Source organism: Azospirillum sp. UENF 111221 (genome assembly GCF_058780625.1).
Genome location: NZ_JBSNCH010000003.1, coordinates 348,201 through 405,871 on the forward strand (window position 1 = coordinate 348,201; position 57,671 = coordinate 405,871).

Consider the following 57,671-nt stretch of genomic DNA (forward strand, 5'->3'; position numbering starts at 1 on the left):
CAGCGTGCCGCAGGTGGTGGAGATGCAGTCGGAGGGCGGGGCGGCCGGGGCGGTCCATGGCGCCCTGCAGGCGGGATCGCTGGCGACGACCTTCACCGCGTCGCAGGGCCTGTTGCTGATGATCCCCAACATGTACAAGATCGCCGGAGAGCTGACGCCCTTCTGCATGCATGTGGCGGCGCGCACGCTGGCGACCCATGCGTTGTCGATCTTCGGCGACCATTCCGACGTGATGGCCTGCCGTCAGACCGGCTTCGCCATGCTGGCCTCGGCCAACGTGCAGGAGGCCCACGATCTGGCGCTCGTCGCCCATGCCGCCACCTTGCGGGCGCGGGTGCCCTTCCTGCATTTCTTCGACGGCTTCCGCACCTCGCACGAGTTCAACTGCATCGTGCCTCTCGCCGACGATGATCTGCGCGCCCTGATCGATGACGGTTGCGTCGATGCCCACCGCCGCCGCGGCCTGACGCCGGATCATCCGGTCGTGCGCGGCACGGCGCAGAATCCCGACGTGTTCTTCCAGGCGCGCGAGGCCGCCAACCCCTGGTACGACGCCTGCCCGGCCATCGTGCAGGAGATGATGGACCGGCTCGCCGCCCGCACCGGCCGGGCCTACCGCCTGTTCGACTATCACGGCCATCCGCAGGCGGAGCGGGTGGTGGTGGTCATGGGGTCTGGGGCGGAGACCTGCAACGGCACGGTGGACCGGCTGGTCGGGCAGGGGGAGCGGGTCGGCTGCCTGACCGTCCGCCTGTTCCGTCCCTTCGCCATCGCCGATTTCGTGTCCGCCCTGCCGGCGACGGTGCGGCGCATCGCCGTGCTCGACCGCACCAAGGAGCCCGGCGCCGTCGCCGATCCGCTCTATCTCGACGTGGTTGCCGCCTTGGCCGAAGCCCGCGCCGCCGACCCCGCTGCCATCGATCCGATGGTGGTTGCGGGCCGCTACGGCCTGTCGTCCAAGGAATTCACCCCCGCCATGGCGAAGGCGGTGTTCGACGAACTGGGCCGCGACCGTCCGAAGCGCCGCTTCACCGTCGGCATCACCGACGACGTCACCCACCACTCGATTCCCTGGGATCCGCGCTGGGCGGTGGAGGAGCCGGGCGTGTCCCGTGCCGTCTTCTTCGGCCTCGGCGCCGACGGCACGGTGGGCGCCAACAAGAACTCGCTCAAGATCATCCAGTCGCGCAGCGGCGGCCATGCCCAGGCCTATTTCGTCTATGACAGCCGCAAGTCCGGCTCGACCACCGTGTCGCACCTGCGCTTTTCCAAGGAGCCGATCCGCGCGCCCTACCTGATCGGGCAGGCCCAGTTCGTCGCCTGCCACCATCTGCCGCTGATGGAGCGGGTGGAGGTGGCGGAGATGGCCGCCCCCGGCGCCACCCTCCTGTTGAACGCCCCCGGCACGCCCGAGCAGGTGTGGGACGCCCTGCCGGCCGAGGTCCAGCGCCTCTGCATCGAGCGCAGGCTGTCCCTGCACGCCATCGACGCCGGCGCCGTCGCCCGCGAGGTCGGGCTCGGCCGCCGCGTCAACACCATCATGCAGACCTGCTTCTTCGCCCTCTCCAACGTCATGCCGGTCGCCGACGCCATCGCCGAGATCAAGGCGGCGATTGCCAAGACATACTCCCGCCGCGGCGAGGAGCTGGTGGCGCGCAACATCGCCGCCGTCGATCAGGCGCTGGCCCATCTGCATCCGGTCCCGGTGCCCGACCATGTCACCGCCGACCATGGCCGCCCGGCCCCGGTGCCGGAAACCGCCCCCGACTTCGTCAAGCGGGTCACCGGCATGATGATCGCCGGCCATGGCGACCGGCTGCCGGTGTCCGCCTTCCCGGTCGACGGCACATGGCCGACCGGCACCTCGAAATATGAGCACCGCAACATCGCGGCGGAGGCGCCGGGCTGGAACGCCGATCTCTGCATCGAGTGCAACAAGTGCGTGCTGGTCTGCCCGCATGCCGCCATCCGTGCCACGGTGGTGCCGGAGTCGGCACTGGCCGGTGCCCCGGACTGCTTCGAGACCATCCCCTACAAGGGCCGCGAGTTCCCCGGCGGGCGCTACCGCCTGCAAGCCTCGCCGGCCGACTGCACCGGCTGCACGCTGTGCGTCGCCGCCTGCCCGGTGGAAGACAAGAGCGGCTCCGGCCGCAAGGCGCTGGAGATGCGCCCCATCCAGGCGCTGGCCGGCCAGCAGGAAGCCTTCGAGTTCTTCCGCGGCCTGCCCGCCATCCCGCGCGAGTCGGTGCCGGTCACCGTCAAGCACAGCCAACTGCTGGAACCGCTGTTCGAGTTCTCCGGCGCCTGCGCCGGCTGCGGCGAGACCCCATACATCAAGATGCTGACCCAGCTGTTCGGCGACCGCATGGTGATGGCGAACGCCACCGGCTGCTCGTCGATCTATGGCGGCAACCTGCCGACCACGCCCTACACCACCGACGCCAGCGGCCACGGCCCGGCCTGGGCCAACTCGCTGTTCGAGGACAATGCGGAGTTCGAACTCGGCCTGCGCGTCGCCATCGACGGCATGGCCGAACAGGCGCGCGACGCGCTGGCGCTGCTGTCCGCTCAACTGGAGCCCGGTCTTGTCACCGAACTGCTGGAGGCCGGCCAGACCGACGCCGCTGGCATCGCCGCCCAGCGCGCCCATGTCGTCACGCTGAGGACGCAGCTCGCACCGCTGAAGGACCCGCTGGCCCGTCGGCTTGAGCAGCTGGCCGACTATCTGGTCCGCAAATGCGTGTGGATCGTCGGCGGCGACGGCTGGGCCTACGACATCGGCTATGGCGGGCTCGACCATGCGCTGGCCTCGGGCCGCGACATCAACATCCTGGTGATGGACACGGAGGTCTATTCCAACACCGGCGGCCAGCAGTCCAAGGCGACGCCCATCGGCGCCTCGGCCAAGTTCGCCACCGCCGGCCGGTCGGCGGCCAAGAAGGATCTGGGGCTGATGGCGATGGCCTACGACCATGTCTATGTCGCCCGCACCGCCTTCGGTGCCCGCGACAGCCACACGCTGAACGCCCTGACGGAGGCCGAGGCCTATCGCGGCCCGTCGCTGGTGCTGGCCTACAGCCACTGCGTCGCCCACGGCTTCGAGCTGTCGCACGGGCTGGAGCATCAGAAGCTGGCGGTGGACAGCGGCCACTGGTCGCTCTACCGCCGCGACCCGCAGCGGCTGGCCGAGGGCAAGACTGCCCTGCAACTGGACAGCGGCGCCCCATCGGCTGGCCTCGCCGCCTTCATGGCCGGCGAATCCCGCTTCAGCGCGGTGGAGCGGGCCAACCCGGAGCGCTTCCACGCCCTGCTGGACGAAGCCGAGGCGGAGATCCGCCGCAAGCGCCACCTGTTCGAGCATATGGCGGGGTTCAAGGAGTGATACCCCGCCCCCTTGCGCCAGTTTCTCCGCTTGCTTGAAGGGGGCGCTTCCAGTTGAACCGTGGACGGCCATGACGGTGGATCCGGAATGGCCGCGCGCGGTCAGAATGCCGGTTCACCTGTCCGGTCCGCCGCAGGACCGCTCTGCCGCCATCCGTCGGCAGCCTTTCCTTTGTTCCTGTCCACCGGTCCGCAGAGGCACCGAAGCCGAGCACGGGAACCTGCCACGCCATAGCCAGAATCCGGGCGATTTCCCGCAGTAACAATTGCCTGCCTGTGGTAACTGTCATTGCGAACATCGCATGGAGATTAAGATACATGACGGATAGGAAAACCCATATCCGCAATCGACCACTTTCCGTTTTCAGGGAATTTCTGGAGAGCGAAACCGCTGGTGGCTTGCTCCTGATGGGAGCCGCCGCTGCTGCTCTTGTTGTCGCGAATTCTCCGTTGTCCACCGTTTATTTCCAGGCGCTTCATTCCTATGTGCTTGGATTGAGCATCGGGCATTGGATCAATGACGGTCTGATGGCGGTCTTCTTCCTGCTCGTGGGCCTGGAGATCAAACGCGAGATGCTGGATGGCCAGCTCTCCACATGGTCGCGCCGCATCCTGCCCGGCCTGGCGGCGGCGGGCGGCATGCTGTTTCCCGCTCTCATCTATGTGGCATTCAACCGCGGCAATCCGGAAACCATGAGCGGCTGGGCCATTCCCACCGCGACGGACATTGCCTTCGCCTTGGGAGTGTTGTCCCTGCTGGGGCCCCGCGTTCCGACATCGCTGAAGATTTTCCTGACGGCTCTCGCCATCATCGACGACCTCGGCGCCGTCGTCATCATCGCGCTGTTCTACACGGCGGAGCTGTCGCTGACGGCGCTCGGCATCGCAGCGGCCATTCTGGCCGTGCTTGTTCTCCTGAACCGGGCCGGAGTCGAAAAGCTTTGGCCCTACCTGATCCTCGGTGCCGGGCTATGGGGGGCCGTGCTGGCCTCCGGCATCCACGCGACGCTGGCCGGTGTCGCCCTGGCGCTGACCATCCCGCTGCGCCCGGCCCCGGGCCGGCCGGATGACATGCACTCGCCGCTTCACCGGCTGGAGCACGGCATCCATGGCTGGGTTGCGTTCTTCATCGTGCCGCTCTTCGGTTTCGCCAACGCCGGCGTGTCCTTTGCCGGCATGGAGGCCTCGATCCTGACCGAGCCTCTGCCGTTGGGCATCGCCCTCGGCCTGTTCCTGGGCAAGATGGTCGGTGTGTTCGGTACCGCTTGGATCACCGTGAGACTGGGCTTTGCCGACATGCCGGCGGATGCCTCGACCGTCCAGCTCTTCGGCGTGGCTCTGCTGTGCGGCATTGGCTTCACCATGAGCCTGTTCATCGGCGCGCTTGCCTTTCCGACCTCGCCGGAGCTTGGGGATGCGGTCAAGGTCGGCGTATTCGCCGGCTCGCTCCTCTCGGCGACGGCCGGAGCCGTTCTGCTGCGCTTCGCTCACCGGGAAATCCGGCCGATGACGGGGGCCGCCTGATCCACCATGCCGTCCGCCCCTCCATCGCATGAGGTGGAGGGGCCCCGCTCCGCCCTGGAGTGTGATCGGTGGTCGCACCATGCCGTCGCCTCGGGCCTGCTGTGGCAGCCTGCCGCCGCCCCGATGACGTTCATGGCGCCGTTTGCGCGGAGCCGACCCATCCTCCGCCGGGCCGTTTCTTATCGTGAGGTGTTTGCAACCCCGGACATAGACGGCCTTGTCACGGGAGCGCCAATGAACGACAGGATTCGTCATTACTGGGAGATCGTTCGTACAAGCCTCTGGCTGGTGCCGGTCCTGATGGGGTGCGCCGGGTTCGGACTGGCCGTCCTCCTGTTGTCCTGGGGGCGGGGCATCATCAGCAATGCCGGCGAATATTGGCTGATCTATGCCGGAGACATTGATAGCGCCCGTCAATTGCTGTCCGCGCTGCTGTCCGGCATGATCACGATGACCTCTCTGGTGGTCTCGATCACCATGGTCGTGCTGACGCTGGCGGCCGGCCAGATCGGTCCGCGTTTGATCCGCACCTTCATTCAGGATCGTACGACGCAGGGCGTGCTTGGCCTCTTCCTTGCGGACATCGTTTACCTGCTGGTGGTGTTCCGTACCATGGACGGGGAGCGGATCGACAGCGTCCCGCATTTGGCGGTGAGCGTGGGGACCGGTCTCACCACCCTTTGCCTGTTCGTGCTCCTCTATTACGTCCACAGTCTTGCCCGGTCGATCATCTACGACAACGTGGTGCAGAACGTGGCGTCGGAACTGTGCAGGATGGTGGATGCCCTGCTTCCCGAAAAGGCCGAACCGCCGATCCCAGCCGAAAGCCCCGGAACGGATTTCACGTGGCTCGCCCTGCATCAGGACGGCTATATCCAAACGCTCGATGCGGAGGCGCTTGTTACCGCGGCCCGACGGGCGGATGCCGTCGTTCGGATAGAGGTCCGACCCGGACATTTCATGATCGGCGGTGGCGAGCATATCGCCGTCTATCCGCCGGAAGCCTGCACGGACGACTTTTGCCGGGCCATCCGCTCCGCCTTCATCGTCGGGCCGGAGCGCACACCCACCCAGGATGTGGAGTTCGGCATTCGTCAGTTGGTGGAGATCGCGACCCGGGCCTTGTTTCCGGGCATCAACGACGTGTTTACCGCTCTTGCTGTGATCGACAACCTGTCCGCCGCGCTCGCGCATATCTTCGGCCGCGGGCTCGAACCATCGGTGTTGCGCGACGGTGACGGAGTGGTCCGTGTCATCAGGAACATTCCGGACTATGACAGCTTCGTCGGCGCCGCTTTCGATCAGATCCGGCAGGGAGGCAGCGGCAGTCCGGCGATCTTGATCCGGCTGGCGGAGGCGCTCGGAGAGCTTGCGGCACGGGTTCATGCGGAGGAGATGCGGGGCCCGCTGCTTGAGCAGCTCGACTCCGTGCTGGCGACGGGTGAGCAGACAATCTCCATCGATCGGGACCTTAGGATTCTAAAAGAGCGCTGCCGACAGGCCCGCGACCGTCTTTCGTGCTGACTATGAAGCCGTACCCGCTCATCGAACGGTAGAGGCTCGGGCACTTCCTTGCGCGGAAACCTGTCTGGACCCAGGGAAGGCTGAAGCGGGAACGGTGAAGCGCAGCATGAGGGGCGCGGTGTAAATGCCGCACCCTTTTCCCCTTGCTCCGCCCATTAATATATTAGTATATTGAACTCATCGCCCGTGCTTGCCCTCCTGGCGCCGGGCCCGGATTTTCAGCTCCCCTCAAGGATGCCCAGTCATGCGTTTCCTGACCCGTGACCAGCTTGCCGGCGGCGCGTTCGACGTCGCCCACACCGACGGCGCCCCAACCCTGCCCGTGACCATTCTCCAGGTGGGGGACGGCAATTTCCTGCGCGGCTTCGTCGATTGGATGGTCGATGTCGCCAACGGGCAGGGACTGACCAAGGCCGGCGTCGCCATCGCCCAGCCGCTGGACCAGGGCATCGCACCGCTGCTGAAGGCGCAGGACAACCTCTACACCGTCCTGCTGCGCGGCATCGAGAACGGGCAGGAGGTCGAATCCCGCCGCGTCGTCTCCTGCGTGTCGGAAGCGCTGAACCCCTATGCAGACTGGGCACGGATGGTCGAGCTGGCCGTGTCGCCGGCGCTGCGCTTCTTCGTCTCCAACACCACCGAGGCCGGCATCGCCGACCGTGAGGAAGCCTATGCGCCCGGCACCTGCCCGGACAGCTTCCCGGCCAAGGTCGCGGCCCTGCTGCATGCCCGCTACACGGCGCTGGGCGGCAGCGCCGACAGCGGTCTGGTCTTCCTGCCCTGCGAGCTGATCGAAGCCAACGGCACCAACCTGAAGCGCATCGTCCTCGCCCACGCCAAGCGCTGGGGCCTGGAGGCCGGCTTCGCCGACTGGATCGAGACGCACAACCACTTCCTGAACACGCTGGTCGACCGCATCGTCCCCGGCTACCCAAAGGACGAGGCCGCGGCGCTCAGCGCCAAGTGGGGCTATGAGGACAAGCTGGCCGTCGCCGCCGAGCCCTTCCATGTCTGGGTGATCGAGGGGCCGGCCCATCTGGCGGACGAGCTGCCGCTGCACAAGGCCGGCCTGAACGTGGTGTGGACTGACGATCTCCAGCCCTACCGCACCCGCAAGGTCCGCATCCTGAACGGCGCCCACACCGCCAGTGCGCTGGCCGCCTATTGCGCCGGGCTCGACACCGTCAAGTCGATGATGGACGACCCGACCGTCTCGGCCTACCTGAACACAGTGATGTTCGAGGAGATCGTCCCCTACGTGCCCTTGCCGGAGGCCGAGCGCCAGGATTACGCCCGCACCATCATGGAGCGCTTCGGCAATCCCTATATCCGGCACGAGCTGATCTCGATCACGCTGAACTCGGTGTCGAAGTGGCAGGTGCGCGTCCTGCCCAGCCTGAAGGACGCGGTGGCCCGCAACGGCTCGGCTCCGGCCGGCCTGTCCTTCTCGCTGGCGGCGCTGTTGCGCTTCTACCGCGGCGAGCTGTCCGGCGGCGCCTATGCCGGCACGCGCGAGGCCGGGTCCTACCCGATCAGCGACAATGCCGAGGTGATCGCCGCCATGAGCGCCGCCTGGGCGGCCAACGGCAGCGATCCGAAGGCGCTGGTTGCCGCCGTCCTGTCCGACGTCCGCCTGTGGAAGGAGGATCTGACCGCCGTCCCCGGCCTCGCCGCGCGGGTGGCCGACAGCCTCGCCGCCATCGAGGCGAAGGGCATGAAGGCCGCCATGGCCGATCTGGTCGCCGGCTGATCCGGCAGCTTTATTGTGGGAAAGCGGGGCGCGTCCATCGGGGCGCGCCCCGAAGGCATGACATCGATGACACCCCTTCTCAGCCGGCGTATCGCCGAACTGGAGCTTGACGCGGCCGTGCTGCGCCATCGCCTGTTGCATATCCCGCTCGCACTGCAAGAGGATTGCGGTCTGTGGGCAAGCCATAGGATCATCGGGCGTGAGGCGTTGAGCCTGTTCCGGGCGGTGCGCCAGGAGACGCGTGACAGCGGGGAGGATTGCGATCCGGCGCTCGGCCGGATCGAGGCCGCCTATCAGCTCGTTCACGACGCGATCCTGGCGCTGTCCGAACTGGCTCTTGCCGACCCGCCGACGCGGCACTGAAACGCCGCACTCCGATGCGTGAGGAAGACCGACGATGCAGACGACCGAAACCAGGAAGCGGACACGCCGCGGCACCCAGCGGGTGACGATGACCGACGTGGCCACCGCCGCCGATGTGTCGGCCAGCACCGTCTCGCTCTATCTCCGCCGGCCGGAGGCGGTGTCCCGCCATCTCGCCGAACGCATCGCGCGGGTGATCGACGAGATGGGCTATGTGCCCAATCTGGTCGCCGGCAGCCTCGCCGCCGCGCGCAGCCGCACCGTCGGCGTCATCCTGCCGTCCATCCTGAATTCCTTCTTCGCCGAGACCTACAACACGCTCCAGGGCATGTTCCAGGCGGCGCATTACCAGACCCTGCTCGGCGTCAGCGAGTTCAGCCCGGAGGAGGAGGAAAGCCTGATCCGCGCCTTCCTCGCCTGGTCGCCGGCGGCGATGGTGGTGACCGGCTTCCATCACACCGAACGGACGCGCGCCATGCTGGCCTCCTGCGGCGTGCCGGTGGTGGAGATGTGGGACATGCCCGGCCACCCCGGCGAGGCGGTCAACATCAGCGTCGGCTTCTCGCATTTCGAGGTCGGCCGCATGCAGACCAGCCACCTCTACGACCAGGGCAGCCGCAAGGTCGCCTACATCGGCGCCGCCGCCCACCAGGATCTGCGCGTCCGCAGCCGCACCGACGGCTACGAGGCCGAGGTGATGCGCCGCGGCCTGCACGATCCCATCGACTTCACCGTTCCCGACGCCGCGACGACGGAGGTCGGGCGCTGGCTGATCGACGAGATCCTGACCCGCCATTCCGACATCGACGGCGTCGTCTGCTCCAACGACGCGCTGGCTCTGGGCGTGCTGTTCGAGGTCACCCGCCGCGACCTGAAGGTGCCGGACGATCTGGCGGTGGTGGGATTCGGCGACCTTCCCTTCAGCAGTTCCTGCCCGCCGCCGCTGACCACCGTCCGCCCGCCCCAGCGTGAGATCGGCCGCCTCAGCGCCACGCAGATCCTGGCGGCGCTCGACGGTGTCCGCGTCACGCCGAAGCACCACAATCTCGACTGCGAACTGGTGGTCCGCGGCAGCACCCGGCCGGTGGTGGATGGGCCGGCAGCGAAGCGCTGACGTCCGCGCCTTGCCGTTTCCCGATTGCGAGTCATACCCTCGATTCCAGCTATGGCTTTCGGCGTAATCCCGCCGAGCCGCTCACTGGACGGGGGCAGGGTGCATGCGGACGCAAGGACGGGACGATACCGGCGGCTTTTCCGGCCGCACCGGGCGGTTGCGCCGGCTGATGCCGGGACTGGTGCTGCTGTTGGCCCTGGCGATCCCATTCTCCGAAGCGGCAGCCGCCAAGCCCGACCGGTTACAACGGCTGCTCGACCGTTTCCTGGCCGACGAGGAGTTGGACGGCGGCATCCTGCTGGTGTCGGGGCCGGACGGGCGGCGGCTGGTGGTGTCCGGCATCGCCGACCGCAAGGGCGGACGGCCGGTGACGGAAGACACCCGCTTCTACGTCGCCTCCGTCGGCAAAATGGCGACCGCCGCCGCCGTGCTGCAACAGGTGGAGGAGGGGCTGCTCTCGCTCGACCAGCCGGTGCGGGAACTGGCTTCCGACCTGCCGCTCGACAGGATCGCCAACGCCAACCGGGCGCGTCTGGTCCATCTGCTCGACCACAGCTCGGGCATTCCCGATTACATCACCGACGCCTATAAGGCGGATGAGGCGGCCAGGCCGGAACGGCTGCCGCGCGACGGCACCCTGCTCGCCTATGCGGCGGGGGAGAAGGCGACCGGTCCGGTCGGCGGGCATTACGAATACTCCAACAGCAACTATGTCCTGCTCGGCCACATCGCGTCGCGGCGCGACGGCGTTCCCTTCGCGCAGGTTCTGCGGACCCGCGTGCTGGAGCGGGCCGGAATGGCCTCGACCAGCGTCGGGGCCGATCCGCGTGACCGCAGCCTCGCCCATGGCTACACCGAGGAGGGCGACGTCAGCCGGCGGTCCTGGGCGGCGACCACCGGCGACGGGCCGCTGGTCACCACCGCCGGCGATCTGGAACGCTTCGTCTTCGCCCTGTTCCGCGACAACCGGCTGCTGGGGGCGGCGACCGTCCGCCGCATGCTGACCCCGTCGGAGAATGAGGACGGGCAGGGGCTGGGGGTGGCGCTGTGGAAGGACAGCTGGGGACGCGGCGCCGGCCATGACGGGCGCTATGACGGGTTCGAGGCCGATGTCCGCTATTACCCCGACCGCCGCACCGCGCTGATCTTCCTGACGAACGGCAACCAGCAGAGCGACGATGCCCTGCTGGATGCGGTGGCCGAGGAGGTGTTCGGCCCCTGAGCCGGCTGCGGTTGACGATTATTATTATCAATAGGATAGTAAATGTAGAAAAACACAACTTATTAAGCAGGGTGGACAGGCCCATGGCGCTCGGACTGCATGCTTCCCGTCGCAATTTTCTCGTCGGAGCCGGCCGGTTCGCCGGTGCCGCCGCCGCGGTCCGGCTCATGCCGGGTTCCGCTTTCGCTGCGGAGGCGGGCGCGGCCTATTGCCCGCCGCCGTCCGCTTGGTCAGATCTGGCGAAGGGGGTGAAGGGCGGGGTGCTGCGGCCGGAGGATCCGTTCTTCGCCGATATCTGCCGGCCCAACAACCTGCGCTATGGCGCCACCCTGCCGGCCGGCATCGCCCGCTGCTCGCGGCCGGAGGATGTCCAGGCCTGCATCGCCTGGGTGAAGCAGCAGGCCATGCCCTTCGCCGTGCGGTCAGGAGGCCACAATTACGCCGGCTTCTCCACCACGCCCGGCCTGCTGATCGACATGACGCTGATGGCCGGGGCGGAGCCGGTGAAGGGCTCCGACGGGCTGGTCAGGGTGCTGGGCGGCACGCTGAATTCCTACGTCTACAAGCAGATGGAGCGGCTGGGCCGCACCATCACCCATGGGCGCTGCGATTCGGTCGGTGCGGCCGGCTTCCTGCTCGGCGGCGGCATCGGCTTCAACATGCGCAAGTTCGGCATGGCGTCCGATCTGCTGCGGGGAACGGAGCTGGTCAAGGCCGACGGCAGCCATGTGAATGCCAATGCGGATAGCGAATCCGCCCTCTACTGGGCCTGCCGCGGCGGTGCCGGCGGGAATTTCGGCATCAACACCTCCTTCACCCTGGAAACCCGCCCGGCGGAGCCGGTGACGGTGTTCAATCTGGTCTGGACCAACAAGGATCTGCCGAAAATCCTGAAGCTCCTGCTGACCGAACTGGCGGCGGCGCCCGACGAGTTCGGCAGCAAGATCAACGTCACCATCCCGAGCTGGCAGGAGCGCTGCGCCAACGTGCCGCTGAAGCTGTCGATCCTCGGCCAGCTGCACAAATCCAAGACGACGCTGAAGGAAATCTTCAAATCCACCTGGGAGTCGATCGACTGGAGCCAGTCCAAGCTTGAGGAGAATGTGCCCTACTGGACGGGGCAGGATTTCCTGACCGAGACGACCTTCCCCTATTATTACCAGGAAAAATCCAGCTACATGAAGGCGGCGGACATCGGCGACGAGGCCATCGCCGCAATGTTCGACTGGGCGGCCAGGATGCCCGCCACCTCGATGCCGGTCGCCTTCAAGTTCTTCCAGGTCGGCGGCGCCATCAACCGCGTCGGCCCGACGGAGACCGCCTATGTCCACCGCGGCTATGACTGGCTGTTCTCGGTCGAGGCCAACTGGTGGCGGCCGACGGATTCGGTGCTGCTTGTCGAGCAGGCGCTGGAGTGGCAGCAGCGCTTTTATGACGACGTGAACCGCCGGACCAGAGCGCAAGGGGCGTTCCAGAACTTCCCCGATCCGTCGCTGGCCGACTGGCAGCGGGCCTATTACGGCGAGAATCTCGCCAAGCTGGCCGAGGTGAAGAAGGCGGTCGACCCGACCATGCTGTTCACCTTCGCCCAGGCGATCCGCCCGGCGTAACGTTCCAGGCCAGGGTTGCGGGTCAGTCGGCCCGCAGCCCCTGCGCCTGGAACTGTTTGCGCACCCGTTCCACCAGTTCGCGCGACGGCGGTTCGGTGTCGGTCAGCATGTATTTGCGCCCCAACGCCTTCCATTTGTGTTCGCCCATCTTGTGGAAGGGCAGCACATCGACCCGGTCGACCACGCCCAGCCCGGCGACGAACTCAGCCAGCCCGTCGATCTCGGCCGCGTCGTCGGTCAGGTTGGGAACCAGCACGTAGCGCAGCCAGATGCGCTTGTTCAGCCCGGCCAGCCGTTCGGCGAATTCCAGCGTCGGGCGCAACGGAACGCCGGTCAGATGGCGGTAGGTCTTCTCCGAAAAGGCCTTGATGTCGAGCAGGACGAGGTCGACGTCCTCCAGCAGATGGTCGTCGGCATGGTTGCCGAGGAAGCCGGAGGTGTCGAGGGCGGTGTGCAGCCCCAGCGCCTTCGCCCCGCGCAGGATGGCGGCGGTGAATTCCGGCTGCACCAGCGGCTCGCCGCCGCTCAGCGTCAATCCGCCATGGGCGCGCTGCAGGAAGGTGGCGTAGAGCGCGATGTCGTCGAGCACCTCCGCGGAGGTCGTCCGCGTCCCGTCATGCATGTGCTGGGTGTCGGGGTTGTGGCAGTAGAGGCAGCGCAGCGGGCACCCCGACATGAACAGCACATAGCGGATCCCCGGCCCGTCCACCGTGCCGCCGGTCTCGACCGAATGGATCCAGCCGGAAACGGAGCCGGGGCGGGTTTGGGGGAGGGGGGATGTCATAACCGATCCAATTTTAAAACTCTGTGCCCGGATATCCCCCTCTCCCCAGGGGGAGAGGGGATTTTACCGGGATGAGTGGAACAGCCCTCAATGCTTGTCGTGGAACGTCCGGCTGATGACGTCGAGCTGCTGCTCGCGCGTCAGCTTGATGAAGTTCACGGCATAGCCGGACACCCGGATGGTCAGCTGCGGATACAGCTCCGGATGATCCATGGCGTGCAGCAGCGTCTCGCGGTCGAAGACGTTGACGTTGATGTGGTGGCCGCCCTGGGCGGCATAGCCGTCCAGCATGCCGACCAGATTGCTCACCCGCTCGTCTTCGGTCCGGCCGAGGGCGCCGGGGACGATGGTGAAGGTGTAGCTGATGCCGTCCTGCGCATGGGCGTAGGGCAGCTTCGCCACGCTGGCCATCGAGGCGATGGCGCCCTTCTTGTCCCGCCCATGCATCGGGTTGGCGCCCGGCGCGAAGGGCTGGCCGGCCTTGCGGCCGTCCGGCGTGTTGCCGGTCTTCTTGCCGTAGACCACGTTGGAGGTGATCGTCAGCACCGACTGGGTCGGCATGGCGTTGCGGTAGGGCTTCTGCTTGCGCAGCGCCGTCATGAAGCGCTCGACCGCCCACACCGCGATGTCGTCGACCCGGGCGTCGTTGTTGCCGAAGGCCGGATAGTCGCCGTCGATCTCGAAATCGGTGGCGAGGCCGTTGGCGTCGCGGATCACCTTCACCTTGGCGTGCTTGATCGCCGACAGGCTGTCGGCCACCACGCTGAGGCCGGCGATGCCGCAGGCCATGGTGCGCAGGATGTCGCGGTCGTGGAATGCCATCTCCATCCGCTCGTACATGTACTTGTCGTGCATGTAGTGGATGGCGTTCAGCGCGTTCATGTAGACCTTGGCCAGCCACTCCATCATCGGCTCGAAGCGGGCCATGACCTCGTCATAGTCCAGCACGTCGCCGGTGATGGGCGCGTAGGCCGGGGCGATCTGCTCGCCCGAAACCTCGTCCTTGCCGCCGTTGATGGCGTACATCAGCGTCTTGGCCAGATTGGCGCGGGCGCCGAAGAACTGCATCTGCTTGCCGATGCGCATGGCCGACACGCAGCAGGCGATGCCGTAATCGTCGCCCCAATAGCCGCGCATCAAATCGTCGCTCTCGTACTGGACCGAGCAGGTCTTGATCGAGGTGTCGGCGCAGAAGCGCTTGAAGCCATCCGGCAGCTTCTCCGACCACAGCACCGTCAGGTTCGGTTCCGGCGCCGGGCCCAGGTTGTGCAGGGTCTGCAGCATGCGGAAGTTGGTCTTGCTGACCAGCGTCCGGCCGTCCAGCCCCATGCCGCCCAGGCATTCCGTCACCCAGGTCGGGTCGCCCGAGAACAGCTGGTCGTATTCCGGCGTGCGCAGGAAGCGGACCAGACGCAGCTTCATGACGAAATGGTCGATCATCTCCTGGGCTTCCGCCTCGGTGATGACGCCGTCCTTGAGGTCGCGCTCGACGTAGATGTCGAGGAAGCTGGACACCCGGCCCAGCGACATGGCGGCACCGTTGGCTTCCTTGACCGCCGCCAGATAGGCCAGATAGGTCCACTGCACGGCTTCCCGCGCGGAGGCGGCCGGGCGCTTGACGTCGAAGCCGTAGGAGGCGGCCATCTCGACCAGCTCCTTCAGCGCGCGGATCTGCTCGGAGATCTCCTCGCGCAGGCGCAGCACGTCCTCGTCGATCCGGCTGACTTCCAGCGAGGCCAGCTGGGCCTTCTTGTCCTTGATCAGGAAATCGGCGCCGTACAGCGCCAGCCGGCGATAGTCGCCGATGATGCGGCCACGGCCATAGGCGTCGGGCAGGCCGGTGATGACGCCGGACTTGCGGCAGCGCAGCATCTCGGGCGTGTAGACATCGAACACGCCGTCATTGTGCGTCTTGCGCAGGACCGGGAACACCTCCTCCAGCTTCGGCGACGGGGTGTAGCCATAGGCCTCCAGCCCGGTCTTGACCATGCGCCAGCCGCCGAACGGCATGATGGCGCGCTTCAGCGGCTTGTCGGTCTGCAGGCCGACGATCACTTCCAGCTCGCGGTCGATATAGCCGGCGGCGTGCGAGGTGATCGAGGCGAAGACTTCGGTGTCGGCGTCCAGAACGCCGCCCTTGGCGGCGCGTTCCTGCTTCAGCAGGTCGGTGACCTTGGCGAACAGCGCGGTGGTGCGGGCGGTGGGACCGGCGACGAAGCCCGCGTCCCCTTCATAGGGGGTCAGGTTGCGCTGGATGAAATCGCGGACGTCGACCGAGCGGCGCCAGACGCCCGGGGCGAAGCCGCGCCAGGGGTCGGCGGCGGACTGCTGCTCCGTGGCCTGGGCAAGTCCGTCCATCAGCAGGGTGTCCATGATGACTCCTCAGAGATATAGCCGTCGGCGCGGGTCAATGGCCGTGTCGGCGGTCTCGTGGTGCCCGCGAACCGCGCGGGACGATTGGAAGCATAGGCGCAATCGGCGCCGGATTCGTTGATACACGTCATATTTTCAGACCGGGCGCGGGGCGGTCGATGCGATGACCGATGCCGTGCGTTGCGCCCGCTCTGTAGTTTTACTACATACTCCCGGACGGGCTTCCGGACAAGGCGGACAGGCCCGGCATTTTGTCGCAGGGCAGGGCTGGAGCGGTTGGAAACGCTCGGAAAGGAGAGGCCGCACCCGCGACGGAATCGGTCGTTCGCAGCGCTGTATATGTAGCTTTGCTACATGTGCTAGGCTGACCCGAAATCAGAAGGGAGCGTCCCCCACATGCTGGCGAGAATCGCCGCCGTCCGCGACCAGATCCGGCCTTCGGAACGCAAGCTGGCCGACTATGCGATGGCCCATCCGGGCGACGTCATCAACCTGTCCATGGCCGAACTGGCCGACCGGGTCGGGGTGAGCGAGCCGACGGTGGCGCGCTTCTGCGCGGCGCTGGGCTGCCGCGGCTTCCGGGAATTCAAGATCAAGCTGGCGCAGGACATCGCCGGCGGCATGCCGTTCCTGCATCAGGACCTGTCGGTGGGCGGGGAGCTCGATGCGGATGGGGGCGTGCCGGGGGCGGTGCTGGCCGGCAAGCTGTTCGACCGCACCATCGCCACGCTGATGCAGGTGCGCAACAACCTGCCGGCCGACGCGGTGGACCGCGCCGCCGACGTGCTGGCCTCGGCCCGGCGGATCGAGTTCTACGGCTCCGGCAACTCCGGCACGGTGGCGGAGGACATCCAGCGCAAGTTCTTCCGGCTGGGCATGCCGACCGTCGCCTACACCGACTCCCACGTCTATTTCGCCTCGGCCCTGACCCTGGCGAAGGGCGATGCCGTGGTTGCGGTGTCCAGCACCGGCCGCACCCGCGACATCCTCGATGCCGTGCAGAACGCCCGCAAGGCCGGGGCCGACGTGGTGGCCCTGACCCGCTCCGGGTCGCCGCTCGCCGACATGGCGACGGTCAGCCTCGTCGCCGACGTGGCCGACGATTTCGACATCCACTCGCCGATGACCGTGCGCATCGCCCATCTGGTGCTGGGCGACATCCTGTCCATCGCCGTCGCCCTGCGCATGGGCGACACGCTTCAGGAGCGGTTGAAGCGCCACGACCGTGCCGTGGATGCCCATGTGTCGGAGCGTTAGGCGGCAACGCAGTCCAAGCGGCAGGGGGATAGTTAAGACAGGTCAGAGGTTTTTGCGGACCGGAGCCGCAAGCCGGGCAATTCGACAAAAACCCCGAAAAAGGATGGAAGTCCTATAAGCTGTGGCAGGTCGAACCCATTCACGGAGGCCCGCCATGCCGCTCGACAGTCAGACCGCCGCCGATTGGGCCGGTTCGCCCGAGCGGATGGAACGACAGCCGGGGAACTGTCTCACGCCGTTCCACCGTCCCGGCGAGGCCCTGTCGCAACCAGGGGCAGGGCCCGATAGGACGCGGTGCGACATGGAACGACAGGCGGGGTCCTGTTCCACGCTGTTCCACCGTTCCGGCTGAAGTCTGTCCCGGGCGGGCAACGGCCCGGGTATGGAACGGACGCCGGAAACCTGTTTCACGCCGTTCCATCCCCAGGCCTGGACGGCCATCGCATCACCTGCCCGGCAGCTTCGCCCCTTCGCGGGCATAGACCTGGATCGGCCGGCAATCCTCGTCGAGCGTCACCACCAGCGAGCCCGGCTGGTCCTTCAGATACACCCAGGCATCCCAGCGGACGATCTTGTCGCGGTATTCGTCGCGATAGATGCCGTAATTCACGCCGCGGACGTTGCTCGCGGGCAGGCCAATGCCGGTCAGCACCGCGGCGGTCTGCGGGTTGCAGTCGTTGGTCACGTTGCTGTTGATGACCGAAAGCAGCGCCGGATCGGGCTGCGCCACCGGCGGCGGCGAGAGGGTGGAGGCGCAGGCGGAGACCAGCATCGTCAGCGCACCGGCTGCGGCGAAAGCCACGAAGTTCGGCGTTTTCATCGGGAAGGCACCATCCGTTTTCTTCGTCTTATCGGAAATATGGGTGCGGTTGCGCCGGCGTCGATTGCACGTTCGGCAAGTCTCCTGCGTCACGTTCGCCGACCTGCCGCCATCGCGGCGCGCGGCCCTTGCCTCCCGCCTACCTTTGGCGCAAGAGGGGGGCGAGAAAGTCCCCGTACCGTTCACGCTGTGGAGTGCGAAGCCCCATGACGATTGACCAGAGCGCCGCCATCCAGACCGCCGCCCCATTCACCCCCACCTGCGACCTGTTCGACCGCTTCAAGGACGACGCCCGCTATGTCCTGCCGGGCTTCCGCGACTTCGGCGCCGTCACCTGCTTCACCGGTGCGGTCGTCACCGTGAAGTGCCTGGAGGACAATTCCCGCGTCAAGGAGCTGCTGGCAACCCCCGGTGCCGGCCGCGTTCTGGTGGTGGACGGCGCCGGCAGCCTGCGCTGCGCCCTGATGGGCGACATGATCGCCGCGTCGGCGGTGAAGAACGGCTGGGCCGGCGTGGTGATCTGGGGCTGCGTCCGCGACGTGGCCGAACTGGCGGCCCTGCCGCTCGGCATCAAGGCGCTGGCGTCGATCCCGCGGGCCTCCACCCGCAGCGACCAGGGGCTGGTCGACGTGGCCGTAGACCTGCCGGGCGCCGCCGTCCGGCCGGGCGACATCCTGTTTGCCGACGAGGACGGCATCGTGCTGCTGACGCCGGAGCAGGCGGCCGCGCTGAAGTAAAGCGGGGAAGACGAAGTGGTCATACCAAGCGCCGGTAATACCAGTGCAAAAAGAATGGCAGCTTCGTCCTGTCCGCTTCACGTAAGCGGGGCGCCCCCTTGCACTTTCATTTAAGCAGGCATATAAACCCGACCTGAGTTCAAGCGGGCCGTCTCACGGTTCCCATCCAAGGGCCGGCCTTTCATTTATGAGGAACCCTGCCGTGCTCGAAGCCTACCGCCAGCACGCGGCCGAACGCGCCGCCCTCGGAATCCCGGCCCTGCCCCTGACCGCGAAGCAGACGTCGGAGCTGATCGACCTGCTGAAGGCCCCGCCGGCTGGTGAGGAGGCCTTCCTTCTCGACCTCATCACCCACCGCGTTCCGGCCGGCGTCGACGATGCCGCCCGCGTCAAGGCCGGCTTCCTGGCCGCCGTCGCCAAGGGCGCCGACAGCTCGCCGCTGATCTCCAAGGTCAAGGCCACCGAACTGCTGGGCACCATGCTCGGCGGCTTCAACGTCCAGCCGATGATCGACCTGCTGTCGGACGCCGAGTGCGGCAGCGCCGCGGCGGAAGGCCTGAAGAAGACCCTGCTGGTCTTCGACTTCTTCCACGACGTCAAGGAACTGGCCGACAAGGGCAACGCCAACGCCAAGTCGGTGCTGCAGTCCTGGGCCGATGCCGAGTGGTTCACCTCGCGTCCGGAAGTCCCGGCGTCGATGACGCTGACCGTCTTCAAGGTGTCGGGCGAGACCAACACCGACGACCTGTCGCCGGCCCCCGACGCCTGGAGCCGCCCGGACATCCCGCTGCACGCGCTCGCCATGCTGAAGAACCCGCGTCCGGGCATCGAAGCCGACGAGGCGGGCCAGCGCGGTCCGACCAAGCAGCTGGCCGAGCTGCAGAAGAAGGGCAACCTGATCGCCTATGTCGGCGACGTGGTCGGCACCGGCTCCTCGCGCAAGTCCGCCACCAACTCGGTGCTGTGGTTCACCGGCGAGGACATCCCGTTTGTCCCGAACAAGCGGTTCGGCGGCGTCTGCCTCGGCACCAAGATCGCCCCGATCTTCTTCAACACCATGGAAGACGCCGGCGCCCTGCCCATCGAACTCGACGTCAACAAGATGGAGATGGGCGACGTCATCGAGCTGCGCCCCTATGAGGGCAAGGCGCTGAAGAACGGCGAGGTCATCGCCGAGTTCACCGTGCGCTCCGAGGTGATCTTCGACGAGGTGCGTGCCGGCGGCCGCATTCCGCTGATCATCGGCCGCGGCCTGACCGCGCGGGCCCGCGAGGCGCTCGGCCTTCCGGCGTCGGAGCTGTTCCGCCAGCCGGCCTCCCCGGCCGACACCGGCAAGGGCTATACCCTGGCCCAGAAGATGGTCGGCCGCGCCTGCGGTCTGCCGGAAGGCAAGGGCGTCCGTCCGGGCACCTATTGCGAGCCGAAGATGACGACGGTCGGGTCGCAGGACACCACCGGCCCGATGACCCGCGACGAGCTGAAGGACCTGGCCTGCCTGGGTTTCTCGGCCGATCTGGTCATGCAGTCCTTCTGCCACACCGCCGCCTATCCGAAGCTGGTGGACGTCAAGACCCACCACGAGCTGCCGGACTTCATCTCTACCCGCGGCGGTGTGGCCCTGCGTCCGGGCGACGGCGTCATCCACTCCTGGCTGAACCGCCTGCTGTTGCCGGACACCGTCGGCACCGGCGGCGACAGCCACACCCGCTTCCCGATCGGCATCAGCTTCCCGGCCGGTTCCGGTCTGGTCGCCTTCGCCGCCGCCACCGGCGTGATGCCGCTGGACATGCCGGAATCGGTGCTGGTCCGCTTCAAGGGAGAGATGCAGCCGGGCGTCACCCTGCGTGACCTCGTCAACGCCATCCCGCTCTATGCGATCAAGGCCGGCCTGCTGACGGTCGAAAAGAAGGGCAAGAAGAACATCTTCTCCGGCCGCGTGCTGGAGATCGAAGGTCTGCCGGACCTGAAGGTCGAGCAGGCGTTCGAGCTGACCGACGCCTCGGCCGAGCGTTCGGCGGCGGGCTGCACCGTGCTCCTGAACAAGGAGCCGATCATCGAGTACATGACCTCCAACATCACGCTGATGAAGTGGATGATCGCCAACGGGTACGCCGATGCGCGCACCCTGGAGCGCCGCATCAAGGCGATGGAGACGTGGATCGCCGATCCGCAACTGCTGCGTCCCGACGCCGACGCCGACTATGCGGCGGTGATCGAGATCGATCTGGCCGACATCAAGGAGCCGATCCTGGCTTGCCCGAACGATCCGGACGACGTGAAGACGCTGTCCGAGGTCGCCGGCGACAAGATCGACGAGGTGTTCATCGGCTCCTGCATGACCAACATCGGCCACTTCCGCGCCGCCGGTAAGATCCTGAACGGGAACTCGGACATCCCGACCCGCCTGTGGATCGCCCCGCCGACGAAGATGGACGCGATGATGCTGACCGAGGAGGGCTACTACGCCACCCTCGGCAAGGCCGGCGCCCGCATGGAGATGCCCGGCTGCAGCTTGTGCATGGGCAACCAGGCGCAGGTCCGCAAGGGCTCGACCGCCGTCTCGACTTCGACCCGCAACTTCCCGAACCGTCTGGGCATCGACACCCGCGTCTACCTGTCGTCGGCCGAACTGGCCGCCGTCGCGGCGCTGCTGGGCAAGATCCCGACCACCGAGGAGTATCTGGCGCAGGTCGGCGTGGTGAACAAGTCGGCTGGCGACATCTACCGCTACATGAACTTCGACCAGATCCCGGCCTTCCAGGAAGTCGCGGACAAGGTCGCCGTTCCGGCCTGATGGCCGCAAGCAGCAGTCGGTAAAGGAAACCCCCGCCGGAGCGATCCGGCGGGGGTTTTTCTTGCCGGCATTGAAGGAAGTAGAGGTTAGGGCGCGCGATAGGCGCTTCGGTCCTCTGCGCGGGCCGGCTTTTCCAGATAAATGCCCTGCCGTGGGATGGCGATGTTGTCGAACTCGTCGGCGAGGCGATGGAGGGCGGCGCACATCTCGGCTCCCTGCATCGGCTCGCCGTGTCCGGTGATGACCAGTTCGGGGTCCAAGGCCGCCAACTGGGCGACCGACTCCCGTGCCTTATCCCATTCGACGGTGAAGTACATTGGCGGGCCGTGCATCTCCGCCCGCTGCACCGCGACGGCATAGGCCGATTCCTGCCCCGTGGTGACAAAGGCGTCGCCGACGATCATCGAGCGGTCCCGCTCCCGCCAGAAGGAGACATGGCCGACGCTGTGCCCCGGCGTGTGGATCCAGCGCCAGCCCGGCATTTCCGGCACCGACCCGTCCTCAGGCAAGGCACGCAGGCGCGACCCGACATCCACCGGCTTGCGCGGGTAGAAGCGGGCCAGCGCCGCCATCGCGCCGCCGCCGACCGACGGGTCGCCGGGCGGGTAGGCGGCCCGACCGTTCAAATAGGGGTGCTCCAGCGGGTGGGCGTAGACCGGAGCGTCCCATTCCTCCGCCAGATCCTCCAAAACCCCGACATGGTCGAAGTGGCCATGGGTCAGGACGATGGCGGCGGGTCTGGCATCACGGCCGAACCGTTCCGTCGCGGCGGCGCGGATGAAGCCCTTGGTGCCCGGCAACCCCGCGTCGATCAGCACCCAGCCGCCGTCGCCGGCTCCCGGCGGTCCCCAGAACACCACATTGACGATGCCGAGCCGCCGATAGGCGAGGTCGGGTGCGATCTCGTGCGTGTGGTCGTTGCGCAGCGCGTCGAGCGCCGGATCGATTGCGCTGCTGTCCTCCGACAAGGGAATCTGCGAGGCCATGGCTGTCACTCTCCCACCTATGTCCTTGGACAACAGCAGGGGGCTGCAGTTGTCCTGTTTTCCGGCTTCACATTGCCCAATCTGGCGATGGCGGCGAACGGTCGCGGTTCTCGTCGGAGCGCTGCGAAACCCATGATCGCGCTTTCAAAATCCTGTCGTATCGGTCAGAAAAGGAAACATGCCGTGGCCGGCGGAGATGGTCCGGCACAAAATGGTCATCCTGGGAGAACCAATCATGCGTCTCACCGTCCTTTCCTTCGTCAGCGCGACGGCACTGCTGGCCGGCTTCGGCACGGCGCAGGCCGACATCGTGATCGGCCTGGGCACGGCAACGACCGGCCCGGTCGCGGCGCTGGGCGAGCAGTCGGTGTACGGAGCCAAGCAGGCGGTCGCGGACATCAACGCCAAGGGCGGCGTGCTGGGGCAGAAGCTGGTGCTGAAGGTGGGCGACGATGCCTGCGACCCGCGTCAGGCGGTGGCCGTCGCCAACCAGTTCGTGCGCGAGAAGGTGACGGCGGTGGTCGGCCATCTCTGCTCCGGCGCCAGCATCCCGGCGGCCGACGTCTACCAGGAGGAAGGCGTGGTGATGGTCACTCCGACCGCCACCAACCCGCTGCTGACCGCCAAGGGCCATCCCAACATCTTCCGCGTCTGCGGCCGCGACGACCAGCAGGGCGTGGTTGCCGGCACCTATCTGGCCCAGACCTTCAAGGGCAAGAACGTCGCGGTGCTGGACGACAAGCAGGCCTACGGCAAGGGGTTGGCCGACGTCGTGGTGGAAACGCTGGAAAAGGCCGGCGGCAAGGTGGCCTATCGCGGGTCGGTCACGGCGGGTGAAAAGGACTTCTCGGCGCTGATCACCAGCCTGAAGGACAAGAACATCGATGCCGTCTACTATGGCGGCTACCATCCGGAACTGGGCCTGATCGTCCGTCAGGCGCAGGAACAGGGGATGAAGCCGCAGTTCATCGCCGGCGACGGGCTCAACAACCAGGAATACTGGTCGATCACCGGCCCGGCCGGCGAGGGCACGCTCTACACCGACAGCGCGTCGGCGGCCAGCGATCCGAAGGCGCAGGAGCTGATCGCCTCCTTCAAGAAGGCTGGCCTGCCGGAGCCGGGCAACTTCGCCTTCTACAGCTATGCCGCGGTCCAGGTGATCGCCGAAGGGCTCCAGAAGGCCGGCAGCACGGACAGCGGGAAGCTGGCGAAGACCCTGCATTCCGGCAGCTATGACACCGTCGTCGGTTCGGTGGAGTTCGACAAGAAGGGCGACATTACCAAGCCGAACTACGTCATGTATGTCTGGAACAACGGTCAGCCCAAGATGGTGGCCCAGAAGTAACCAGGGCAGGGAGCCGGCCCGCCATCATGCGTGGGCCGGCTCTTCTATTTCCAAAATTTCCTGAGCTATCATGTATTTTGTGATGAAGTCTTCGACGGGCATCGGGCGTCCGAAGTAATAGCCCTGGAAAACCGCGCAGCCGCGATCCTCCAGAAAGTCCCGCTCGGCCGCGGTTTCCACCCCTTCCGCCACAACCTTCAGGCCAAGGCGGCTGGCAATCGACAGCATCGTTTCCACCAGAACCGCATTGTGGCTGTTGCTGTCGACATCCTGGACGAAGGAGCGGTCGATCTTGATTTCCCGCACCGGCAACTGCTTCAGGTAGGACAGCGACGAAAAGCCGGTGCCGAAATCGTCCAGCGAGAAGGAGATGCCGAGAGCGGCAAGCTCCGACATCTTGGCGACGGTGTCGGCGCAGTCGCCGACCGCGATGCCTTCGGTGATCTCCAGCATAAGGCGGCGCGGGTCGGTCCGGGTGGCGCGCAGAGCGGCGATGACGCCGGCGCAAAAATTCGGCTGACGGAACTGGCGCGGGCTGATGTTGACCGACAGGTGGCAGTCGCTGCCGGCATCGGCCAGACGGCGAAGCACATGGCAGGCCTCCATCAGGACCCAATCGCCGATCGGCAGGATCAGGCCGGACTCCTCCGCCGCCGCGATGAAGGCGCCTGGGGCGACGAAGCCGCGTTGCGGATGATGCCAGCGGATCAGCGCTTCCGCCGCCACCAGCGTGCCGTCGGCGCTGGTCTGCGGTTGCAGGAATAGGGTGAATTCCCCGGCGTCGACCGCCTTGCGCAAATCCTGGAGCAGCAGCAGGCGGGCCTGGGCCTCGATCAGCATGGCGGGGTCATAGTCTCGGATGGTGTTCCGCCCGCCATCCTTGGCGGCATACATGGCGGTGTCCGCCTGCTTCAGCAGATCCTCAACCGACTCGTCCGGGGTCTTGGGGAAGACGGTCAGGCCGATGCTGGCGAAGATGCTGTGCTCGCAGCAGTCGAGCTGGAAGGGCTGGGCCACCGCCAGCCGGAGCTTTTCCGCCACCCGCGAGGCGATGGCGGTCGTCTCCTCCAGCGTGGCGGCGAGGTCGGGCAGCAGGATGACGAACTCGTCGCCGCTCAGCCGGCAGACCAGATCGCCCTTGCGCAGGGTGGCGTTGAGCCGCGCCGCCAGTTCGCGCAGCAGCATATCGCCGACGATGTGGCCGCGGGCGTCGTTCAGCCCCTTGAAGTCGTCCAGATCGAGGAACATCAGCGCACCACAGCGTGCGCCCAGTCGGGCCGCCCGCAGATGGACGTCGAGATGCTCCATCAGCAGGCGCCGGTTCGGCAGGTTGGTCAGCGGGTCGTAGAAGGCGAGATTTTCGATCTGCCGCTCCGCCTGCTTCCGCTCGGTGACGTCCATCACCACGGTCAGATAGCCGCGGACCGCGCCGCCGCTGTCGCGCAGCACGCTGGTGACGGTGGAAATCGAGATGCGGGCGCCGCCCTTGCGCACTCCGGTCCATTCGCCGGACTCGGGCCGGCCGCTGCACCGGGTGTGGGCGACCAGCGCCGCGAAATCCGCCTTGACCGGACGGTCGAGTTCGATGGACAGCCCGTCGGCGTGGACGCGCAGTTCGTCCGGGTCATAGAGGCGCGGCAGGTCGGGGCTGCCGATCATCTCCGCCGCGGGGTAGCCGAAGATGCGCTCCGCCTCGCGGTTGAAGACACGGACGACGCCGTCCAGCGTGGTGGCGATGATGCCGCAGGCGGCGCTTTCGAGGATGCCGGTGTTCAGCGACAGGCTGTCCTTCAGCGCCTCGCGGCTGGCATAGGTCTCTGTCACATCCTGGAAGACCATGACGACGCCGTGCAGCGTGCCGTCCCGGTCGCGGATGGGCGAGGCCATGTCGGCGATGTGGCTGCGGGTTCCATCGCACGCCACCAGAACGGTGTGGTTGGCAAGGCCGACCATGTCGCCGTTCTTCAGCACCTGCTCGACCGGCACCGGCACCCGCTGCCCCGTCTCAGCATTCTCGATGTCGAACACCTCGGTCACCGGCCGGCCGGCGGCCTCGCCCAAGGTCCAGCCGGTCAGCCGCTCCGCCACCGGGTTCATCAGGCTGACGCGGCCGGCGGTGTCGGTCGCGATCAGCCCGTCGCCGATGGACAGCAGGGTGACGCGGGCCTGCTCCTTTTCCCGCCAGAGGTCGCGCTCCGACTGGTGCAGGGCGTCATAGGGGTGATGCACCGCAGTCACGAACACCGCGCGGTACAGATACCAGTAGCCGATGACCTTGTAGACGTGGCCTGCCATGTTCGCGAGATCGTAGACGCTGAGGTAAAGCGTAAAGCACAGCTCGCTGATCGCGATGGCGATGGCGGCGATCACCATGCGGTGGACGTCGAGGGTGAGCGCGGTGCGCCGGCGACGGTAGAAGATCACTGCGGTCCCGGCATAGAGAAGGACCAGCAGATATTCGGCCGCAACCTTCAGCGGCGTCAGCCCTTCCCCGTCCACATAGGTGCGCGGCAGCAGGTCGGGGTGCCACAGCACCGCCCAGAAGATCGCGGCGCACGACAGCAGCACCCCGACGACCAGCGGATAGCGCAAGGCCGCCGAGTTCCCCGCTTCAGCCGTCCAGGGAAGGACGGCCGCCATCAGCAGGGCCAGCGCCGCCATCAGCCGGGCGCCGAGCCAGAAGGCGATGGCCTTTTCCGGGCCGGCCGGCGTCACGAAGTCGGGCATGCCGGTAAAGGACAACATATGCCCGAAATCGAGCAGCGCCACGCCGAGGAAGCAGGTGGAAAGAACCAGCAGGGCCCGCGGGGTGTCATCGTTCCGGGAGTGCCAGCCAATGGCGAAGATCAGGGTGGCGACTGAGATGGCGAAGGTTTCAAAGAAGGTGTGCAGCGGCAGGTAATGGGCCAACTCCACCGACCCCGGCACACGGGCGCCCTGAAGCACGAGCAGAAAGGGAACGGAGAGGGTAACGAGCATGCCGATGGCACCGGGGGGCTTGGCACGGCCTTGCACCGTCCCCGTCTGTTTTGGGACTGTTGCGGTCATTTCGCTCCCCCCGGCCACTGGATCGATCACCCGCCCCCGCCGACCTTGTACCTCTTTTGCGTATATTAGAGCTTAACGGCATTAGGGGTCCATACGCGGACAACCCCTACCGAACCGGACGCTTGGAACACCGTGAAACAGATTTCGGGTGCTGTTCCACTGTTCAACGCATCCGGGCCGCGTGGAGATGGGCCGTGTGGAGATAGGGCGGGTGGGGATCGCGAAGAGCTTGCGGAGAACGTGCATGGCGGCTTCTCCGGAATAGGGGAGGCGTGCGCATTGTATCTCATCGGTCGGAGCGCATGTGGGCACTTACAAAAAACGGGCAGCAAGACTCTGATCTGATTGAGAAATTTCCGGACTCGGCGCCCAGGGTTTGACGCCTCAGGTCCCACGCGGCGCAATCAAGAGGGACGGCGCGTCAGGTCGATTGCCCCGCGGTGCCGCCAACCTCTATCCTCGACCGGGTCGGGCCTGTCGACCACGCTTGATAAGGAATGCCGCATGTTCATCGCGATGAACCGTTTCAAGGTCCGCCATGGGGCCGAGCAGGAATTCGAGGAGGTCTGGCTGAACCGCGAGGTGCATCTGCACAAGGTGCCGGGCTTCGTCGAATTCCACATGCTGCGCGGGCCCGACCGGGACGATCACCGACTCTACTCCTCTCACACGGTTTGGGAATCCGAAGGCGCTTTCCAAGGCTGGACGCGGTCGGAGGCGTTCCGCAACGCCCATGGCAATGCCGGCGCCCGCAAGCCGCTTTATGTCGGGCCGCCGGAATTCGAAGGGTTCGAGGTCATCCAGACCGTGCCGCGCGATCCGAACGCCTGAACGAAACAAGCCTCAATTGTCGGGAGGAAGACCCATGCTGGATTTGGTGATCGAGCAGCGCCGCAAAAGCCTTGGCGGTTTCGAGGTGGGGCGGGTTCTGCCCTTCGTCCAACGGCGGATGGTCGGCCCCTTCGTCTTCTTCGACCATATGGGGCCGGTCGATTTCCAGCCCGGCCTTCCCCGCGACGTCGATGTGCGTCCCCACCCGCACATCGGCCTGTCCACCGTGACCTACCTGTTCGAGGGCGAGATCATGCACCGCGACAGCGTGGGCTCCGAACAGCCGATCCGGCCGGGCGAGGTGAACTGGATGACCGCCGGGCGCGGCATCACCCATTCCGAACGCTTCGAGCGTGCCCGGATGGAGGGCGGGACGATGCACGGCATCCAGGCCTGGGTCGCGCTGCCCGAAGCCGATGAGGAGACCGACCCGGCCTTTGCCCATTACGGCACCGGCGACCTGCCGCTGTTCGAGGAGGGCGGCGTGCGCGGCCGGCTGGTGTCGGGCGAGGCGTTCGGCGCCAGGACTGGGGTGAAGACCCATTCGCCGCTGTTCTACATCCATTGGGATCTCGCCCCCGGCGCCCGCGTCGCCTTGCCGGAGGACGGATGGCAGCGCGCGGCCTATGTGGTGGCGGGCGCTGTGGAGGCGGAGGGGCAGCGGTTCGAGGCTGGGCGGATGATCGTCTTCGCGCCCGGCCATCCGGCGGAGCTGACCGCCGCGACGCCGGCCATTGTGATGGCGGTCGGCGGCGAGCCGCTGGGGCAGCGCTTCATCGACTGGAACTTCGTGTCCTCGTCGAAGGAGCGGATCGAGCAGGCAAAGGCGGACTGGCGGGCCGGGCGGATGAAGCTGCCGGACCTCGACAACGGCGAGTTTATCCCGCTGCCGGAGATGCCGAAGCCGCCGGCGAATCCGATGTCGTGAGGGGGAACCCAATTCTCCCTCTCCCCCCTGGGGAGAGGGGCGGGGTGAGGGGGAGGCATGGGGAGGATTCTCGGGTACGGCACGCAGTGCGCCCCCCTCACCCTAACCCTCTCCCCGGGGGGGAAGAGGGGACTAAGGGGCGGGAGAGGGCGATCTGGGGTCAGACGTGGAAGCTCTCGCCGCAGCCGCAGCGGCCCTTCTCGTTCGGATTCTTGAAGACGAAGCCGGTCTGGAACTTGTCGTCGACATAGTCCATCTCGCTGCCGATCAGGAACATGACGGCGGCGGGGTCGATCAGGATGGTGACGCCCTTGTCCTCCACCACCTCGTCGAATTTCATCTTTTCCTTGGCATACTGAACGTCGTAGCTGAGGCCGGAGCAGCCGCGCGCCTTCACGCCGATGCGCAGGCCGACCATGTCGTCGGTGGCCTTGGACATCAGCGCCTTGACGCGCTCCGCGGCGGCGTCGGTGATCGTGAGCGCCTTGGGCAGGGGGCGGGCCATGGTGACGGTCTCCTAATGCGGCTCAGAACATATCCAGTTGCAGGCGGGCTTCCTCGGACATCATGCCCTGGTGCCACGGGGGCTCCCACACCAGCTCGATCTTGACCTCGTTGACGTCCTCGACGCCCAGAACGGCCTGACGGACCTGCTCGGGCAGTTCGCCGGCCACCGGACACATGGGGCTGGTCAGCGTCATATCAATCTCGACATTGCGCTGGCCATCCATGTCCACACGGTAGATCAGCCCCAGTTCCCAGATGTCGACCGGGATTTCCGGGTCGTAGCAGGTCTTGATGGCCGCCACGACGCGATCCATGATCTCCTCCCGCGGGTCGTAGCCCTCGGGCGGCTGGGGCATCGGGGCGAAGTCCTTGGATTCCGGAGCCTCGCTTGCAGCGTCGGCCTTCAACTGCGCCTCGGCTTCGGCCGGATTGGGAGCCATCGGGCGCTGGGTCAGGGCTTCATCGGGCATGTCGATCCCCTTCCGTCAAAACTGGTCGCTGGAGGCCGAAGCCTCGCCGTGGAGTGCCGCGTTCATGGCGTGCCAGGCCAGGGTCGCGCACTTCACCCGCACCGGGAACTGGCGCACGCCGGACATCACCATCAGCTTTTCCATCGTCTCGTCGTCGACACCCTCGGGGATGTCGGGCTCGTCCTGGGTGCACAGCTCGTGGAAGGCGTGGAACAGCTTTTCCGCTTCCGCCGCCGTCTTGCCATGCACCAGCTCCGTCATCATCGAGGCGCTGGCGGTGGAAATGGCGCAGCCGCGGCCCTGGAAGGCCACGTCGTCGACCACCCCGTCCTTCAGGGTCAGATAGACCATGAAGCGGTCGCCGCACATCGGGTTCTCGCCCTTCGCCTCGCGGTTGGCGTCGTCGGGATGGCGGAAGTTGCGGGGATGCTTGCCATGGTCCAGGATCACTTCCTGATACAGCTCGCGCAGATCGTCCATCATGCTCCGAAGAACTCCTTGACCGCCTGGAGGGATTGGACGAGGGCGTCGGCTTCCTCCCGGGTGTTGTAGAGGCCGAAGGAGGCGCGGACGGTCGGTCCGACGCCGAACCGCTCGGCCAGCGGCTCGGCGCAATGGCGGCCGACGCGCACGGCGACGCCATACTGGTCGACGATGGTGCCGACGTCGTGCGGGTGCACACCCTCCAGCGCGAAGGAGACGATCGGCCCCTTGCCGGGCGCGGTGCCGACGATGCGCAGCCCGTCGATCTGCGACAGCTGCTGGGTGGCGTATTGCAGCAGGTCGTGCTCGTGCGCGGCGATGGCGTCGCGGCCGAGAGCCTCGACATAATCGATGGCGGCGCCCAGCCCGATCACCTCGGTGATCGGCGGCGTGCCGGCCTCGAAGCGCGACGGCGGCGCCTTGAAGGTGGTGCTGTCGAAGCTGACGCTCTCGATCATGTCGCCGCCGCCCTGGTAGGGCGGCATCTTCTTCAGGAGGTCGTACTTGCCGTAGAGCACGCCGAGGCCGGTCGGGCCATACAGCTTGTGCGCGGTGAAGACGTAGAAGTCGGCATCGATGTCCTGCACGTCGACCGTGCCATGCACCACCGCCTGGCTGCCGTCGAACAGGACGGGCACGCCGCGCTCATGCGCCAGCCTGGCGATGGTCTTCGCCGGGGTGACGGTGCCCAGCACGTTGGAGCAGTGGGTGATCGCCACCAGCTTCGTGCGGTCGGACAGCAGGCTGCGGTAGGCGTCCATGTCGAGGACGCCGTCCTCGTCGCAGGGCACGACCTTGATGACGATCTTCTTCTCGGCCTGGAGCAGCTGCCACGGAACGATGTTCGCGTGATGCTCCATGATCGACAGGATGACCTCGTCGCCTTCGGTCAGGAAGGTGCGGCCATAGCTGGAGGCCACGAGGTTGATCGCCTCGGTCGAGCTGCGGGTGAAGACGATGCAGCGGTCGTTCGGCGCGTTCAGGAAGCGCGCGACCTTGGTGCGCACCGCCTCGAACTGGTCGGTCGCGGTCTGCGACAGGAAATGGACGCCGCGGTGGATGTTGGAATAATCCTCCTCCAGGAAGCGGGTCATGGCCTGGATGACCTGACGCGGCTTCTGGGCGGACGCCCCGCTGTCCAGATAGACCAGCGGCTTGCCGGGCTTTCCCTTCCTGGCGTGGACGCTGCGGGCGAGGATGGGGAAATCCTCCCGCACCCGCTGCACGTCGTAGGCTTGGTTCAGGATGGCATCGGACATGGTTACTTCTGCTCCTCCAGCCAGCCGGCCACGATCCCCTGGAAGGCGTCGCGGATCGACTCTTCGGCGATTTCCCCAAGGGATTCCGACAGGAAGGCGCCGATCAGAAGGCCCTGGGCGGTGTCGCGGTCGATGCCGCGGGCGCGCAGGTAGAACAGCGCGTCGTCGTCCAGCTCACCCGCGGTGCAGCCATGGCTGCACTTCACGTCGTCGGCATGGATTTCCAGTTCCGGCTTGCTGTCGATCTCGGCCCCGTCGGACAGCAGCAGGGCGCGGTTCAACTGGTAGCCGTCGGTCTTCTGCGCGCCGGGGCAGACGGTGATCTTGCCCTGGAACACCGCACGGGCGGTGTCGTCGATGACGCCCTTGTAGACCTCGCGGCTGGTGCCGTTGGGCTGGGCGTGGACGATCAGCGTGGTGGTGTCGGCATGCTGGGTGCCGCGGACCAGATAGCCGCCGCTGACATGGGTGCGGGCGTCGGTGCCGTCGAGGCGGCTGACCACCTCGTTGCGCGACAGCTTCGCGCCCGTGGTCAGGATGAAGTTGTCGTAGCAGCCGCCGGTCGCCACCGTCGCCGCGATGTGCGACAGGTGGATGGCGCCGCCGCCGTCACGCTGCGACTTGTAATGGTGCAGGGTGGCGCCCTCGCCGACGAAGACCTCGGTGACGTGATTGGCCAGCGTGGTGCCGGTGCCGCGGCCGACATGATGTTCGACCACCACCGCCTTGGAGCCCGCTTCCGCGATCAGCAGGCTGCGCGGGTGGCAGGAGGTCGCCTGCACCTCCGACCCGACCGAGACGAAGACCAGCTCGATGGGGCGTTCGACCTGGACGCCGGCCGGCACATGCAGGACGGGACCGTCGGCGAGATAGGCGCTGTTCAGCGCCACCAGCGGACGGTCGTCCGCCGCGGCGAGACGGCCGATATGGTCGGCCAGCAGGTCGGTGTGGCTGGTCAGGGCAGCGGCGATGCTCAGCAGTTCCACGCCCGGCGGCAGGCCCTCGACCGACGACAGGTCGCCGCGGAAACGGCCGTCGACGAAGACCAGACGCGGACCGTCCTGCCCCTCGGCCCTCACGGTCGGCAGCAGGTCAATGGCCGCCGCCGCCGGGGCGGCCGGCTGGAAGCTGGTCTTGGCGAGGTCGCGCAGGTTGGTGTAGCGCCAGCTCTCGTTTTTGATCGTCGGCAGGCCGACGGCGGCGAAGCGCTCGCGGCCGACGGCGCGCAGATCGGTCAGCCAGGACAGGCCGCTGCCGGGCAGGCCGGCGCCGACCTGATCGAGCGGTGCCAGGAGGGCCGGCGCCGTCGCCGGATCGGCGCCGCGCGTCGAGTAGGTCATCGGATGGAGAGGAGAGTGGTTGGCCGTCATCACGCTGCCTCGCTCGCGCCGAAGTCGCGGTAGCCGTTCTTCTCCAACTCCAGCGCCAGTTCCTTGCCGCCCGACTTGACGATGCGGCCGGCGGCCAGCACATGGACATGATCGGGAACGATGTAGTCGAGCAGGCGCTGGTAGTGCGTGATGACCAGCATCGAGCGCTCCGGCGAGCGCAGGGCGTTGACGCCCTCGGCGACGATCTTCAGCGCGTCGATGTCGAGGCCGCTGTCGGTCTCGTCGAGGATGGCGAATTTCGGTTCCAGCACCGCCATCTGCAGCGTCTCGTTGCGCTTCTTCTCACCGCCGGAGAAGCCGACATTGACCGCGCGCTTCAGCATCTCGTCCGACATGCCGAGCGCCTTGGTCTTCTCGCGGATCAGCTTCAGGAACTGCATGGCGTCGAGTTCCTTCTCGCCGCGATGCTTGCGGATGGCGTTGATCGCGGTCTTCAGGAAGGTGGTGTTGCCGACGCCGGGGATTTCGACCGGATACTGGAAAGCCAGGAAGACGCCCTCGGCCGCCCGCTCTTCCGGCTCCATCGCCAGCAGGTCCTTGCCGTAATAGGTGACCGAGCCCTCAGTGACCTCGTAGCCGTCGCGGCCGGCCAGCACGTAGGACATGGTGCTCTTGCCGGCGCCGTTCGGCCCCATGATGGCATGGACCTCGCCCGGGCGGATGGTCAGGTCGACGCCCTTGAGGATTTCCTTGCCGTCCACGGTGGCGTGCAGGTTCTTGATTTCGATCATCGTCTTTGCCTCTTTGTCTTCTTCAGGCCGCCGGCACGCCGTCCGGTCTTCACGTTCTCTTCGGTGGGTGGGACGCGCCCTTAGCCCACGCTGCCTTCCAGGCTGATGCCCACCAGCTTCTGCGCCTCCACGGCGAATTCCATGGGGAGTTCCTTCAGGACCTCCTTGCAGAAGCCGTTGACGATCAGCGACACCGCGTCCTCTTCCGAGATGCCGCGCTGGCGGCAGTAGAACAGCTGGTCCTCGCTGATCTTGGCCGTCGTCGCCTCATGCTCGATGCGGGCGGAGCGGTTGCGGCTCTCGATGTAGGGAACCGTGTGGGCGCCGCACTGGTCGCCGATCAGCAGGCTGTCGCACTGGGTGTGGTTGCGCGCACCCTCCGCCTTCGGCAGGATCTTCACGAGGCCGCGGTAGGTCTGCTGCGCCTTGCCGGCCGAGATGCCCTTCGACACGATCGTCGAGCGGGTGTTCTTGCCGATGTGGATCATCTTGGTGCCGGTGTCGGCCTGCTGGAAGTTGTTGGTGATGGCGACCGAATAGAACTCGCCCACCGAATTGTCGCCCTGCAGGATGCAGCTCGGATACTTCCAGGTGATCGCCGAGCCGGTCTCGACCTGCGTCCAGGAGATCTTGGAGTTCTTGCCGCGGCAGGCGCCGCGCTTGGTGACGAAGTTGTAGATGCCGCCGACGCCTTCGGCATTGCCGGGGTACCAGTTCTGGACGGTCGAGTACTTGATCGTCGCGTCGTCCATCGCCACCAGCTCGACCACCGCGGCATGCAACTGGTTCTCGTCGCGCTGGGGCGCCGTGCAGCCTTCCAGATAGCTGACATAGGCGCCTTCGTCGGCGATGATCAGCGTCCGCTCGAACTGGCCGGTGTTGGCCTGGTTGATGCGGAAATATGTGGATAGCTCCATCGGGCAGCGCACGCCCTTGGGGATGTAGACGAAGCTGCCGTCGGTGAAGACCGCGCAGTTCAGCGTCGCATAGTAGTTGTCGGTGTAGGGCACCACCGAGCCGAGATACTTCTTCACCAGCTCCGGGTGCTTCTGCACCGCCTCGGAGATCGCGCAGAAGATGATGCCCATCTCCTCCAGCTTCGCCTTGAAGGTGGTGGCGACCGACACGCTGTCGAACACGGCGTCCACGGCGATGGCCGGGCTCTTGCCCTCCGACCCTTCGACGCCGGCCAGGATCTCCTGCTCACGCAGCGGGATGCCCAGCTTCTCGTAGGTCTTCAGCAGTTCGGGATCGACCTCGTCCAGCGATTTCGGCCCAGCCTTCTTCTTCGGCGCCGCATAGTAATGCGCGTCCTGATAGTCGATGGGCGGGAAGCTGACGGCGGCCCACTGCGGCTCCTCCATCGTCTGCCAGACGCGGAACGCCTTCAAGCGCCAGTCCAGCAGCCACTCCGGCTCCTCCTTCTTGGCGGAGATGAAGCGGACGATGTCCTCGTTCAGGCCCTTCGGCGCGACGTCGGCCTCGATGTCGGTCGTGAAGCCGTACTTGTACTTCTGCTCCGTGACGGCGCGGACCTGCTCGACGGTTTCCGGTTGGGCGGCCATGGCTTTGCCTCGTCCTTCTCAAGAATGCTGTTCGGTGCGCGCCGTTCAGTGCGCAGGGCGGGCCGGCTGGGCGGCTGTGGAATTCGTTGCGGCTGCGGGAGCCGGGAAGGTGATCGGGACCATCATGTCGGCCAGCGACACCTCCTCCAGCGCGTTGCGGATGGCGCGGTTCACCTTTTCCCAACCGCCGCGCATGGGGCAAAGTTGCTCCACCCCGCACTGGCTGTCGGCGCCGTCGACGCAGGCGGTCAGCGCGATGGGACCGTCGAGCGCCGTGATGATTTCCGCGATGGAGATTGCATCGGCCGGCCGGCTCAGCGCATAACCGCCGGCGGCACCGCGCTGCGAGGTGGTGAGCCCGGCCGGTGTCATCGCCTTCATCAGCTTGGCGACGGTGGGAGCGGGAACGCCGGTGCGGTCGGCAAGATGGGCGACGGTATGGACCGTGCCGACCTGGCGCGCCATCTCGCTCAGCACGACGATGGCATAGTCGGTCAGCTTGCTCAGCCGGATCATGCCCACACCCCGTTTCACCCCGGTTTCCAATACAGGACCAATTTAGTCCTGATTGCTCCGGGGGGCAAGGGGCGTTTGTCGATAAAAGTGCAGGATTTCCGCGGCTTTCGCGGGTTTGCATGGCTGATGTGCCGGCAATACCCGTCAACACCGCTTGGTTATAGCGTGGCGCTCGTCCCCAGGCTACAGCGAAGCCGCAGGTCGGGGGACGCGATGCGGCGGTTTGCCGCAGGGTGGCAAAAGACCCCCCAATGCGGAAAACCCCGCGCCGTGGGCGGCGCGGGGTCGGTCCGGGTGGCGAAGGAAGCGGGGATCAGCCCGGCTTCTTCACCTCTTCGCGGGCGGCGTTGGTGGCTTCGGTGACGACGTCACGGACGTCCTCCTTGGCCAACTCGACCACCGTATTGGCGGCCGCCTGGGCGGCGCGGGTGCCGCGGTCCAGCGCGTCCATGGCGATGGCCTTGGCCCGCTCGGTCGCCTCGTCAGCATAGTCGCCGACCCACTGCTTCTCATAGCGGGTGCCGGGCAGGGCGGCGCCGATGGCCGCACCCAGCGCCACGCCCATGGCGCCGGCGACGATGGGATGGTCCTCGACGAGGTCCCAGAAGCCGGTCGACATATCGTGCGCGCGGTGGCGCAGATGGTCGGTCGACGGTGCCATGGAGGACAGGCGCGACACGCCGCGGCTGACATAGCCCTGCGACTGGCGCTGGGTGTGGAGGTCGCCCCGGCCGGATACGTGGCCCGACACAGGGTCGTTGTCCGAACCGCCCATCATGCCGCTGACGGTCCCGGACGCGCTGTCGTAGGCGGAGCTGACCGCACCCGAGGCGCTGTCATAGGCCGAGCTGGCGGCATTGCGGACGCTCTCGCCGGCATCGCTCAGCGTTTCGCGGGCATAGTCCACGGCGTCGCCCACGCGGTGTCGGGCGTTGCGGACCGTGCTGGAGCGGGCGATGCGGCGGTCGTAGCCGGTGCTGGACAGGGCCAGCCAGCCCAGACCGATGCCGACCAGCGCCAGCGGGATCGGGTTGCTGGTGACGCTGTCCAGCACAGACCCGGAGGACTGGGACTGCCGGCGATTGTAATGGACGGTCTGGCCGCTTTCGTAACGGTCGGTCCGGTGCAGGTTGGCGCGCTGGGACGGGGTGTCCGGCGTCGACGGCGAATAGGTGTGCTTCATGGAATTCTCCATCAGGGTTTGGGGAGACCACCGCGTCAGACTGTCGCGCAGACGGGATGTCCGGTCGCGCAGCGCATCGACGGTGCCGCCGATGCGCGCGCGGCTGGCGCGGATGTCGCCCTCCAGGGCGTCGAGATCCTTCGATTGACGTTCGTCGTCCGTCATCGGCCGGCCCCTCAGCGGGCAAGCTGGGATTTCGCCCAGCGCTTGTCCTCGTCCAGCGTGTTCATGGTGCGGCGGGGGCGGAGGTTGGCGGGGCTCAGCCGGTTCTTGCCGACGTAAGCCAGGATGCCGCCCACCGCCAGAACCACCACGCCCACGATCAGCGCGGACAGCCACGGGGCCAGGACGTTGGACAGGCCGAGAACCGCGGAGGCAAGCAGGACCAGGACGCCGGCGAAGGCGACCAGTCCGCCGACGGCGATGAAGGCCACGCCACCGGCGGCCTCTGTGGCCTTGTCGGTCAGCTCGGCCTTCGCCAACGCGATCTCGGATCGGGCGAGGTTGGCGGATTCGCGGGCGAGATCGGCGAACAGGCCGGCAAGCGGCCGGTCCTGCCGCGGATCCCGCGGCTCGTCATAGCGGTTCTCGGCGGCGCTCATGGACGCTGACCCTGCGGCTTGGAGGTGGAGGAGGAGGCTCCGGCAGGGCCGCCGTGGCTGCCGCCCTGGACACCGCCGCCCTGGACGCCGCCAATGCCGGCGGTGCCGGAGTTGACGGTGCTGGCGGCGGCACCCGACACGCCGGCCGGCGTGCCGATGGTGCTGGTGCCGAGAGCGGTGTCAGCCGACGGCGCGGCGCCGTGGCCGGTGACCGAGGCCGGAGCGGTGGACAGCGGCATGCCGATGCGGCCGGCGGCCGGCTTCGGCTCACCCAGGCGCTCCGACCCGCGTTCGGAGTCCATGCGGCCGGCGAGGTGGCCGGTGTTCACGCTGGACGAGCCCGTCGTCGGGGTGTCGGCGCTGTGGGACGGGGTGCTGCGGCTGACGGGCTCGCCGATGCCGCCGGCCATGCCGCGGCTGGGCGTCGTGTCGCGGCCCGTGTCGCGGCCAGTGTCGCGATTGCGGTCGCGGCCGGTATCGCGACCGGCGTCGTAGGAGGCGCCGCGGGCGGTGCGCACGGTCTGCGACGGGTGCGCGTTGCCGCGAAGCGAGGTCGAGGCGCGGTGCATGCGGCGGTCGCTGGAGCTTTTCAGGAAGCGCGCGGCGAGGAAGCCGACGGCGAAGGCGGCGCCGATGAACACCTCGGGCTGGCGGCGGGCGAAGCCTTCGACCTCGCCGACGATGTCGTCGACCGAGGCGTCGCGCAGCATGTCGGCGACACGTTCGACGCGGCTGGCCGCCTGCTCGGCGTAATCGGCGACCACGCCGCCATTTTCCTCGTTCAGCTGCTCGGCGGCCTTGTGCAGGGCGTTGGCGACGCCACCCAGCTGATCGGCGGCGCGGCCGGTCTGCTGTTCCAGCAGCGAGCGGATGCGGCCCTGGGCGTTGCCCAGCGTCTCGCGCCCGGTGGACATCACGTCGTCGGCCGCGCGGTTGACGGTCTTCTTCATCTCATCGACGCTGCCGCCGATGTTGGAGCTGCCGGCAGCGAAATTTCCGGTCGACGAGCTTCCAGCGGTAGAACTTCCGGTGGTGGAGCCGGTCGGGGTCGGTCCGCCGGTGCCGGTCATGTCGCGGTTCGGCATCTTGTCTTTCCTCCTCGGGGATTCCGGTATTCCGTGGCTCCGCGCCTGCGGTATCGAACCGCCCGTTGCGGAAGCGGGTGTCGGGAAGTGAAACACCGCCCAAGCCTTCGGGGTTCCACGCACGCACCGCGCGAAATGGACAGTTTCTGCGATTGTGCTAAACTTTGCCGCGAACAAGTTGGTTCGGCCGGACCGGGGGGGGCGGCATGAGCGTTTTCAGCGTGGTGGCCGACGGTCAGGCCGGCCTTTTCCGCCTGCAGCAGGCCAGGAAACCCTGGGAGAAGGAACTGCAGGCCAAGGACGCCCACGGCCAGCTCGCCCAGAAGGCGGAGCGTGCGCAGGCGCTGACCCAGGCCGCGACCAAATGGCAGAGCGACCATGCCAGCGCCCAGGCGGCTCTGGAGGAGGCGAGGCGGGTCGGCGGGCCCAAGCAGGCGGCTGCCGCGCGGCTTGAGCAGGTCGAACGCAAGATCGAACAGTTGAAACTGGCGATGCGCTTTGCCCAGGGCGATCCGCAGAAGCTGGCGACCCTGGCGCGGGAAGCGACGCTGCTGGCGCGCGAGGCCGGGCGCGCCGCCAAGGAGTATGGGGCCGGCATCAAGGCCGCGGCGGAGTTGGGGTTGCCCGGCGATGCCACCGGCGGCGCCACGATGCTGTCGTCGGAGACGACGATCACCCGCACGACCACCAGCCTGACCCTGCAACAGACCGAGGTGACGCTGACCATCGGCTTCTCGACGGGGGACGGGGCGTCGGCCGCCGCCGGTTCCGCGGAAAGTACCGCCGACCTGATGGCGGCCGATGCCGGCGCCGATTCGGATGCGCAGTCGGCGGGGGCGGCGGAGATGCGGGACGGCAAGTTGCCCGCCGACATCGCCCGCCTGGTGGAGGATGTGCTGTCGGGCCTGGGCAATGGCGGGATGACCGGCGCCGTCCCGTCCGACACCGATCAGTCCGACACCGATCCATCAGGGGCCGATCAGTCCGACACCGATCCGGCCGCTCCTGGCCAGCCTGCCGGCAGTCACCCAGCCGCGGCGTCGGCCGGCACCGGCGGGCGAAGCGCGATGATTCAGCAGCTGATGTCCGACAACGCCTTGAAGATGTCGCGCTACCGCGAGGCGGACACCTTCGGCCAGCGGGTTGAGGGGGTGCTTGCCACCTCCAAGCGCATCATCGGCGAGGCGAAGGCCGCCAACATGCTGGACGAGTCGGAAAAGCGTCGGCGCGAGCGGCGGGAAGGCTTCAAGGCCGACGACAAGATGGTCGAAGCCGCCCAGAAGGAGGTCAACGCCCTGCGCGCCGCGGCGCTCGGGTCGGCCAAGGAGCTTGGGCAGGCGGTCGGGGCCAGCGGGGCGCCCGATAACGCTGCCGATGGGGCAGATGGCGCGGCCCTGTCGACGGCCGCCGCTTCGGCCAACCAGCCGGCAACGGTGCTGAATATGCTGGCGTGAGCGCGGCCGGCCCGGTGCCGGCCGCCTGCTACCATTTCTCCATACGCTGCGGTGCGACATTGTGTTGACCGGGTCAATCGGAAGACGCGATAACCGATGACAAAGACTCCCGGAGAGGAGTCTGCGAACCGAGCGCAAGAGAATGGGACACGCAACGAGATGAGCAACTGGATCCGCCGTGGCGGCCTCGAAATCGCCCGCCCGCTGTACGACTTCATCAATGACGAGGCGCTGCCGGGAACCGGTGTCGACGCCGACCGTCTCTGGACCGGCCTCGACCAGCTCCTGCACGAGTTGGCGCCGCGCAATAAGGCTCTGCTGGACAAACGCGACAGCCTGCAGGCGCAGATCGACGGGTGGCACACCGCCCGTCGCGGCAAGCTCTTCGATCAGGCCGACTACGAGTCCTTCCTGCGCGAGATCGGCTATCTGGTGCCGGAGGGCGGCGACTTCGCGGTCGGCACCGGCAATGTCGATCCGGAGATCGCCTATCTCGCCGGCCCGCAGCTGGTGGTCCCGATCACCAACGCCCGCTATGCCCTGAACGCCGCCAACGCGCGCTGGGGCAGCCTGTACGACGCGCTGTACGGCACCGACGCCATCCCCGGCACCCCGGCGGCCGGCGGCTATGACGCCGCCCGCGGCGCGCAGGTGATCGCCTGGGCCCGCAAGTTCCTCGACGACAGCGTTCCGCTGGCCGACGCCAGCCATGTCGATGCCGTCGGCTATGCCGTCGAGGGCGACGCGCTGGCGGTGACCCTGAAGGACGGGCGCAAGACCGGCTTGAAGGACAAGGCCGCCTTCGTCGGCTGGCAGGGCGAGGCCTCGGCGCCGTCGGCCGTGCTGCTGGTCCAGAACGGCACCCACATCGAGATCCGCATCGACCGCAGCAGCGTGATCGGCAAGGACGATGCCGCCGGTGTCGCCGACGTCGTGCTGGAAGCGGCGCTGTCGACCATCCAGGACTGCGAGGATTCCGTCGCCGCCGTGGATGCGGAGGACAAGGTCGTCGCTTACCGCAACTGGCTGGGCCTGATGAAGGGCACGCTGGAGGCCAGCTTCCCCAAGGGCGACAGAACCGTCGTCCGCAAGCTGAACCCGGATCGCACCTACACCACGCCGACCGGCAGCGTCACCCTGCATGGCCGCAGCCTGCTGCTGGTCCGCAACGTCGGCCATCTGATGACCATCGACATGGTCAAGTTGGCCGACGGCAGCGAGGCGCCGGAAGGCATCCTCGACGGCGTCTTCACCTCGCTGATCGCCCTGCACGATCTGAAGGCTGAGGGGGGCTTGCGCAACAGCCGCGCCGGCTCGGTCTACATCGTGAAGCCGAAGATGCACGGGCCGGAAGAGGTCGCCTTCGCCGACGAGCTGTTCGGCCGCGTCGAGGATCTGCTGGGCATGGCCCGCAACACCCTCAAGGTCGGCATCATGGACGAGGAGCGCCGCACCAGCGTCAACCTCAAGGAGTGCATCCGCGCCGCCAAGGACCGGGTGGTGTTCATCAACACCGGCTTCCTCGACCGCACCGGCGACGAGATCCACACCTCGATGGAGGCCGGCCCGGTTGTCCGCAAGGCGGCGATGAAGGCCACCAAGTGGATCTCCGCCTATGAGGACAACAATGTCGATGTCGGGCTGCGCGCCGGGCTGAAGGGCCGCGCCCAGATCGGCAAGGGCATGTGGGCGATGCCCGACCTGATGGCCGACATGCTGGTCGCCAAGATCGGCCATCCGAAGGCCGGCGCCAACACCGCCTGGGTGCCGTCGCCGACCGCCGCCACCCTGCACGCCACCCACTATCACGCGGTGAATGTGGCCGAGGTGCAGGACCAGCTGGCCAAGCGGCAGGCCGCAGCATTGTCCGACATCCTGACCATCCCGCTGGCCGACCGCCCCAACTGGTCGGAGGACGAGGTCCGGCAGGAGCTGGAGAACAACGCCCAGGGCATCCTCGGCTATGTGGTGCGCTGGATCGACCAGGGCGTCGGCTGCTCCAAGGTGCCGGACATCCACGATGTCGGGCTGATGGAAGACCGCGCCACCCTGCGCATCTCCAGCCAGCATATCGCCAACTGGCTGCACCACGGCATCTGCACCGAGGCCCAGGTGATGGAGGTCATGAAGCGCATGGCCGCCGTCGTCGACAAGCAGAATGCCGGCGACCCGCTGTACAAGCCGATGGCCGGCAACTTCGACGGCAGCATCGCCTTCCAGGCCGCCTGCGATCTGGTGTTCAAGGGCCGCGTCCAGCCGAACGGCTACACCGAGCCGGTGCTGCATGCGCGCCGCCGTCAGGTGAAGGCGGCCGGCTGAGGCCGGTCTTCGCTGCGGGGGGCGTCGCTCCCCGCAGCACTTATTTCGAGTGGCCGATTTCCAGAACCCGCACCGCCACCTGCTTGGTGTAGGGGCTGGCGGCGAAATACTCGTAGCGGACCGCATTCTCCGCGACGAATTCCTGGAACGCCCGGTACTCGTCGTCGCGCCAGCTGCGGTTGCCGATATACTCGTCGAAGACGATGATCGTTCCCGGCCGCACCCGGTCCGCCAGCGCGGTCAGCACGGTGCGGGCCGAGGCGTAGATGTCGCTGTCGACATTGACCAAGCGCACCGGTCCCGGATGGGCGGCGAGGAAGGGCGGCAGGCTGTCCTCGAACCACCCAACATGCAGCCGGGCGTTGTCACGCACCGGCGGCAGCTGGCTGCCGGTGGTCAGCACGCCGCGGGGGGAGTTGACCCAGCCCTCCGGCAGGCCCTCGAACGAATCGAAGCCGTGGACCTCCTGGCCCGCCGCGTCGGCAATGTGGTCGAGCGAGGTTCCGCGCCGGACGCCGAACTCCAGCACCAGACCGGGCGTGGCGGCGCATGCGACCGCATGACGCAGCAGCCGGCCGCTGTTGCCGAACAGCCGGAAGTCGGCGGAGAGCTTCGGCAGCAGCGCCTTGACCCCGTCCGGCAGTGGGCGGCGCTTCGGATTGTCGCCGACCTCCGCCTGCTCCACCGCGTCGGCCTCGGCATCCCGGCCAAGCAGCCGCAGGGTGGCGGCGAGATAGCCCCAGTATTTGCCGGCGGCACCGCCGCAGCGGGTGGCGCGGCGCAGCCGGCGCAGGGACTCGTCGGGGCCATGGTCGTGCAGGGCCTGGGCATGGCTGCCGAACCAGCCTGCGGCGTGCTCGGGATCGTCGGCCAGCAGCGCGTTGAAATGGGCCAGCGCCTCCCCGTCACGCCCGAGATAGGCCGCGGCGGTGGCGGCCTCGAAGCGGATGTCGGGGGAGAGGTCGCCGGCGGCCAGCGCCTCGCGCGTCACGGCAATCGCGTCGGTGTAGCGGGCGTCGCGGCGCAACGCTCCGGCCAGCGCCGCCGTCAGGTCGGGGCGTCCGGGGGTGACGCGCAGGGCGCGCTCCAGCAGGGTGACGGCCGGGAAGGGGGCGTTGTCGGCCTGATGGGCCCTGGCGAGAAGCGCCAGCCGGTCGGCGTCTCCGGGGCTGTCGGCCAAGACCCGGCGCAGGCAGGCGATGGCGGCGGCCGGACCGCGATGGCCGAGATGGGCCAATCCCAGCAGATGAAGCCGCTCGGTCCCGGAGGACGAGGGGGCGCCGCGGAGCAGGCGCAGGGCGGGGCGGTAACGGCGCGCGTTGATCAGGGCGCGCGCCTCGTCCAGTACGGTATCAGCGGTCGAAAATGACTCGTCGTCAGGGCAGCCTGCGGAAGGTCCAGACCGACGCCGGGGGCAGGTTCCGGGCGATCCAGGCATGGCGCCGCGGCTTCAGCCGCAGCCGCCGGATCAGTTCCGGATTGACCGGGGCGAAGGGACCGTAGGTGAATTGCACGAAAACGCCGTCGGGCGCCAGCACGGAAAAGGCGCCGCGCACGATCCGCGCCTGCACCGACAGCGGCATGGCGATCAGCGGCAGGCCGGAGACCACCGCGTCGCAGCTCTCCCAGCCATGGGCCCGGACGATGCGGTGCACCCGCGTCGCGTCGCCGCGCACCACCGTGGCGCTGGGGTGCAGCATCGACAGATGATCGGCGAAGGCGGGGTCGAGTTCCACCATCAGCAGATTGTCGGGCGTGACGCCATGGGCCAGCAGCGCCGAGGTGACGGGACCGGTGCCCGGCCCCAGCTCCACCACCCGCCGCGTGGGGCTGCACTGGGCGGCCTTCGCCATCGCCCGGCACAGTTCAGGTCCACTTGGAGTTACCGATGCGACCTTCAGTGGTGAGCGAATCCAGCGCTCGACAAAAAGCTTGCGCTCAGCAAGTGACATCGATCGACCTCCCAACAGACGCCCGATCAAATCCTCGGCTCTGCGTAACCCCTTTCTACTAAGTTACGTTTCATTGCGCCAGCCGAATGGATTTTGAACGATCGTTTAACAAAACGATTAAACTTGTGTGTCTGTTTGTTAACAGTTCGCCAATAGGATTGTATGTGTACGGCGCTGTGGCGGGCCGCCCTTTCGGTTGGGAACCATTCCGGGGAAGGGACCGGACGCTTGCCGCGCCAGTGAAGCCGGGCCAACCGGCACCTTAAGCCCGTACGGGAGGAGCACAACCTTGAATAGATTGCTTCTGCGCCACAAGATACCCGGCGCGGTGGTCGGGTCGGCGGTGCTGACGGCGGTGCTGCTTGGCAGCTTCGCCTATTCCGCGGCCACCGACCGTCTGCGCACCGCGGCACAGGACAAGCTGGTGGCGCTGGCGGATGCCCGCGCCGCCAGCGTCCAGTCCTATCTGGAAGGGTTGGAGGGCGACATCGTCCTCACCGCCAACACGCGCTCGATGCGGGACGCGGCGGTGGCGCTGGGCAATGGCTGGAGGATCGAGGGCGACCGCGGCGACCCCGGCACCCTGCTGCGCAAGCGCTATGTCGACGACAACCCCAACCCGCCGGCCGAGCGCTACAAGATGGAGAAGCCGGAGGGCAGCACCATGTACGACATGGCGCATCTCAGGCTCCATTCCTGGATGACCGACCTGATGCTGCGCCGCGGGCTGGCCGACGTCCTGCTGCTGTCGCAGGATGGAACCGTCCTCTACAGCGCCGCGAAGGGCGGCGACTTCGGCAAGCCGGCCGCCGACGGTCCGCTTGCCGCGCTGGCCAACTCGGTAAAGCGCGATCCCAAGCCGGACGAGGCCCGCACCGCCGATTTCAGCGCCTATGCGCCGGCCGGCGGCGCCCCGTCGGCCTTCCTCGCGACGCCGGTGGCGCTGCGCCAGCCGGATGGCAGCGTGCAGATGCTGGCGACCCTGGTTTTCCGCATCGAGCCGAGCGGGCTCGACCGCATCATGCGCGCCACCGGCGGGATGGGGGACAGCGGCGACACCTTCCTGGTCGGCGAGGACGGCAAGCTGCGCAGCACGCCGCGATTTGCGACGGGGCCGGCGGTGCTGAAGCCCTATGAGGGCGGCGCCATGGGCGTCATCAGGAACGATGCCGACCACACCGGCGTGGTCGAGGCGGCCAACATCTCCGGCGACCGTCCCGCCCTGACCGCCTATCGCCCGATGACGCACAACGGCGTCCAGTGGCTGGTGCTGGCGGAGGCCGGCGTCGACGAGATTCTGGCGCCGGTCAAGTCGATGCGCGACAACATGATCGGCGCCGGGGCGGCTCTGCTGCTGGTCATCTGCCTGGGCGGCATGCTGTTCGCCCGCGGCATCACCCGCCCGCTGTCGTCGATGTGCGATGCCATGCAGCGGCTGGCCCAGGGCGAGCGTGCGCTGGCCGTGCCGGCGCAGGACCGCCATGACGAGATCGGCCGGATGGCCGGGGCCATGCAGGTCTTCAAGGAGGCGCTGATCAAGGCCGACGACCTTCATGCCGAACAGGAGCGGGTCCGCGCGCTGCGCGAGGAACGCACCCGCCAGCTGGAACGGGTGACCGATGGGTTCGATGCGCGGGTCGGCGGCATCGTCCGCGCGGTGGCCAGCGCCGCCGGCGGGCTGGAGGCGACGGCCAGATCGATGAGCGACGGCGCCGACCGCACTTTGCACGAGGCGACCAGCGTCGCCGCGGCTGCCGACCAGACGGCGAGCAATGTCGGGACGGTGGCCTCGGCGGCCAACCAGCTGCGCGCCTCCATCGGCGACATCGGCCGCCACATCGAGGAGTCGGGCCGGATCACCCAGGCCGCCATCGGCGCCGCCGCGCAGGCCGGCGAAACCATGCGCGCCGTGGTGGAGACCGCCGGCCGCATCGGCACCGTCGTTCAGTTGATCCACGACATCGCGGCGCAGACCAACCTGCTGGCGCTGAACGCCACCATCGAGGCGGCACGGGCGGGGGAGGCGGGCAAGGGCTTCGCCGTCGTCGCCAACGAGGTCAAGCATCTGGCCGCGCAGACCGCCAAGGCCACCGACGAGATCGGCAGCCAGATCGGCACCATGCAGTCGGTGACGGACGGTGCCGCGGCCTCCATCGGCCAGATCGCGACGGTGATCGAGGACATGGGCCGCATCTCCAGCATCGTCGCCGGCGCCATCGAGGAGCAGGGCACCGCGACGATGGACATCGCCGCCAACGCCGAACAGGCCGCCAAGGCGACGCAATCGGTCACCGCGATCATAGACGGGGTGGCGCGGTCCGCCGACACGACCAAGACGGTTGCCGGCGAGGTGCTGGTCTCGTCCCAGGATCTGACCCGGCAGGCCGGGCATCTCCGGACGGAGATCGAGCGCTTCCTGGCCGACATCAAGGCCGCGTGAGGGACCGGCCCTGCCGGCGGCAGCGAAGCCGGCGGGGCCTGTTCTCCTTTTCTTCTCACTGTGCCGTTGACAGAGCCGCAACGGCCGGGGCACCGTTGCGGGGCCGGAAGGACCGGGAACCAGGGGACCAGACCAGGACATGCCGACGCTCGCACCCGATCACTCGGATCTGTTCGACGATACGGGCAAGCCGCCCCGGCTGCTGGAACTCGATGTCGCCAGGATCATGCGCAACCCGAGCATGCCGCGCCGCCATTTCGACCCGCAGGACATGCAGGGGCTGGCCAACTCGATCGCGCATTACGGGCTGAAGCAGCCGGTGCTGGTGCAGGAGGTCGTGGGCGGCCATCGCCTGGTCGCCGGGGAGCGGCGGCTGCGGGCGCATGAGATGCTGGGGCTGGCGACCATCTATGCGCTGGTCACCTCCGGCAATCCGGACGAGCTGACGCTGGTGGAGAATGTCCAGCGCGTCGACCTCGACGCGCTGGAACTGGCGGAGGCGCTGGCGCGGCTGATCGACCGCTTCGGCTACACCCAGGAACAGCTGGGCCGCATCATCGGCAAGAGCCAGAGCAACGTCAGCCACACATTGCGGCTGAACAGCCTGCCGGAGACGATCAAGCAGGAATATGCCGCCGCCCACCATGACGTGTCCCGCTCCACCCTGATCGAAATCGCCTGGATCAAGGATCTGGACGAGCAGATCGCCCTGTGGGAGCAGGTGAAGGCCGGCGACGGGACGGTGCAGGCGGCCCGCAGCCGCAAGGACGCCGCCAAGGAACCGTCACTGCGCACCATGTCGGCGGTCGGCCGCTTCCTCGACGCGCTGCGCCGCGCCACCGCCCGGCTGGGCGATCCGCGTGAGCACCGCGCCTATGTCGACGACATGCAGCGCCGTGAACTGATCAGCCTGCGCCGGCGCATCGACCTGCTGCTGGGCGACGATCCGTCGGTCGATTGACGGCGGGATCCGCCGTGAAAAGCGCAACTCCACCTTTCGGTGGAGTTGCGCCGTCGAACTCCCGTTACGGACGGTTGGGATAGAGGCCCACGGTGGCGATGCAGACGGTCTGTCCGATTGCTGGCGACTGGGTGCTGACCTTCTGGGTCGCACCGGCTGCGGCGGGGGCGACCGCCACTGTGCCGCCGGTGATGCCGGTGTTCGGGACGGTGATGCTGCCGCTGGCCGTGCCCGCCACTTTGGCGCCGGTGCCCGGACCGGTGGTGTTGTACGGCCCCGTCAGCGTGATGCCACTGCCGCCATCGTCCAAGACGGTGCCGCCGAGATAGACGGTGCCCGAGGTGGGAGCCGACACCGGGGTGCCGCCGGTGGTGATGGGAACGCTCACGGTGCCGGTGAACGGAACCGTGGTCGAGCCCCCCGACCCGCCGCCGGTGCCGGTGAAAGTTGCGGTGTGGGTATGCGGTTGCAGCGGGACCTGCGCCGCCGAAAGCAGCAGTTCCTGCTGGCCGACCTTGGCGCCGATGTTGATGGTCGCCAGGCCGGGGCCGGTGCCGGAACCGATGGCGGCACGGCCGCGCAGGTCGGGGACGGCGAAGAGATCGGCATTGTTGCCGCCGTAGCGATAGCCGATCAGCGCGAACAGCGCTTGGTTCTCCCGGACGGCCAAGGTCCGGCCGTCGGCCGTGACATAGCCCTGCGGGCACCAATCGAAGGAGTAGGTGCAGATCGTGCCGATATAGGGTTCGACGTTACACGCGACGGCCGGCGCGCTGAAGAGCGCCATGCCGCTCGCAATGGCAAAACCGGCGGAGAGTAACATCTTTCTCATGATAAGTCCTTTTGCGCTCGGATTGCTTTAAGAGATATTTTTGCTACCGATGAGGATAAAAAGTGATGATTGTCGTGCATATTCGCGCATATCCGATGGAGACATTCAAATTGAAATTATAAAAATTGCGTGCTCATAACTTTTTCGCGAAAATAGCGCGAATCATGGTCTTGAAAGTTGTGTCTTATCGAAAAATTGGAGCCTTCAGGCAGGCGCACGGCTCCAAGGCCACCCCCATAAGGGACGGGCAGCCATCTCCGACGCCTGAAGGCGCGAAGGAGAGCAGACGCGCTACAGGACTTGCGTGTTCAGCCTGACTGCCCGAGTTCCGAATCGGAAGATTTCCGACTGTGCGACGGTTAATCGTTCAGGAACGGGTTGTACAGCCGCTCCTCGCCGAAGCTCGACATCGGTCCGTGGCCGGGGATGAAGGCGATGTCGTCGCCGTAGGGGAACAGCTTGTCGCGGATCGAGGCGATCAGGTCGCCGTGGTTGCCCTTGGGGAAGTCGGTGCGGCCGACGGAGCCCTGGAACAGCACGTCGCCGACGATGGCGAGCTTCGACGGCACATGGACGAACACGACATGGCCGGGTGTGTGGCCGGGGCAGTGGCGCACCTCCAGCGTCTGGTTGCCGACGGTCACCGTGTCGCCCTCCTCCAGCCAGCGGCCGGGGGTGAAGGAGCGCACCGGCGGGAAGCCGAACATCTGGCTCTGCATCGGCATGCCGTCGATCCAGAACTGGTCGTCGCGGTGCGGGCCCTCGATGGGCAGCGTCAGCTTGTCGGCCAGGTCGGCGACGGCGCCGGCATGGTCGATGTGGCCATGGGTGACGAGGATCTTCTCCAGCGTCACGCCCTTCGCCTTCACGGCGGCCAGGATGCGGTCAAGGTCGCCGCCGGGATCGATGGCGGCACCCTTCATCGTCTCGGGGCACCAGAGCACCGTGCAGTTCTGCTGGAACGGGGTGACCGGAACGATGGCGTACTGCATGGCCTGACCTTCGGTTCTGCGGGAAAATGGCGGAATGATCCTATGGGCGGGGTGACCTTAACGCGCCCGCGACGGATGCCGCAAACCATTCGCGCGTCAATTCGATTCCGATTTTCTGCGATCCGATCTAAGGTCCGCGGGTTCCGGCCGCAAGTTACGCCCTGGGGTGGAATAACGGACCGGTACGAAATGTTAACCACCGAAGCTTTAGATCGGGGCGGACCACCCAACCGCCGCCGCCATAATACGGATTCCGCCGGAATGCTGTCGCAGAAAGCCAAATACGCGTTGCGTGCCCTGATCATGCTGGCGGAGAAGGACAATGGCGACCTGATCCTGATCGCCGACATTGCGGAGCGCGAGAACATCCCGCGCAAGTTCCTGGAAGCGATCCTGGTCGAGTTGCGCAAGGAAGGCATCCTGTTCGCCAAGCGCGGCAAGAGCGGCGGCTACCGGCTTGCCCGCCCGGCCGCGGAGATCACCTTCGGCGAGGTGATCCGCCTGATCGACGGCCATCTGGCGCCGATTCCCTGCGCCAGCAAGGCGTCCTTCCGGCCGTGCGAGGATTGCATCGATACCGAGACCTGCTCGGTGCGCTGGCTGATGGTCCAGGTCCGCGACGCCACCGCCGCCGTGCTCGACAACCAGACGCTGGCCGACGCCCTGCGTCATCGCCAGTCCACCGGCACCATCGCCGCCAATTTCGACATCTGACGCTCTCCGCTCCGCAGGGGCCGGCCCGCCTGAAATCGCATTTGAGGCGGCGACCGGCCGCCCTTATGGTTGGGCGACCAAAGGATTGGGAGGAATGAGCATGTCCGACGAAAAGGTTGCCGTCATCACCGCCGGCGGCAGCGGCATGGGTGCGGCCTCGGCGCGCCGGCTGGCGGCCGACGGCTTCAAGGTCGCGATCCTGTCCTCCTCCGGCAAGGGCGAGGCTCTGGCCGGGGAGTTGGGCGGCATCGGGGTGACCGGGTCGAACCAGTCGAACGACGATCTGAAGCGGCTGGTCGATGCGACGATGGAGCGCTGGGGCCGCATCGACGCGCTGGTCAACAGCGCCGGCCATGGTCCGCGCGGCGCCCTGCTGGAGATCAGCGACGAGGACTGGCACCGCGGCATCGAGGTCTATTTCCTCAACGTCGTGCGGGCGGTCCGGCTGGTGGCGCCGATCATGGTCGGGCAGAAGGGCGGCTCCATCGTCAACATCTCCACCGCCTGGGCGTTCGAGCCGAGCGCCATGTTCCCGACCTCCGCCGTCGCGCGGGCCGGTCTGGCCGCCTACACCAAGCTCTTCGCCGAGCAGTATGCGGCGGAGAATGTGCGGATGAACAACGTCCTGCCGGGCTGGATCGACAGCCTGCCCGCGACCGAGGAGCGGCGCCAGAGCGTGCCGATGCAGCGCTACGGCAGCAGCGAGGAGATCGCCGCCACGGTGGCCTTCCTGGCCTCGCCGGGCGCCGGCTACATCACCGGCCAGAACATCCGGGTCGATGGCGGGCTGACGCGGTCGGTGTGATCGGGGGTGGCCCGACCTGGGACAGCGGAAACGAAAAAGGGCCGGCGAAATGCCGGCCCTTCTTTCTTGGGAAGCTCCCGCCAGCTCAGTCGGCGAACGGGTCCGTCATCAGGATGGTGTCGTCGCGTTCCGGGCTGGTCGACAGCAGGGCGACCGGGGCCTGGATCAGCTCCTCGATGTGGCGGACATACTTGACCGCCTGGGCCGGCAGCTCCGCCCAGGAGCGGGCTCCGCGGGTGGTGTCCTTCCAGCCTTCGAAGGTCTCGTAGATCGGCTCGACGCGGGCCTGGGAGCCGGCGTTCGACGGGTAATAGTCGAGTTCCTGGCCATCCAGGCGGTAGCCGACGCAGACCTTGATCTCGTCGAAGCCGTCCAGAACGTCGAGCTTGGTCAGGGCGATGCCGTCGATGCCGCCGGTCTTGACCGCCTGGCGGACCATGACGGCGTCGAACCAGCCGCAGCGGCGCTTGCGCCCGGTGACGACGCCGAACTCCTTGCCCTTCTGGCCGATCAGCTCGCCGATCTCGTCCTTCAGCTCGGTCGGGAAGGGGCCGGAGCCGACGCGGGTGGTGTAGGCCTTGCAGATGCCCAGCACATAGCCGACGGCGCGCGGGCCCATGCCGCTGCCGGCGGCGGCGTTGCCGGCCACCGTGTTGGAGGAGGTGACGTACGGGTAGGTGCCGTGGTCGATGTCCAGCATCGTGCCCTGGGCGCCCTCGAACAGGATGCGCTTGCCGGCGCGGCGCAACTCGTCCAGCTGCTTCCAGACGACGGCGGCGTAGGGCAGGACCTGCGGGGCGATCTCGCGCAGCGGCTCCAGGATGTCGGCCGGGGTCATCTCCGGCGCGCCCAGCGCGCGGAACAGCGCGTTGTGGTGGGCGAGCAGGGCGTCGACCTTCTCCACCAGCACGGCGTCGTCGGTCAGGTCGCACAGGCGGATGGCGCGGCGGGCGACCTTGTCCTCATAGGCCGGGCCGATGCCGCGGCCGGTGGTGCCGATCTTGCCGGCGCCCTTGGCCTCTTCGCGCGCCTTGTCGAGTGCGCTGTGCACCGGCAGGATCAGCGGCACGTTCTCGGCGACGATCAGGTTTTCCGGGTTGACGGTGACGCCCTTTTCCTTGATCGCGTTGACTTCGCGGATGAAGGCCCAGGGGTCGAAGACGACGCCGTTGCCGATGACCGACAGCTTGCTCTGGCGCACCACGCCGGACGGCAGCAGGCTCAGCTTGTATTCGACGCCGTTGATCACCAGCGTGTGGCCGGCGTTGTGACCGCCCTGGAAGCGCACCACCACATCGGCCCGGCTGGACAGCCAGTCGACGATCTTGCCCTTGCCCTCGTCGCCCCACTGGGCGCCGACCACCGCAACGTTGGCCATCTCTCGTCTCCGCAAAACTTCAAAAAGGAACCGCTCAGCCTCCCGATCCACCGCAGGGTACCATCCGCGCGGCGTGGGGGCCCGTTCACCCTGAACCCAACTCGCTTGAACCCAACTTCCGTGAACGCAAGTCGTTTGAACCCAGGGTCACCCGACCGGCTTGACGTCCCCGCCAACCAGCCAATGGCCGCAATGGAGCCGTCTGGCTTCCGCGGCCGCATCGGCCACCGGGGCAAGCCCGGCGACCGTCACCCATCCGTCGGCCCGCAGCCTGCGCGCCGTTTCCCAGCCGCTGCCATGCGGCACATAGACCCGGCCCGGGGCCTTGGCCGCCGGAACCGCGCGCAGCAGCGTATCCATGTACAGCGTGAAGCCGGTCGCCGGCTCGCCGCGGTCTTCCCCTGGGCGCCGGCGCGGTAGCGCCCGCCCTGGCCCAGCTCGCCCGCGGCGCGGGAGAACAGGGTGAAGCTGAGGCCGGTCTGGTACTCGAAGCCGCGATGCTCCACCAGATCGATGGTCACCGTCAGGTCCGGCATCGCCGCGCGCAGCAGGGCCAGCGTGTCGGTCAGCCGGCGGCGGTCCTTCTCGGCCCCCTCCGGCAGCGGCAGGGCGGCCAGCGCCTGCATGGCGCGGTCGGCGGGACCGGACGCGCTCATCAGCGTTTCCAGCAGCGAGGCGGCAGGGCCGCCGACGGCCGCCACGGCAGCCGAAGTCCTTGCGGTCGAGTGCGGCGCGCAGCTGCCGGATCTCGTCCTCGCCCAGCCCTAGGCCGGCGCAGATGCGCGACACCATGGTCGGCACGCAGAGATCGACCGACAGGTGCGGCACGCCGATGGCGGTCAGCGCCTGGACGGCAAGCAGGACCACCTCGGCATCGGCCTCGGCCTCCAGCGCGCCGATCAGCTCGACGCCGACCTGGGTGAACTGGCGTTCGGGGCGCAGCTGCGATCCCTTCACCCGCAGCACCTGGCCCGCGTAGCACAGGCGCAGCGGCCGGGCCTCGTTCTTCAGGCGGGTGGTGGCGATGCGGGCGATCTGGGGGGTGATGTCGGCGCGGACCGCCATCATCCGCTGCGAATGCGGGTCCATCAGCCGGAAGGTCTGCTTGGACATCGCGGCACCGGGGCCGGAGAGCAGGTTCTCTTCGAACTCGACCAGCGGCGGATCGACGCGGCGGTAGCCCTGCGCGGCGAATTCCGCCAGCAGGCGTTCGACGGCGGCCGCCTCATGCGCCGCTTCGGACGGCAGCACGTCGTGCAGTCCGGCGGGAAGCAGGGCGGAGCTCAGTGCGTCGGCGGGCATGACCAGCGTGTCTCGTTGCAGGCAGGGAAAGGGATGCCGCGGCTGATGTCGGGCACACGGGGCGGGCTAATACCCGACCCCCGCGCCGCATGCAAACGGAAAAGCCCCGCACCGTGGCGGTATCTCCCCTGCGCGTGCGAATCCGCAGGCTGTGGCCGGACAAAGTGTCGCCGCCGGCGGCGGTCCGGGCAAGTGCGAGAGGCGGGCGGGGAGGGGGTCAGCCGGCGTCGGCGGGGCCGGCATCCTCGTCGAGCGGGAACGCCGTGTCGCTATCCGGCGCCATCGGCGTGACGACGGCGAAGCTGCTGCCGTCGTTCTTCGGGCGCAGCACCGTCAGGGGGCTGCCGACCACCAGGAAATGGATGATCTCGGCGATGTTGGTGGCGTGGTCGCCGATGCGCTCCAGATTCTTCGCCATGAACAGCAGATGCGTGCAGGGCGTGATGTTGCGCGGGTCCTCCATCATGTAGGTGAGGACCTCGCGGAACAGGCTGGTGTAGAGGTCGTCCAGCTCCTCGTCGCGCTCCCAGGCGGCGATGGCCTTGTCGACGTCGCGCTCGATATAGGCGTCGAGCACCTCCTTCAGGATCGCCTCGACCAGCCGGCCCATGCGCGGGATGCCGGCGGCCGGCCGCACCACCGGCACCTGGGCCAGCGCCAGCGACCGCTTGGCGACGTTGGCGGCATAGTCGCCGATGCGCTCCAGATCGGCCGAGACCTTCAGGGCCGAGACGATCTCGCGCAGGTCCTGGGCCATCGGCTGGCGCAGCGCCAGCAGCCGCACCGCCTCGGCGTCGATGTCGCGCTCGTAGGCGTCGAGCCGGGCATCGGCCTGCATCACCTGGGAGGCCAGCCCGACGTCGCGGCGGGTCACCGCCTTCACCGCGGCCTCCACCTGGGCTTCCGCCACGCCGCCCATCTGGGTGACGAGGTTGGACAGACGCTGCAATTCCTGCGCGAAGGAGCGGACGATGTGTTCGGTACCCATGTTCGGTCGCGACGCTCCAATGATGTCCGTCCCATCCGGCGGGACCCGGAAGGCCGCCACGCGCGGGAGGTGTATATTAGCCGGTGGTCATGACGGCGTTGTGGCGGGAGTATTTCACTTTCTTGACAATAGGATGTCGCCGGGATGACGGGAATTTACCGGCGGCATCGCTGTGATCGGAAGCGGCGGCGGCGTATTGGATTTGAAGTACCCCGGTAACTTCGTTAAAGGAAACAGCAGCTATAGTGATGCCGTCCGTAGGGGGTACAGCCCCCTGCACTGACCGGGAGGCCGTTTTTCCATGTCCGTCGCCATGTCCGTTGCCATGTCCGTCGCGTTTCAGATGCCCGTCCGCTCCGCCGTTGCCGGAACCCTGCTTCTGCTGGCTGCATCGCCGCTGGCGCTCGCCGCGGATCCGGCTCCGGCCCCGGCCGCACCCACCGCATTGGTTGAGGATGTGTCGGACGGCGTCGACGGCGTGCAGCCGATGGACTATCTGGCGGCAGGCCGCACGCTCACGTTGAAGGCCGGGCAGACGCTGACGCTGAGCTATCTGGAATCCTGCGTCAACGAGACGATCACCGGCGGTTCGGTGACGGTCGGCGCCCGCGAATCGGCGGTGCAGGGCGGCAGCATCGACCGCCACACGCTGCCCTGCGACGGCGGCAAGCTGCTGCTGGCTTCCAACGAGGCAGGAAAGGCGGGGGTGACCGTCTTCCGCAGCGCCCCCATCGCCCTGGCGGGCATGAAGGCGCCGCTGCCCAAGCCGGACCTGACCCTGTTCAAGACCCATCCGGTGCTGATCCTGTCGGCGCCCGGCCCGGTCACCATCGACCGGCTGGACGTGCAGGGCATCGCGCTGAGCACGGTCAATGTTCCCGGCACCACGCTGGACACCGCCAAGAGCGGCGCCGGGCTGGAACCGGGCGGGCTCTACAAGATCGCCGCCGGGCAGAAGTCCTTCACCGTGAAGATCGACGAGAAGGCCGCGGCCGGCGGCGGTCCGGCGCTCGGCCGGCTGATCCGCTTCTGAGCGGCGGGCGCGGCCGTTGAACGCGATAAGGCTGCCCCGGCGCGCCCGGCTGGTCCTGCTCGGCGCGGTGGCGCCGGCGGTCGCGTCGCTTCTGGTGCTGGCGGCCTCGTCCATGCTGCAGGGGCCGTCGATCGACAGCCTCTATTGGTTGCGGGAGCGGGTGCATGGTCCCCGGCCGGCCCCCGACCCCTCGCCGGTGGTGGTGGTCGGCATCGACGAGGAGACCTACCGCCGCCCGCCGTTCGCCGGCACGCCGCAGGCGCTGTGGGGGCCGCGGCTGGGCACCGTCCTCGGTGCCCTGCTGGATGGCGGGGCGGCGGCCATCGGCCTCGACCTCGTCCACCCGACCTCGGTCGAGACGCTGATCCCGGGCTTCGAGCGCGATTACCTGCTGACGCTCCGCCGCGGCGGCAAAGAGGGGCGGCTGGTGCTGGCCAAGGTCCAGCATCAAAGCGACCCGCTGATGCCCTACCGCGGCTATACGATCGCCGCCGGGGTGAACAATGTCCGCTCGGTCAATCTGGTGGAGGATGCCGACGGCGTGCTGCGCCGGGTTCCGCTGACGCTGTCCGTCGCCGGACCCGACGGCCAGCCGAAGGCCGAGCCCGGCATGGCGGTCGAGGTCGCCTCCCGCGCGCTGAAGGCGCCGCTGGAGCGGGGGGCCGACGGCTCGGCCACGCTGGCCGGCTACCGGGTGCCGGGCGGGGAGGGCAACCGGCTGCTGGTCAACCACGCCACCGCCGCCGGGGCCATCCCGACCTATTCGCTGGCCGACCTCCATGCCTGCGCCGAAGCCGGCAAGGCCGACTTCTTCGCCAGGCACTTCAAGGGCAAGGCGGTGATGGTCGGCACCGTGTTGGATGTCGAGGACCGCAAGCTGTCCTCCAACCGCTGGGTCACCAAGCCGGAGGGGATGAACCTTCCCGAACGCTGCACCCTGCCGGTGATGAGCGAGCTGTATGTCGCCGGCCGCACCCGCGACAGCATTCCCGGCGTCTACATCCACGCCGCCGCCATCTCCAACCTGATGGCGCACGACGCGCTGGAGGAAACCGGCCGGCCGGCCGCCGCTGCCCTGGTCCTGCTGCTGGCCGGTCTGGCCGCGGTGGTGACGCTGGCGACCCGGCCAGCGGTGGCCGCGGCCGGGCTGCTCCTGCTGCTGGCGGGGTGGAGCGGGGTGGCGGTGCAGGCCTTCCAGGGCGGGCTGGTGCTGCCCTACCTGCAGGCGGCGCTGGCGGCGCTTCTGGTCTTCCCGCTGGCGCTCGGCTTCCGTTTCGCCGTGCTCGACCGTGACCAGCGGCACATCCGCAACGCCTTCAAGCTCTACCTGCCCGGATCGCTGATCGACGACATGATCGCGTCGGGCCAGTCGCCCAGCCTGGGCGGGGAAGAGCGCGACCTGTCCATCCTGTTCTGCGACATCGCCGGTTTCACCAGGATGTCGGAGGGGATGGAGCCGGAAGCGCTGGTCGCCGTGCTGAACCGCTATTTCACGGTGATGACCGACATCATCGAGGCGCATGGCGGCTTCGTCGACAAATACATCGGCGATGCCGTGCTGGCGGTGTTCGGCGCCCCCTATGCCATCGACAACCATGCCCGCGCCGCGGTGTCGGCCGCGCTGGCGATGCGTCAGGCGATGGCGGACGACCCGACCCTGCTGGCGACGGCCAGCGGGCGCGGCTCCAACCGCACCGGCATCGCCACCGGTCCGGCGCTGATCGGCAACATCGGCTCGCCGCGCCGCTTCAACTACACGGTGATGGGCGACACGGTGAATCTGGCCTCGCGGCTGGAGGGCGCCAACAAATACTACAACTCCGTGCTGATGGTCAGCGGCGAGACCGTGCGCAACCATGGCGACCCGGAGGCCTTCCGCGCGCTCGACATCGTGCAGGTCGTCGGCCGCAGCGAACCGGTCGAGGTGTTCGAGCCGCTGTCCGAGGCCCGCCGTGCCGATCCCGAGGACCGCGCCCAGCGCGCCGCCTACGCCTCCGCCCTGGACCATTGGCGCGCCGGCCGGTTCGAGGCCGCCGCCGCCGGGTTCCGCGCGCTGGTGGCCGTCGACGGTGCGGCACTGGCGATGCTGCACAAGGCCGAAAAGCGCATCGGACAAACGGCCGGTCCGGACTGGGCCGGCGTGACCGCCCTAACCGACAAATAGCTTTGCGACGACGATCCGTGTCCCGAACCGCCAATTCCGCCATGCTCATTTCCGCGCCTCCCGGCCTCCGGCGGCTCGTCCGCCTGTCCGCCCTGTTGCTGGCCGGTGCAGCCGCTCCGTTGCCGGCGCTGGCCCAGGCGGTACCGCCGGTGCT

The 57,671-nt window shown here is 67.6% G+C and carries 45 protein-coding genes and 1 pseudogene (2 of these 46 cut by a window edge); 23 read left to right on the plus strand and 23 right to left on the minus strand.

Features of this window, described 5'->3' with window-relative positions; genetic code table 11:
• The 8 genes from nifJ to ACWPN3_RS09935 form a co-directional block, all read left to right on the plus strand.
• On the plus strand, window positions 1–3,382 hold the 3' portion of the coding sequence (gene nifJ / locus ACWPN3_RS09900; protein ID WP_492261312.1) for a pyruvate:ferredoxin (flavodoxin) oxidoreductase. It extends 218 nt beyond the left edge of the window; the window shows 3,382 of its 3,600 coding nt (coding positions 219–3,600); its start codon lies off the left edge, out of view; its stop codon occupies window positions 3,380–3,382.
• Window positions 3,383–3,699: 317 nt separating this feature from the next.
• The gene (gene nhaA, locus ACWPN3_RS09905; protein ID WP_109451812.1) at window positions 3,700–4,905 is read left to right on the plus strand and encodes a Na+/H+ antiporter NhaA; all 1,206 of its coding nucleotides are present in this window, start codon (window positions 3,700–3,702) and stop codon (window positions 4,903–4,905) included.
• Between the two features lie 234 nt (window positions 4,906–5,139).
• Window positions 5,140–6,429 (plus strand): DUF2254 domain-containing protein, encoded by a 1,290-nt coding sequence (locus ACWPN3_RS09910; protein WP_492243149.1) that lies wholly within the window; start codon window positions 5,140–5,142, stop codon window positions 6,427–6,429.
• Window positions 6,430–6,673: 244 nt separating this feature from the next.
• The gene (locus ACWPN3_RS09915) at window positions 6,674–8,179 is read left to right on the plus strand and encodes a tagaturonate reductase (protein ID WP_492243150.1); all 1,506 of its coding nucleotides are present in this window, start codon (window positions 6,674–6,676) and stop codon (window positions 8,177–8,179) included.
• 66 nt (window positions 8,180–8,245) lie between these two features.
• Entirely contained in the window at window positions 8,246–8,542 is a 297-nt protein-coding gene (locus tag ACWPN3_RS09920; RefSeq protein ID WP_109453314.1) for a hypothetical protein, read from the plus strand.
• 34 nt (window positions 8,543–8,576) lie between these two features.
• Window positions 8,577–9,656 carry a LacI family DNA-binding transcriptional regulator gene (locus ACWPN3_RS09925; RefSeq protein WP_492243151.1) on the plus strand — a complete coding sequence of 360 codons (1,080 nt, stop codon included), beginning with the start codon at window positions 8,577–8,579 and terminating at the stop codon, window positions 9,654–9,656.
• A 103-nt stretch (window positions 9,657–9,759) separates the two neighbouring features.
• Window positions 9,760–10,878: a serine hydrolase domain-containing protein gene (locus tag ACWPN3_RS09930; protein WP_492243152.1), complete on the plus strand. Its 1,119-nt coding sequence runs from the start codon at window positions 9,760–9,762 to the stop codon at window positions 10,876–10,878.
• Between the two features lie 167 nt (window positions 10,879–11,045).
• A complete protein-coding gene (locus ACWPN3_RS09935) occupies window positions 11,046–12,488 on the plus strand; it encodes an FAD-binding oxidoreductase (RefSeq protein WP_492261313.1) in 1,443 nt (480 codons plus the stop codon).
• Window positions 12,489–12,510: 22 nt separating this feature from the next.
• On the opposite strand, the gene pflA is transcribed toward ACWPN3_RS09935, so the two are convergent.
• Window positions 12,511–13,272 (minus strand): pyruvate formate-lyase-activating protein, encoded by a 762-nt coding sequence (gene pflA, locus ACWPN3_RS09940; RefSeq protein WP_492243154.1) that lies wholly within the window; start codon window positions 13,270–13,272, stop codon window positions 12,511–12,513.
• 87 nt (window positions 13,273–13,359) lie between these two features.
• Window positions 13,360–15,645 (minus strand): formate C-acetyltransferase, encoded by a 2,286-nt coding sequence (gene pflB, locus ACWPN3_RS09945; protein WP_492243155.1) that lies wholly within the window; start codon window positions 15,643–15,645, stop codon window positions 13,360–13,362.
• A 396-nt stretch (window positions 15,646–16,041) separates the two neighbouring features.
• Between pflB and ACWPN3_RS09950 the strand changes: the two genes are divergently transcribed.
• Window positions 16,042–16,902: a MurR/RpiR family transcriptional regulator gene (locus ACWPN3_RS09950; RefSeq protein ID WP_492243156.1), complete on the plus strand. Its 861-nt coding sequence runs from the start codon at window positions 16,042–16,044 to the stop codon at window positions 16,900–16,902.
• 445 nt (window positions 16,903–17,347) lie between these two features.
• Here ACWPN3_RS09950 and ACWPN3_RS09955 read toward each other — a convergent pair whose 3' ends face one another.
• Window positions 17,348–17,722: a hypothetical protein gene (locus tag ACWPN3_RS09955; protein ID WP_109451827.1), complete on the minus strand. Its 375-nt coding sequence runs from the start codon at window positions 17,720–17,722 to the stop codon at window positions 17,348–17,350.
• A gap of 206 nt (window positions 17,723–17,928) precedes the next feature.
• Between ACWPN3_RS09955 and rraA the strand changes: the two genes are divergently transcribed.
• Together rraA and acnB are read left to right on the plus strand one after the other, a co-directional pair.
• Window positions 17,929–18,459 carry a ribonuclease E activity regulator RraA gene (gene rraA / locus ACWPN3_RS09960; protein WP_492243157.1) on the plus strand — a complete coding sequence of 177 codons (531 nt, stop codon included), beginning with the start codon at window positions 17,929–17,931 and terminating at the stop codon, window positions 18,457–18,459.
• A gap of 202 nt (window positions 18,460–18,661) precedes the next feature.
• Entirely contained in the window at window positions 18,662–21,253 is a 2,592-nt protein-coding gene (gene acnB / locus ACWPN3_RS09965) for a bifunctional aconitate hydratase 2/2-methylisocitrate dehydratase (RefSeq protein WP_492243158.1), read from the plus strand.
• A gap of 86 nt (window positions 21,254–21,339) precedes the next feature.
• On the opposite strand, the gene ACWPN3_RS09970 is transcribed toward acnB, so the two are convergent.
• Window positions 21,340–22,239 carry an MBL fold metallo-hydrolase gene (locus tag ACWPN3_RS09970; protein ID WP_492261314.1) on the minus strand — a complete coding sequence of 300 codons (900 nt, stop codon included), beginning with the start codon at window positions 22,237–22,239 and terminating at the stop codon, window positions 21,340–21,342.
• 235 nt (window positions 22,240–22,474) lie between these two features.
• On the opposite strand from ACWPN3_RS09970, the gene ACWPN3_RS09975 reads away from it, so the two are divergent.
• Window positions 22,475–23,584 carry a branched-chain amino acid ABC transporter substrate-binding protein gene (locus tag ACWPN3_RS09975; RefSeq protein WP_109453316.1) on the plus strand — a complete coding sequence of 370 codons (1,110 nt, stop codon included), beginning with the start codon at window positions 22,475–22,477 and terminating at the stop codon, window positions 23,582–23,584.
• Between the two features lie 24 nt (window positions 23,585–23,608).
• Here ACWPN3_RS09975 and ACWPN3_RS09980 read toward each other — a convergent pair whose 3' ends face one another.
• Window positions 23,609–26,563 carry an EAL domain-containing protein gene (locus ACWPN3_RS09980; protein ID WP_492243160.1) on the minus strand — a complete coding sequence of 985 codons (2,955 nt, stop codon included), beginning with the start codon at window positions 26,561–26,563 and terminating at the stop codon, window positions 23,609–23,611.
• A 573-nt stretch (window positions 26,564–27,136) separates the two neighbouring features.
• Here ACWPN3_RS09980 and hmuQ point away from each other — a divergent pair.
• Entirely contained in the window at window positions 27,137–27,463 is a 327-nt protein-coding gene (gene hmuQ / locus ACWPN3_RS09985) for a heme-degrading protein HmuQ (RefSeq protein WP_098738183.1), read from the plus strand.
• A gap of 34 nt (window positions 27,464–27,497) precedes the next feature.
• The gene (locus tag ACWPN3_RS09990) at window positions 27,498–28,391 is read left to right on the plus strand and encodes a pirin family protein (RefSeq protein ID WP_492243161.1); all 894 of its coding nucleotides are present in this window, start codon (window positions 27,498–27,500) and stop codon (window positions 28,389–28,391) included.
• Window positions 28,392–28,551: 160 nt separating this feature from the next.
• Here the strand turns inward: ACWPN3_RS09990 and ACWPN3_RS09995 are convergent, their stop codons facing one another.
• From ACWPN3_RS09995 to ACWPN3_RS10045, 11 genes are all read right to left on the minus strand, one after another.
• Entirely contained in the window at window positions 28,552–28,896 is a 345-nt protein-coding gene (locus ACWPN3_RS09995; protein WP_098738185.1) for a HesB/IscA family protein, read from the minus strand.
• A 22-nt stretch (window positions 28,897–28,918) separates the two neighbouring features.
• Window positions 28,919–29,368: an iron-sulfur cluster assembly protein gene (locus ACWPN3_RS10000; RefSeq protein ID WP_109451839.1), complete on the minus strand. Its 450-nt coding sequence runs from the start codon at window positions 29,366–29,368 to the stop codon at window positions 28,919–28,921.
• Window positions 29,369–29,383: 15 nt separating this feature from the next.
• Window positions 29,384–29,851, minus strand: a complete 468-nt coding sequence (gene sufU / locus ACWPN3_RS10005) for a Fe-S cluster assembly sulfur transfer protein SufU (protein ID WP_098738187.1) — start codon at window positions 29,849–29,851, stop codon at window positions 29,384–29,386.
• A complete protein-coding gene (locus ACWPN3_RS10010) occupies window positions 29,848–31,110 on the minus strand; it encodes an aminotransferase class V-fold PLP-dependent enzyme (protein ID WP_492243162.1) in 1,263 nt (420 codons plus the stop codon). Before ACWPN3_RS10010 ends, sufU begins: the two co-directional genes overlap by 4 nt.
• A 2-nt stretch (window positions 31,111–31,112) precedes the next feature.
• Window positions 31,113–32,480 (minus strand): Fe-S cluster assembly protein SufD, encoded by a 1,368-nt coding sequence (gene sufD / locus ACWPN3_RS10015; RefSeq protein ID WP_247873322.1) that lies wholly within the window; start codon window positions 32,478–32,480, stop codon window positions 31,113–31,115.
• A complete protein-coding gene (gene sufC, locus ACWPN3_RS10020; protein WP_098738189.1) occupies window positions 32,480–33,232 on the minus strand; it encodes a Fe-S cluster assembly ATPase SufC in 753 nt (250 codons plus the stop codon). Before sufC ends, sufD begins: the two co-directional genes overlap by 1 nt.
• 80 nt (window positions 33,233–33,312) lie before the next feature.
• The gene (gene sufB, locus ACWPN3_RS10025) at window positions 33,313–34,797 is read right to left on the minus strand and encodes a Fe-S cluster assembly protein SufB (RefSeq protein ID WP_109451843.1); all 1,485 of its coding nucleotides are present in this window, start codon (window positions 34,795–34,797) and stop codon (window positions 33,313–33,315) included.
• Window positions 34,798–34,842: 45 nt separating this feature from the next.
• Entirely contained in the window at window positions 34,843–35,313 is a 471-nt protein-coding gene (locus ACWPN3_RS10030) for an SUF system Fe-S cluster assembly regulator (protein ID WP_109451845.1), read from the minus strand.
• Window positions 35,314–35,626: 313 nt separating this feature from the next.
• Complete coding sequence (locus ACWPN3_RS10035) at window positions 35,627–36,661, minus strand: hypothetical protein (RefSeq protein ID WP_492243163.1); 1,035 nt, start codon at window positions 36,659–36,661, stop codon at window positions 35,627–35,629.
• 11 nt (window positions 36,662–36,672) lie between these two features.
• Entirely contained in the window at window positions 36,673–37,098 is a 426-nt protein-coding gene (locus ACWPN3_RS10040) for a phage holin family protein (RefSeq protein ID WP_109451849.1), read from the minus strand.
• Window positions 37,095–38,183 (minus strand): hypothetical protein, encoded by a 1,089-nt coding sequence (locus tag ACWPN3_RS10045; protein ID WP_492243164.1) that lies wholly within the window; start codon window positions 38,181–38,183, stop codon window positions 37,095–37,097. The genes ACWPN3_RS10040 and ACWPN3_RS10045 overlap by 4 nt, the downstream gene beginning before the upstream one ends.
• A 206-nt stretch (window positions 38,184–38,389) precedes the next feature.
• Here ACWPN3_RS10045 and ACWPN3_RS10050 point away from each other — a divergent pair, with 206 nt between their 5' ends.
• Together ACWPN3_RS10050 and ACWPN3_RS10055 are read left to right on the plus strand one after the other, a co-directional pair.
• A complete protein-coding gene (locus ACWPN3_RS10050) occupies window positions 38,390–39,637 on the plus strand; it encodes a hypothetical protein (RefSeq protein ID WP_492243165.1) in 1,248 nt (415 codons plus the stop codon).
• A gap of 159 nt (window positions 39,638–39,796) precedes the next feature.
• Window positions 39,797–41,956, plus strand: coding sequence for a malate synthase G (locus ACWPN3_RS10055; protein WP_492243166.1), 2,160 nt, complete (start codon window positions 39,797–39,799; stop codon window positions 41,954–41,956).
• A 40-nt stretch (window positions 41,957–41,996) separates the two neighbouring features.
• Here ACWPN3_RS10055 and ACWPN3_RS10060 read toward each other — a convergent pair whose 3' ends face one another.
• Window positions 41,997–43,394: a class I SAM-dependent methyltransferase gene (locus tag ACWPN3_RS10060; protein WP_492261315.1), complete on the minus strand. Its 1,398-nt coding sequence runs from the start codon at window positions 43,392–43,394 to the stop codon at window positions 41,997–41,999.
• On the minus strand, window positions 43,333–43,809 hold the full coding sequence (locus ACWPN3_RS10065) for a class I SAM-dependent methyltransferase (RefSeq protein WP_109451857.1): 477 nt from the start codon (window positions 43,807–43,809) through the stop codon (window positions 43,333–43,335). The genes ACWPN3_RS10060 and ACWPN3_RS10065 overlap by 62 nt, the downstream gene beginning before the upstream one ends.
• 388 nt (window positions 43,810–44,197) lie before the next feature.
• On the opposite strand from ACWPN3_RS10065, the gene ACWPN3_RS10070 reads away from it, so the two are divergent.
• A complete protein-coding gene (locus ACWPN3_RS10070; RefSeq protein ID WP_492261316.1) occupies window positions 44,198–46,348 on the plus strand; it encodes a methyl-accepting chemotaxis protein in 2,151 nt (716 codons plus the stop codon).
• 139 nt (window positions 46,349–46,487) lie between these two features.
• On the plus strand, window positions 46,488–47,309 hold the full coding sequence (locus ACWPN3_RS10075; protein WP_492261317.1) for a ParB/RepB/Spo0J family partition protein: 822 nt from the start codon (window positions 46,488–46,490) through the stop codon (window positions 47,307–47,309).
• Window positions 47,310–47,373: 64 nt separating this feature from the next.
• Here ACWPN3_RS10075 and ACWPN3_RS10080 read toward each other — a convergent pair whose 3' ends face one another.
• Window positions 47,374–48,141 carry a phage tail protein gene (locus tag ACWPN3_RS10080; RefSeq protein ID WP_492243169.1) on the minus strand — a complete coding sequence of 256 codons (768 nt, stop codon included), beginning with the start codon at window positions 48,139–48,141 and terminating at the stop codon, window positions 47,374–47,376.
• A 359-nt stretch (window positions 48,142–48,500) separates the two neighbouring features.
• On the minus strand, window positions 48,501–49,133 hold the full coding sequence (locus ACWPN3_RS10085) for an MBL fold metallo-hydrolase (protein WP_109451442.1): 633 nt from the start codon (window positions 49,131–49,133) through the stop codon (window positions 48,501–48,503).
• 261 nt (window positions 49,134–49,394) lie between these two features.
• Between ACWPN3_RS10085 and ACWPN3_RS10090 the strand changes: the two genes are divergently transcribed.
• Entirely contained in the window at window positions 49,395–49,847 is a 453-nt protein-coding gene (locus tag ACWPN3_RS10090) for an RrF2 family transcriptional regulator (protein ID WP_098738201.1), read from the plus strand.
• A 100-nt stretch (window positions 49,848–49,947) separates the two neighbouring features.
• Window positions 49,948–50,652 (plus strand): SDR family oxidoreductase, encoded by a 705-nt coding sequence (locus tag ACWPN3_RS10095; protein ID WP_109453261.1) that lies wholly within the window; start codon window positions 49,948–49,950, stop codon window positions 50,650–50,652.
• Between the two features lie 85 nt (window positions 50,653–50,737).
• Here the strand turns inward: ACWPN3_RS10095 and ACWPN3_RS10100 are convergent, their stop codons facing one another.
• The 3 genes and pseudogenes from ACWPN3_RS10100 to phoU form a co-directional block, all read right to left on the minus strand.
• The gene (locus ACWPN3_RS10100) at window positions 50,738–52,030 is read right to left on the minus strand and encodes an adenylosuccinate synthase (protein ID WP_109451440.1); all 1,293 of its coding nucleotides are present in this window, start codon (window positions 52,028–52,030) and stop codon (window positions 50,738–50,740) included.
• A 147-nt stretch (window positions 52,031–52,177) separates the two neighbouring features.
• A pseudogene (locus tag ACWPN3_RS10105) lies at window positions 52,178–53,332 on the minus strand (ATP phosphoribosyltransferase regulatory subunit).
• Between the two features lie 217 nt (window positions 53,333–53,549).
• Window positions 53,550–54,320: a phosphate signaling complex protein PhoU gene (gene phoU / locus ACWPN3_RS10110; RefSeq protein ID WP_109451432.1), complete on the minus strand. Its 771-nt coding sequence runs from the start codon at window positions 54,318–54,320 to the stop codon at window positions 53,550–53,552.
• 301 nt (window positions 54,321–54,621) lie between these two features.
• Here phoU and ACWPN3_RS10115 point away from each other — a divergent pair, with 301 nt between their 5' ends.
• The 3 genes in view from ACWPN3_RS10115 to ACWPN3_RS10125 are tightly spaced (at most 41 nt apart) and all read left to right on the plus strand, a layout consistent with a single transcriptional unit that may run on beyond the window.
• Complete coding sequence (locus ACWPN3_RS10115) at window positions 54,622–55,353, plus strand: hypothetical protein (RefSeq protein WP_492261318.1); 732 nt, start codon at window positions 54,622–54,624, stop codon at window positions 55,351–55,353.
• A gap of 16 nt (window positions 55,354–55,369) precedes the next feature.
• On the plus strand, window positions 55,370–57,517 hold the full coding sequence (locus tag ACWPN3_RS10120; protein ID WP_492243171.1) for a CHASE2 domain-containing protein: 2,148 nt from the start codon (window positions 55,370–55,372) through the stop codon (window positions 57,515–57,517).
• A 41-nt stretch (window positions 57,518–57,558) separates the two neighbouring features.
• A protein-coding gene (locus ACWPN3_RS10125) for a ShlB/FhaC/HecB family hemolysin secretion/activation protein (RefSeq protein WP_492243172.1) crosses the window boundary here: on the plus strand, window positions 57,559–57,671 show its start. 1,600 nt of this gene lie beyond the right edge of the window; the window shows 113 of its 1,713 coding nt (coding positions 1–113); its start codon is at window positions 57,559–57,561; the stop codon falls past the right edge of the window.

Coding starts and splice junctions, on each gene's coding strand:
- nhaA (WP_109451812.1), top strand. CDS start 3,700: ATGACGGATAGGAAAACCCATATCCGCAATCGACCACTTTCCGTTTTC.
- ACWPN3_RS09910 (WP_492243149.1), top strand. CDS start 5,140: ATGAACGACAGGATTCGTCATTACTGGGAGATCGTTCGTACAAGCCTC.
- ACWPN3_RS09915 (WP_492243150.1), top strand. CDS start 6,674: ATGCGTTTCCTGACCCGTGACCAGCTTGCCGGCGGCGCGTTCGACGTC.
- ACWPN3_RS09920 (WP_109453314.1), top strand. CDS start 8,246: ATGACACCCCTTCTCAGCCGGCGTATCGCCGAACTGGAGCTTGACGCG.
- ACWPN3_RS09925 (WP_492243151.1), top strand. CDS start 8,577: ATGCAGACGACCGAAACCAGGAAGCGGACACGCCGCGGCACCCAGCGG.
- ACWPN3_RS09930 (WP_492243152.1), top strand. CDS start 9,760: ATGCGGACGCAAGGACGGGACGATACCGGCGGCTTTTCCGGCCGCACC.
- ACWPN3_RS09935 (WP_492261313.1), top strand. CDS start 11,046: ATGCCGGGTTCCGCTTTCGCTGCGGAGGCGGGCGCGGCCTATTGCCCG.
- pflA (WP_492243154.1), bottom strand. CDS start 13,272: ATGACATCCCCCCTCCCCCAAACCCGCCCCGGCTCCGTTTCCGGCTGG.
- pflB (WP_492243155.1), bottom strand. CDS start 15,645: ATGGACACCCTGCTGATGGACGGACTTGCCCAGGCCACGGAGCAGCAG.
- ACWPN3_RS09950 (WP_492243156.1), top strand. CDS start 16,042: ATGCTGGCGAGAATCGCCGCCGTCCGCGACCAGATCCGGCCTTCGGAA.
- ACWPN3_RS09955 (WP_109451827.1), bottom strand. CDS start 17,722: ATGAAAACGCCGAACTTCGTGGCTTTCGCCGCAGCCGGTGCGCTGACG.
- rraA (WP_492243157.1), top strand. CDS start 17,929: ATGACGATTGACCAGAGCGCCGCCATCCAGACCGCCGCCCCATTCACC.
- ACWPN3_RS09970 (WP_492261314.1), bottom strand. CDS start 22,239: ATGGCCTCGCAGATTCCCTTGTCGGAGGACAGCAGCGCAATCGATCCG.
- ACWPN3_RS09975 (WP_109453316.1), top strand. CDS start 22,475: ATGCGTCTCACCGTCCTTTCCTTCGTCAGCGCGACGGCACTGCTGGCC.
- ACWPN3_RS09980 (WP_492243160.1), bottom strand. CDS start 26,563: ATGCTCGTTACCCTCTCCGTTCCCTTTCTGCTCGTGCTTCAGGGCGCC.
- hmuQ (WP_098738183.1), top strand. CDS start 27,137: ATGTTCATCGCGATGAACCGTTTCAAGGTCCGCCATGGGGCCGAGCAG.
- ACWPN3_RS09990 (WP_492243161.1), top strand. CDS start 27,498: ATGCTGGATTTGGTGATCGAGCAGCGCCGCAAAAGCCTTGGCGGTTTC.
- ACWPN3_RS09995 (WP_098738185.1), bottom strand. CDS start 28,896: ATGGCCCGCCCCCTGCCCAAGGCGCTCACGATCACCGACGCCGCCGCG.
- ACWPN3_RS10000 (WP_109451839.1), bottom strand. CDS start 29,368: ATGCCCGATGAAGCCCTGACCCAGCGCCCGATGGCTCCCAATCCGGCC.
- sufU (WP_098738187.1), bottom strand. CDS start 29,851: ATGATGGACGATCTGCGCGAGCTGTATCAGGAAGTGATCCTGGACCAT.
- ACWPN3_RS10010 (WP_492243162.1), bottom strand. CDS start 31,110: ATGTCCGATGCCATCCTGAACCAAGCCTACGACGTGCAGCGGGTGCGG.
- sufD (WP_247873322.1), bottom strand. CDS start 32,480: ATGACGGCCAACCACTCTCCTCTCCATCCGATGACCTACTCGACGCGC.
- sufC (WP_098738189.1), bottom strand. CDS start 33,232: ATGATCGAAATCAAGAACCTGCACGCCACCGTGGACGGCAAGGAAATC.
- sufB (WP_109451843.1), bottom strand. CDS start 34,797: ATGGCCGCCCAACCGGAAACCGTCGAGCAGGTCCGCGCCGTCACGGAG.
- ACWPN3_RS10030 (WP_109451845.1), bottom strand. CDS start 35,313: ATGATCCGGCTGAGCAAGCTGACCGACTATGCCATCGTCGTGCTGAGC.
- ACWPN3_RS10035 (WP_492243163.1), bottom strand. CDS start 36,661: ATGACGGACGACGAACGTCAATCGAAGGATCTCGACGCCCTGGAGGGC.
- ACWPN3_RS10040 (WP_109451849.1), bottom strand. CDS start 37,098: ATGAGCGCCGCCGAGAACCGCTATGACGAGCCGCGGGATCCGCGGCAG.
- ACWPN3_RS10045 (WP_492243164.1), bottom strand. CDS start 38,183: ATGCCGAACCGCGACATGACCGGCACCGGCGGACCGACCCCGACCGGC.
- ACWPN3_RS10050 (WP_492243165.1), top strand. CDS start 38,390: ATGAGCGTTTTCAGCGTGGTGGCCGACGGTCAGGCCGGCCTTTTCCGC.
- ACWPN3_RS10055 (WP_492243166.1), top strand. CDS start 39,797: ATGAGCAACTGGATCCGCCGTGGCGGCCTCGAAATCGCCCGCCCGCTG.
- ACWPN3_RS10060 (WP_492261315.1), bottom strand. CDS start 43,394: ATGCCTGGATCGCCCGGAACCTGCCCCCGGCGTCGGTCTGGACCTTCC.
- ACWPN3_RS10065 (WP_109451857.1), bottom strand. CDS start 43,809: ATGGCGAAGGCCGCCCAGTGCAGCCCCACGCGGCGGGTGGTGGAGCTG.
- ACWPN3_RS10075 (WP_492261317.1), top strand. CDS start 46,488: ATGCCGACGCTCGCACCCGATCACTCGGATCTGTTCGACGATACGGGC.
- ACWPN3_RS10080 (WP_492243169.1), bottom strand. CDS start 48,141: ATGAGAAAGATGTTACTCTCCGCCGGTTTTGCCATTGCGAGCGGCATG.
- ACWPN3_RS10085 (WP_109451442.1), bottom strand. CDS start 49,133: ATGCAGTACGCCATCGTTCCGGTCACCCCGTTCCAGCAGAACTGCACG.
- ACWPN3_RS10090 (WP_098738201.1), top strand. CDS start 49,395: ATGCTGTCGCAGAAAGCCAAATACGCGTTGCGTGCCCTGATCATGCTG.
- ACWPN3_RS10095 (WP_109453261.1), top strand. CDS start 49,948: ATGTCCGACGAAAAGGTTGCCGTCATCACCGCCGGCGGCAGCGGCATG.
- ACWPN3_RS10100 (WP_109451440.1), bottom strand. CDS start 52,030: ATGGCCAACGTTGCGGTGGTCGGCGCCCAGTGGGGCGACGAGGGCAAG.
- phoU (WP_109451432.1), bottom strand. CDS start 54,320: ATGGGTACCGAACACATCGTCCGCTCCTTCGCGCAGGAATTGCAGCGT.
- ACWPN3_RS10115 (WP_492261318.1), top strand. CDS start 54,622: ATGTCCGTCGCCATGTCCGTTGCCATGTCCGTCGCGTTTCAGATGCCC.